At 68.4% G+C, this 51,995-nt stretch carries 53 protein-coding genes and 2 pseudogenes; 26 read left to right on the top strand and 29 right to left on the bottom strand.

The features are described from left to right. The coding region (locus ON39_RS42255) for an ATP-binding protein (RefSeq protein WP_040742671.1) at nt 1-502 on the bottom strand (502 nt) is incomplete at its 3' end. 92 nt (nt 503-594) lie between these two features. Between ON39_RS42255 and ON39_RS42250 the strand changes: the two genes are divergently transcribed. The 4 genes from ON39_RS42250 to ON39_RS42235 all read left to right on the top strand — a co-directional run bounded on the left by ON39_RS42250 (nt 595) and on the right by ON39_RS42235 (nt 3,956). Further along, nucleotides 595-1,935 carry a carotenoid oxygenase family protein gene (locus ON39_RS42250; RefSeq protein ID WP_040742670.1) on the top strand — a complete coding sequence of 447 codons (1,341 nt, stop codon included), beginning with the start codon at nt 595-597 and terminating at the stop codon, nt 1,933-1,935. Between the two features lie 37 nt (nt 1,936-1,972). Then, the gene (locus ON39_RS42245; protein WP_040742668.1) at nt 1,973-2,404 is read left to right on the top strand and encodes an ester cyclase; all 432 of its coding nucleotides are present in this window, start codon (nt 1,973-1,975) and stop codon (nt 2,402-2,404) included. 24 nt (nt 2,405-2,428) lie between these two features. Further along, nucleotides 2,429-2,887, top strand: a complete 459-nt coding sequence (locus ON39_RS42240) for a hypothetical protein (RefSeq protein ID WP_063713481.1) — start codon at nt 2,429-2,431, stop codon at nt 2,885-2,887. Between the two features lie 61 nt (nt 2,888-2,948). After that, nucleotides 2,949-3,956, top strand: coding sequence for a hypothetical protein (locus ON39_RS42235; protein WP_040742667.1), 1,008 nt, complete (start codon nt 2,949-2,951; stop codon nt 3,954-3,956). 1 nt (nt 3,957) lies between these two features. Here the strand turns inward: ON39_RS42235 and ON39_RS42230 are convergent, their stop codons facing one another. From ON39_RS42230 to ON39_RS51615, 3 genes and pseudogenes are all read right to left on the bottom strand, one after another. Then, nucleotides 3,958-4,338: a PLDc N-terminal domain-containing protein gene (locus ON39_RS42230; RefSeq protein WP_040742665.1), complete on the bottom strand. Its 381-nt coding sequence runs from the start codon at nt 4,336-4,338 to the stop codon at nt 3,958-3,960. A 781-nt stretch (nt 4,339-5,119) separates the two neighbouring features. Beyond that, the gene (locus ON39_RS42220) at nt 5,120-6,169 is read right to left on the bottom strand and encodes a hypothetical protein (RefSeq protein WP_255219344.1); all 1,050 of its coding nucleotides are present in this window, start codon (nt 6,167-6,169) and stop codon (nt 5,120-5,122) included. 108 nt (nt 6,170-6,277) lie between these two features. Next, nucleotides 6,278-6,505 (bottom strand): annotated as a pseudogene (locus ON39_RS51615) (helix-turn-helix domain-containing protein); the annotation flags it as partial. 184 nt (nt 6,506-6,689) lie between these two features. On the opposite strand from ON39_RS51615, the gene ON39_RS51245 reads away from it, so the two are divergent. Beyond that, nucleotides 6,690-7,493, top strand: a complete 804-nt coding sequence (locus ON39_RS51245) for a hypothetical protein (protein ID WP_040742664.1) — start codon at nt 6,690-6,692, stop codon at nt 7,491-7,493. A gap of 38 nt (nt 7,494-7,531) precedes the next feature. Next, nucleotides 7,532-8,686 carry an acyl-CoA dehydrogenase family protein gene (locus ON39_RS42210; protein ID WP_169335967.1) on the top strand — a complete coding sequence of 385 codons (1,155 nt, stop codon included), beginning with the start codon at nt 7,532-7,534 and terminating at the stop codon, nt 8,684-8,686. Between the two features lie 24 nt (nt 8,687-8,710). Here ON39_RS42210 and ON39_RS42205 read toward each other — a convergent pair whose 3' ends face one another. Next, entirely contained in the window at nt 8,711-9,169 is a 459-nt protein-coding gene (locus tag ON39_RS42205; protein ID WP_211336228.1) for an NUDIX domain-containing protein, read from the bottom strand. Nucleotides 9,170-9,424: 255 nt separating this feature from the next. Here ON39_RS42205 and ON39_RS42200 point away from each other — a divergent pair, with 255 nt between their 5' ends. The 3 genes from ON39_RS42200 to ON39_RS42190 all read left to right on the top strand — a co-directional run bounded on the left by ON39_RS42200 (nt 9,425) and on the right by ON39_RS42190 (nt 11,129). Next, nucleotides 9,425-9,865: an NUDIX hydrolase gene (locus ON39_RS42200; RefSeq protein WP_040742662.1), complete on the top strand. Its 441-nt coding sequence runs from the start codon at nt 9,425-9,427 to the stop codon at nt 9,863-9,865. A 104-nt stretch (nt 9,866-9,969) separates the two neighbouring features. Next, nucleotides 9,970-10,407, top strand: a complete 438-nt coding sequence (locus tag ON39_RS42195; protein ID WP_157195630.1) for an MFS transporter — start codon at nt 9,970-9,972, stop codon at nt 10,405-10,407. After that, a complete protein-coding gene (locus ON39_RS42190) occupies nt 10,404-11,129 on the top strand; it encodes an MFS transporter (protein WP_083895033.1) in 726 nt (241 codons plus the stop codon). The genes ON39_RS42195 and ON39_RS42190 overlap by 4 nt, the downstream gene beginning before the upstream one ends. Nucleotides 11,130-11,251: 122 nt before the next feature. Here ON39_RS42190 and ON39_RS42185 read toward each other — a convergent pair whose 3' ends face one another. From ON39_RS42185 to ON39_RS42170, 5 genes and pseudogenes are all read right to left on the bottom strand, one after another. Then, on the bottom strand, nt 11,252-12,130 hold the full coding sequence (locus ON39_RS42185; RefSeq protein WP_040742658.1) for a GNAT family N-acetyltransferase: 879 nt from the start codon (nt 12,128-12,130) through the stop codon (nt 11,252-11,254). A 117-nt stretch (nt 12,131-12,247) separates the two neighbouring features. Continuing rightward, nucleotides 12,248-12,841 (bottom strand): hypothetical protein, encoded by a 594-nt coding sequence (locus tag ON39_RS42180; RefSeq protein WP_110293326.1) that lies wholly within the window; start codon nt 12,839-12,841, stop codon nt 12,248-12,250. Nucleotides 12,842-12,908: 67 nt separating this feature from the next. After that, nucleotides 12,909-14,222, bottom strand: a complete 1,314-nt coding sequence (locus ON39_RS42175; protein WP_255219343.1) for a M91 family zinc metallopeptidase — start codon at nt 14,220-14,222, stop codon at nt 12,909-12,911. Nucleotides 14,223-14,417: 195 nt separating this feature from the next. Then, nucleotides 14,418-14,675: pseudogene (locus tag ON39_RS51725) on the bottom strand (WXG100 family type VII secretion target); the annotation flags it as partial. Nucleotides 14,676-14,690: 15 nt separating this feature from the next. Continuing rightward, nucleotides 14,691-14,984 carry a hypothetical protein gene (locus tag ON39_RS42170; RefSeq protein WP_255219342.1) on the bottom strand — a complete coding sequence of 98 codons (294 nt, stop codon included), beginning with the start codon at nt 14,982-14,984 and terminating at the stop codon, nt 14,691-14,693. A 269-nt stretch (nt 14,985-15,253) separates the two neighbouring features. Between ON39_RS42170 and ON39_RS42165 the strand changes: the two genes are divergently transcribed. Next, on the top strand, nt 15,254-16,027 hold the full coding sequence (locus ON39_RS42165) for a helix-turn-helix domain-containing protein (protein WP_211336229.1): 774 nt from the start codon (nt 15,254-15,256) through the stop codon (nt 16,025-16,027). A gap of 28 nt (nt 16,028-16,055) precedes the next feature. Here the strand turns inward: ON39_RS42165 and ON39_RS42160 are convergent, their stop codons facing one another. The 7 genes from ON39_RS42160 to ON39_RS51240 form a co-directional block, all read right to left on the bottom strand. Continuing rightward, nucleotides 16,056-16,961 carry an aromatic prenyltransferase gene (locus tag ON39_RS42160; protein ID WP_040742653.1) on the bottom strand — a complete coding sequence of 302 codons (906 nt, stop codon included), beginning with the start codon at nt 16,959-16,961 and terminating at the stop codon, nt 16,056-16,058. 82 nt (nt 16,962-17,043) lie between these two features. Further along, nucleotides 17,044-17,550, bottom strand: coding sequence for a hypothetical protein (locus tag ON39_RS42155; protein ID WP_051187801.1), 507 nt, complete (start codon nt 17,548-17,550; stop codon nt 17,044-17,046). A gap of 156 nt (nt 17,551-17,706) precedes the next feature. Then, nucleotides 17,707-19,146, bottom strand: coding sequence for a CYTH and CHAD domain-containing protein (locus tag ON39_RS42150; protein ID WP_040742652.1), 1,440 nt, complete (start codon nt 19,144-19,146; stop codon nt 17,707-17,709). Between the two features lie 41 nt (nt 19,147-19,187). Continuing rightward, nucleotides 19,188-19,832, bottom strand: a complete 645-nt coding sequence (locus tag ON39_RS42145; RefSeq protein ID WP_040742650.1) for an endonuclease — start codon at nt 19,830-19,832, stop codon at nt 19,188-19,190. Nucleotides 19,833-19,842: 10 nt separating this feature from the next. Further along, nucleotides 19,843-21,171 (bottom strand): NAD(P)/FAD-dependent oxidoreductase, encoded by a 1,329-nt coding sequence (locus ON39_RS42140; protein ID WP_246002678.1) that lies wholly within the window; start codon nt 21,169-21,171, stop codon nt 19,843-19,845. A gap of 26 nt (nt 21,172-21,197) precedes the next feature. Further along, complete coding sequence (locus tag ON39_RS42135) at nt 21,198-21,659, bottom strand: SRPBCC family protein (protein ID WP_040742649.1); 462 nt, start codon at nt 21,657-21,659, stop codon at nt 21,198-21,200. Between the two features lie 154 nt (nt 21,660-21,813). Beyond that, nucleotides 21,814-23,271 (bottom strand): aminotransferase class I/II-fold pyridoxal phosphate-dependent enzyme, encoded by a 1,458-nt coding sequence (locus ON39_RS51240; RefSeq protein ID WP_040742648.1) that lies wholly within the window; start codon nt 23,269-23,271, stop codon nt 21,814-21,816. A gap of 168 nt (nt 23,272-23,439) precedes the next feature. On the opposite strand from ON39_RS51240, the gene ON39_RS42125 reads away from it, so the two are divergent. Next, nucleotides 23,440-23,640 (top strand): hypothetical protein, encoded by a 201-nt coding sequence (locus ON39_RS42125; protein WP_146250990.1) that lies wholly within the window; start codon nt 23,440-23,442, stop codon nt 23,638-23,640. 90 nt (nt 23,641-23,730) lie between these two features. Beyond that, nucleotides 23,731-24,243 (top strand): CinA family protein, encoded by a 513-nt coding sequence (locus tag ON39_RS42120; protein WP_051187800.1) that lies wholly within the window; start codon nt 23,731-23,733, stop codon nt 24,241-24,243. Between the two features lie 86 nt (nt 24,244-24,329). Here the strand turns inward: ON39_RS42120 and mbp1 are convergent, their stop codons facing one another. Beyond that, nucleotides 24,330-24,575, bottom strand: a complete 246-nt coding sequence (mbp1, locus tag ON39_RS42115) for a microaggregate-binding protein 1 (protein ID WP_040742646.1) — start codon at nt 24,573-24,575, stop codon at nt 24,330-24,332. 239 nt (nt 24,576-24,814) lie between these two features. Here mbp1 and ON39_RS42110 point away from each other — a divergent pair, with 239 nt between their 5' ends. The 6 genes from ON39_RS42110 to ON39_RS46550 all read left to right on the top strand — a co-directional run bounded on the left by ON39_RS42110 (nt 24,815) and on the right by ON39_RS46550 (nt 30,467). Continuing rightward, nucleotides 24,815-25,750, top strand: a complete 936-nt coding sequence (locus tag ON39_RS42110) for a TauD/TfdA dioxygenase family protein (RefSeq protein ID WP_040742645.1) — start codon at nt 24,815-24,817, stop codon at nt 25,748-25,750. 186 nt (nt 25,751-25,936) lie between these two features. Then, nucleotides 25,937-26,581, top strand: a complete 645-nt coding sequence (locus tag ON39_RS42105; RefSeq protein ID WP_040742644.1) for an ABC transporter permease — start codon at nt 25,937-25,939, stop codon at nt 26,579-26,581. Next, the gene (locus tag ON39_RS42100) at nt 26,578-27,834 is read left to right on the top strand and encodes an ATP-binding cassette domain-containing protein (RefSeq protein ID WP_040742643.1); all 1,257 of its coding nucleotides are present in this window, start codon (nt 26,578-26,580) and stop codon (nt 27,832-27,834) included. The genes ON39_RS42105 and ON39_RS42100 overlap by 4 nt, the downstream gene beginning before the upstream one ends. After that, nucleotides 27,831-28,562: an ABC transporter permease gene (locus ON39_RS42095; protein ID WP_040742642.1), complete on the top strand. Its 732-nt coding sequence runs from the start codon at nt 27,831-27,833 to the stop codon at nt 28,560-28,562. The genes ON39_RS42100 and ON39_RS42095 overlap by 4 nt, the downstream gene beginning before the upstream one ends. Continuing rightward, nucleotides 28,559-29,536 carry a glycine betaine ABC transporter substrate-binding protein gene (locus ON39_RS42090; protein WP_040742641.1) on the top strand — a complete coding sequence of 326 codons (978 nt, stop codon included), beginning with the start codon at nt 28,559-28,561 and terminating at the stop codon, nt 29,534-29,536. Before ON39_RS42095 ends, ON39_RS42090 begins: the two co-directional genes overlap by 4 nt. 76 nt (nt 29,537-29,612) lie before the next feature. After that, the gene (locus ON39_RS46550) at nt 29,613-30,467 is read left to right on the top strand and encodes a CPBP family intramembrane glutamic endopeptidase (RefSeq protein ID WP_083895032.1); all 855 of its coding nucleotides are present in this window, start codon (nt 29,613-29,615) and stop codon (nt 30,465-30,467) included. A gap of 10 nt (nt 30,468-30,477) precedes the next feature. On the opposite strand, the gene ON39_RS42080 is transcribed toward ON39_RS46550, so the two are convergent. From ON39_RS42080 to ON39_RS42070, 3 genes are all read right to left on the bottom strand, one after another. Then, nucleotides 30,478-30,924: a nitroreductase/quinone reductase family protein gene (locus ON39_RS42080; protein ID WP_040742639.1), complete on the bottom strand. Its 447-nt coding sequence runs from the start codon at nt 30,922-30,924 to the stop codon at nt 30,478-30,480. A 61-nt stretch (nt 30,925-30,985) separates the two neighbouring features. Further along, entirely contained in the window at nt 30,986-31,453 is a 468-nt protein-coding gene (locus ON39_RS42075) for an SRPBCC family protein (protein WP_040742675.1), read from the bottom strand. A gap of 119 nt (nt 31,454-31,572) precedes the next feature. After that, nucleotides 31,573-32,451: a helix-turn-helix domain-containing protein gene (locus tag ON39_RS42070; protein WP_085998360.1), complete on the bottom strand. Its 879-nt coding sequence runs from the start codon at nt 32,449-32,451 to the stop codon at nt 31,573-31,575. Between the two features lie 78 nt (nt 32,452-32,529). Between ON39_RS42070 and ON39_RS42065 the strand changes: the two genes are divergently transcribed. The 3 genes from ON39_RS42065 to ON39_RS42055 all read left to right on the top strand — a co-directional run bounded on the left by ON39_RS42065 (nt 32,530) and on the right by ON39_RS42055 (nt 34,864). Further along, nucleotides 32,530-33,321, top strand: coding sequence for a class I SAM-dependent methyltransferase (locus ON39_RS42065; protein ID WP_051187797.1), 792 nt, complete (start codon nt 32,530-32,532; stop codon nt 33,319-33,321). 24 nt (nt 33,322-33,345) lie between these two features. Then, a complete protein-coding gene (locus ON39_RS42060) occupies nt 33,346-34,188 on the top strand; it encodes a helix-turn-helix domain-containing protein (protein ID WP_040742637.1) in 843 nt (280 codons plus the stop codon). A gap of 70 nt (nt 34,189-34,258) precedes the next feature. Next, nucleotides 34,259-34,864 carry a dihydrofolate reductase family protein gene (locus ON39_RS42055; RefSeq protein ID WP_040742636.1) on the top strand — a complete coding sequence of 202 codons (606 nt, stop codon included), beginning with the start codon at nt 34,259-34,261 and terminating at the stop codon, nt 34,862-34,864. An 8-nt stretch (nt 34,865-34,872) separates the two neighbouring features. Here ON39_RS42055 and ON39_RS42050 read toward each other — a convergent pair whose 3' ends face one another. Genes ON39_RS42050 through ON39_RS42015 form a run of 8 tightly spaced genes read right to left on the bottom strand, consistent with a single transcriptional unit; the run spans nt 34,873 to nt 46,370 of the window. Beyond that, nucleotides 34,873-36,585 (bottom strand): fatty acyl-AMP ligase, encoded by a 1,713-nt coding sequence (locus ON39_RS42050; protein ID WP_040742635.1) that lies wholly within the window; start codon nt 36,583-36,585, stop codon nt 34,873-34,875. Beyond that, nucleotides 36,582-37,322, bottom strand: a complete 741-nt coding sequence (locus ON39_RS42045; protein ID WP_040742633.1) for a 4'-phosphopantetheinyl transferase family protein — start codon at nt 37,320-37,322, stop codon at nt 36,582-36,584. Before ON39_RS42045 ends, ON39_RS42050 begins: the two co-directional genes overlap by 4 nt. Then, on the bottom strand, nt 37,319-38,077 hold the full coding sequence (locus ON39_RS42040; protein WP_040742632.1) for a thioesterase II family protein: 759 nt from the start codon (nt 38,075-38,077) through the stop codon (nt 37,319-37,321). The genes ON39_RS42045 and ON39_RS42040 overlap by 4 nt, the downstream gene beginning before the upstream one ends. After that, nucleotides 38,074-39,138 (bottom strand): HAD-IIIC family phosphatase, encoded by a 1,065-nt coding sequence (locus ON39_RS42035; protein WP_040742631.1) that lies wholly within the window; start codon nt 39,136-39,138, stop codon nt 38,074-38,076. Before ON39_RS42035 ends, ON39_RS42040 begins: the two co-directional genes overlap by 4 nt. Nucleotides 39,139-39,162: 24 nt before the next feature. After that, nucleotides 39,163-40,317 (bottom strand): acyl-CoA dehydrogenase family protein, encoded by a 1,155-nt coding sequence (locus ON39_RS42030; protein WP_040742629.1) that lies wholly within the window; start codon nt 40,315-40,317, stop codon nt 39,163-39,165. Beyond that, nucleotides 40,317-40,583 (bottom strand): acyl carrier protein, encoded by a 267-nt coding sequence (locus ON39_RS42025; protein WP_040742627.1) that lies wholly within the window; start codon nt 40,581-40,583, stop codon nt 40,317-40,319. The genes ON39_RS42030 and ON39_RS42025 overlap by 1 nt, the downstream gene beginning before the upstream one ends. Nucleotides 40,584-40,635: 52 nt before the next feature. After that, nucleotides 40,636-41,478, bottom strand: coding sequence for a 3-hydroxyacyl-CoA dehydrogenase family protein (locus tag ON39_RS42020; RefSeq protein ID WP_040742626.1), 843 nt, complete (start codon nt 41,476-41,478; stop codon nt 40,636-40,638). Next, nucleotides 41,475-46,370, bottom strand: coding sequence for a type I polyketide synthase (locus tag ON39_RS42015; RefSeq protein ID WP_169335966.1), 4,896 nt, complete (start codon nt 46,368-46,370; stop codon nt 41,475-41,477). Before ON39_RS42015 ends, ON39_RS42020 begins: the two co-directional genes overlap by 4 nt. 595 nt (nt 46,371-46,965) lie before the next feature. On the opposite strand from ON39_RS42015, the gene ON39_RS42010 reads away from it, so the two are divergent. The 5 genes from ON39_RS42010 to ON39_RS41990 all read left to right on the top strand — a co-directional run. Continuing rightward, nucleotides 46,966-48,192, top strand: coding sequence for a 4-hydroxyphenylacetate 3-hydroxylase N-terminal domain-containing protein (locus tag ON39_RS42010; RefSeq protein WP_040742624.1), 1,227 nt, complete (start codon nt 46,966-46,968; stop codon nt 48,190-48,192). A 36-nt stretch (nt 48,193-48,228) separates the two neighbouring features. After that, nucleotides 48,229-49,242, top strand: a complete 1,014-nt coding sequence (locus tag ON39_RS42005; protein WP_157195629.1) for a methyltransferase domain-containing protein — start codon at nt 48,229-48,231, stop codon at nt 49,240-49,242. Then, on the top strand, nt 49,235-50,215 hold the full coding sequence (locus ON39_RS42000; protein WP_040742622.1) for an arginase family protein: 981 nt from the start codon (nt 49,235-49,237) through the stop codon (nt 50,213-50,215). Before ON39_RS42005 ends, ON39_RS42000 begins: the two co-directional genes overlap by 8 nt. Next, nucleotides 50,208-51,326, top strand: a complete 1,119-nt coding sequence (locus ON39_RS41995; protein WP_040742620.1) for a pyridoxal phosphate-dependent aminotransferase — start codon at nt 50,208-50,210, stop codon at nt 51,324-51,326. The genes ON39_RS42000 and ON39_RS41995 overlap by 8 nt, the downstream gene beginning before the upstream one ends. Beyond that, nucleotides 51,313-51,995: ATP-grasp domain-containing protein (locus tag ON39_RS41990; protein ID WP_218006203.1), on the top strand; the 683-nt coding region annotated here is incomplete at its 3' end. The genes ON39_RS41995 and ON39_RS41990, both read left to right, overlap by 14 nt.

The following is a 51,995-nucleotide window of genomic DNA, read 5'->3' as shown; positions in this document are numbered from 1 at the left end:
GCTCGCCGGTGCCCGTGCGGGCGGCGAAGACCAGCGCCACCCGTTCGGCGCCGATCCGGCGGGCCGCGAACGCCAGTGCGCGCGCGGAGGCGTGATCGAGCCACTGCGCGTCATCGATGAGGCACAGCAGCGGCCGATCGTGCTCGACCAGCAGGCCGAGGGTGGCCGCGCCGGCCAGGAACGGATCGGGCGTGCCGGTCTGCATGCCGAACGCGATCCGCAATGCCGTGCGGTGCCGGCCGGGCAGGGCGTCGAGGTGTTCGAGCACCGGGGCGCACAGCTGATGCAGCGCCGAATAGGGCAGCTCGGTCTCGAATTCGGCGCCGGAGGCGCGCATCACCAGGAAGCCGGAGGAGGCCTTGGCCAGGTGATCCAGGAGGGCGCTCTTGCCGATTCCCGCCTCGCCGAGCAGGACCACCGCGCCGCCGCGGGATTCGCGCGCCTCGTGCAGGAGCGCGAGCAGTCGCGCGGTCTCCTCGGATCGTCCGACCAGATAACTCACGGTTAGATCCTTGCGCGCCCATCGCCTAGGTGCCACGTCTAGGTAGGAATCACCGACGCGAACCGGCCCCGCCCCGACCGAGACTGAACGGCATGGAAACGCGAGCCATGCCGTACATCAGCGGCCACTACGCACCGACCGCCGACGAACTCACCGCGCATGAGCTGACCGTGCACGGCACGCTGCCGCCGGAGCTCGACGGGCGCTACTTCCGCAACGGGCACAACCCCAAACCCGGTGTCACGCCGACACATTGGTTCCGCGGCGCGGGCATGCTGCACGGCATCCGGCTGGCGGGCGGCCGGGCCGAGTGGTACCGCAACCGCTGGGTGAAGACGCCGTTCCTGGACGGAAAGCCGTTCACCGGAACCGAACTCGACGTCAGCGCGGCCGCCACCAACATCATCTTCCACGGCGGCCGCTACCTCGCGCTGCAGGAGGCCAACCTGCCGTGGGAGGTGACCGACGAGCTGGACACCGTGGGCGTGCACGACTTCGGCGGCAAGCTGACCACCTCGATGACCGCGCACCCGAAGGTCGATCCGCTCACCGGCGAGCTGCACTTCTTCTCCTACAGCCCTTTTCCGCCCTATCTGATCTACTACGTGGCCGACGCCGGCGGGGAGATCATCCGGGCGACCACCATCGACGGCGCGGGCCCCTCGCTCATGCACGACTTCGCGATCACCCGCGAGCACGCCGTATTCCTGCACTCCCCAGTCGTTTTCGACGCCGAGGAGCACTCCGGCATCCCCTACCGCTGGCACGACGACGCGCCGTTTCGCCTCGGCGTGCTGCCGCGGCACGGGTGGGCGGAGATCACCTGGTTCGAGGTGGACAACCCCGGCGCGATCCTGCACGTCGCCAACTCCTACGTCGACGAGCGGGGCCGCGTGGTGCTGGAGTGCCCGCGCTTCGACCGCGCGGCCTGGGAGACCTCGTGGAAATGGTGGGTCGGCGCGCCGGGCTACCCGCCCACCCCGAGCACCGGCACGACCATGCATCGCTGGATTCTCGACCCGGCCACCGGCCAGGTCACCGAGGAGGCGCTCGACGACCTGGTGACCGAGTTCCCCGCCATCAACGACGACTTCACCGGCGAGCGGAATCGCTACAGCTACGCCATCGGCTTTCCCGGCGCCGGGCTCGACGGCTATCACACCGTCAAGTTCGACACCGGGACCGGGCAGCGGCAACTGTTCGCGCACGGGCACGGCCGCATGCCCGGTGAGGCGGTCTTCGTGCCCGCCGCGGGCGCGACCCGCGAGGACGACGGCTATCTGCTGACCATCGTCAGCGACATCTCGACCGACAGTTCGCAACTGCTCGTGATGGACGCGTCGGACCTGGCCAAGCCGGCCATCGCGGCGGTCGATCTGCCGCAGCGGGTGCCGGCGGGGATCCACGGGCACTGGATTCCGGAACTGGGCTGAGTCCGATTACCACACAAGACAATTCGAAAGGTTCGAGATGACGTCAGATAACGCCGCACACCAACGGCTCCTCGACGGGTGGATGTCCCTGTGGAACGGCGACTACGTCGGTGTCGGCGACATCGTCGGCGCGGATTTCCAGGTGCACGCCGCGGCGATGGGCGGCGGTGAACTAGTGGTGCGGGGGCCGGGCGGTTTGGTCGACTGGATCGGGGAGGTCAGGGCCTCGTTCACCGAGTTGGTGTTCACCGTGCAGGTCGGGCCGATTGCCGATCGCGACCATCTCGCGCTCCGCTGGATCGCGGTCGGGACCTACGGCTCCGGATTTCCGGGGGCGACCGCGCCGACCGGTACCGCGGTCCGATTCACCGGCACGGACATTCTTCGCGTCGAGGCGGGCCGCATCGTCGAGTACTGGATCAACTCCGACATCCACGTTCTGCTGTCCAGCCTCGGCGTTCGCTCCTAGATATCCGATAGTGAGGAGAAGATCGTGTTCACCGCTTCCCCGATCGTCGCCCGCGACTACCCCGCCGCGCGGTCGGTCATAGTTTCGGCTTGGGCCGTGCCCGTCCTGATCGTGGGTCAGTTCGCCATGGTGGCCGTGGCGCCGGTCACGCTCGTGGTGGTCGGCGTGCTGCGGGATGCGCGGTTGCGCGCGCTCCGCCCGTGGGCCGGGCTGCTCGCCGTGGCTTACGCTGTGCCGCTGGGGATCTGGGCGCTCCGGCCCGACCCGGCGCGGAGTCTGTCCAAGGACATGCACCCCGTTCTCGCCGGGCTCGTCGTCGCGTCCGCGGTCGTCGTCGCGGTCGTGCATCACCTGCTGCGCAAGCGCTACGGGCCGAGCGCGCCCGGACGCGGCCGAAGTGAGACGGACGCCTCACCGCATCGACGCACCCCGCCCGCGATCGATCACAACGACACTGGTCAGGGCACACTTCCCGAGCAGTGACGGCCGCTCCCCGGGCCTCGGCGGTTTACCGGTGCGGCCCCGATCCGCTGTACGGTCGGGCATGACCTCCGAAGTGATCGCCCAGGCGAATTACCCCGGCGGAACTGCTGTTGCCCGGCGGTCGACCGCCGACCGGGTGCGGGCGTGGATCGTGCTGTTGTTGTCGGCGCTGCCGTCCGCCGCGCCGCTGACCGTGTTGCTCTACGGGCTCGGGCGCGCGCTGGGCCTCGGCGCTCCCGGCGTGCTGGCCGTGGTCTGGTTCGTGGTGTGCGTCTGCGCGGGTGCGGTGTATTTCCGTGGCGCGGAAGGGAAATGGTTGTCGCGACTCTCGCGGCTGCGGACGCCGACCGACGAGGAGCGGGCCGCGCTGAACTCGGCGTGGGCGCGGGTCACGCGCCAGGCCGGTGTGGACGCCGCGTCCTGCTCGCTGTGGATACCGGAGAGCGACAGGCGCTTTGTGGTTCCCGATCGGATGCTCGTCGTGGCTCCGGACGCGCTGCGGCTCCCACCCCGGGAATTGGAGGCGGTGCTCGCCCATCGGCTCGCGCAGCGGGTGCAGGGGCGGGCGGCGTTCTGGCAGTTGGTGTTTCGGCTCTACAACCTGCCCGTGGTGTGGATCGAGCGGGCGTTGCTCGCCGGGCTCGGCCTGAACGCCATCGGCGAGGCGATCGCGCGCCGGTTGCCCGCGCGCGGATCGCGCGCGTTCGCGGTCGGCTGGACCGTGCTCAGCCGGGTGCTCGTGGCCTGCCCGACGGTCGCCGCGGCCACGGTCATCGTCGGGCTCGCGCCCGCCGTGCTGCTGCGCGTGACGCCCGAACTCGCCGCGCTCGCCGTGCGGCCGGTGGTCGATCGCGTCGAGTATCGCACCGACCGCATCGTCGTGGACCTCGGCTACGGAGCCGAGCTCGGCGGCGTGCTGCGGGCGGACGTGCCGCATCCCGCGCACGCGCCGCTCGACCCGCTCTCGGTCTCGCTGTTCTGGCCGAACACCGCGTCGGACAAGCGGATTCGGCGCATCCGCGATCGGCTCGACGAGCTGGCGCGGCGGTGGAGCCGACCGGCGTCGTAGCTTACAGCTGCTCGCCCCGCTCGCGACGCTCGTCCAGTGCGCGCTGCCGCTCCGCCTCCTGACGGCGGGCCTCCGCGCGTTGCTGCTCGGCCCGCGCGCGCAGGCCCGCCAGGAAGGCGGCGTCGGCCTCCGGGTCCTGGGCGACGTAGCGGCCGGGACGGTCGTACTCCGAATAGCTGGTCGTCGAGCGCGGGCCGCCCTCGTGCAGCGGGCGGCCGACGATCAGCCACAGCAGCGCGCCGACCGTCGGCAGCAGGATGACCACGATCAGCCAGCCCACCTTCGGCAGGTGGCGAATGCCCGCGTCCGGGCAGGTGATGATGTCGATCAGGCAGTAGACCCACAGGGCAAGGGTCAGCAGACCCACGATCGCGTACGGCATCGCTCTCTCCTCGTCCGCATGCCAGTCGACGACCTGTCCGTGCGGCGATTCGCGGCGAATCTCCCCCAACCGGTCCGGGCAGACCCTGCCCGCAACTGGCACTTGCTGAATACCAAGCGGCCCCGCTCAACCCCCGCGGCCGCGCAGTAGCACCTTATCGGACCAGCACAGTTCGCGCTCCCCCGCGCGGGTCCTTCGGCTGCCCCCACGGCCGACGCGTCACCGCTAAAACCCCCAGCAGCACAACCGCGACAATCGCCGCACCCCCATCAGTCACCAACGACGGCAACACCCCCACCCACCCGAACTCCGCCCGAGCCGCCGCGAACATCTCCGGCGGCACCACAATCAACCCCACCGCCTGAGTCCCATTGACCCCCAACACGACCCAGAACAACCACCCCCAGGGCCGACGCCACAGCGCCAGCACCCCCACCGCGTTCCCCACCGCATACACACACCCCACCACCCGAAACCCCACCAAAAACCCGTCCGCCCCACCAGGATCCGCCCCCGCCAACACCATCATCTCCCCCAACGTCTCCCGATTCACAATCACAAACCCCTGCACCACAGTCCCCACCACAAAAACCACCGAAGCCACCCCCACCCCCACCATCAACCCACCCCTCCCGATCTTCCACCCCATCGCTCCCCCTCCAAGTCAGCAGTCCCCCCGATCGTCCTCCACCGAGCCCACCACCAACATCCGGGTAGTCCCCCAGATCACCCCCGACATTCCGTGCCGAAATGCACCGAATGAATACCGCGCTCGCAACTCCTAGATCTGGCGGTTCGGGACATCGGTCGCGCCGGTGCGCTTGGCGAAGGCTTGCAGACCGGGCATTACCCCAGCGGCCGGCTGGTGCAACAGGCTGGCGGTGATCTGCTGTATCGGCTTGCGGTAGCGGACTTCGTCGGGCGAGGCGTGTTCGGCGGCCAGGAGCGCTCGGAAGCACTCTTCGGGTTTGCCCCATTGGTGAAATGCTCGAGCGACGTCGGACCAGTAGCGGGCGCGGCTTTCCGGTTTCGGGATGTCCGCGGGGTTGATTCGCTTCGCTGCTTCGATCGCGGTTCCGAAGTCGCCCAGGACTCTGGCCATGCTGATGCGGTACAAATCGACGGCCATCGGGTTGAAAGATGTACGTGCCTGTCGGGTGCCGTCAATCCTGGTCGCAGTGTCGATAGCCTCGCCGATCAGCGTGCGTGCGGTCTGTCGATCGCCGTCGACAGCGGCGGTATAGGCGGCGGTGGACAGTAAGGATCCGTATGCCGCGAGGTATGGCACGCCGCGGACGAGTTCGGGCTGGAGTGCGGTAGCCGTGTCGATGATGACCTGCTGGGCGGTGGCCGAGTATCCGGCACGTCGCAGCACTATTGCCCAGACACGCCGGGCTGATGCTTGGGCGAGGACGTCGTCGCCGGCGTATGCGGTATGTACGGCGCGGTCGGCGGTGGTCCAAGCCAGTTGATCGTTGCCGAGTCTGACCATCAGTCTGGAGGCGAGGGAGTATGCCTTGCTGAGGAGAACATCGGTCGCGCCGGCGCCGTCTCCATGGGCCGCTTCGCGGGTCGCGTACGCGGCGGACAGCAAGCCTGGCAACCGTGCGGCGACGTCCGAGTAGCGGCCGAGGTCGAAGATGGTTTGGGCGGCGTCCAACTCCTGTGTCAGGCGAGTCAGGCCGATCGGGGTGCCATCAGTTGGTGGAAGCAGTAGTACTTGTTCGAGTCGTCCAAGCGGCAGCGCGCGGGCTGACAGGACCCGGGGTGCGCCGAGGGCGGCTGCCCCCGCGACACTCGTCAGCCCGGCCAGTAGCGTGCGACGCCGCATGGGATCTGTCTCCTCGTCCGACGCTGGGTTGACGCCGACCCTAGCTGCCTGGTGGCTCCTGTGCACCGGCAGTCCGATCGTGTCGGACAATCCGAGCAACTGCACCGGAATCCCGAGTGCGCCGGCGAGCCTTCGAAGGACTCGAACGTCGCTGAGCTGCTGCTTGCCTCGTTCCAACCGCGAAACGGTGGAGACCGAATAGCTGCATAGTTCGGCGAGGTCGGCGAGGGTCAGCTTGTTGGCCTGTCGGACAGCGCGGACGATCGCGCCGTATTCGCCGGTGCAGATCGCGGCGCGGACGGCTGGAGTGTCCCAGAGAGCGTCAGGCTGGTCCACGCCGGTGTTCCTGTTCAAGGCGGGATATCGATGTTACGAGCCGACCAGCACCGATACCAGCCTAATCGCATCCTGTGCAAACGAGATGTCATGTCCGGCAATGCCTCTGGTTTGCCCTGGGGAGTTCCCGTGTCCTGGAGAAGCTACGGCAGCCAACCGTCCCTGCCGCAGTGGAGGCACAGCGATGACCATATCCCTGACACGCTCAACGACGAATCCACTTCTTCCGCGCGAGATGACCGCCAGCCAGCTCGACCGTGCCGGTCTACTACAAATCGAGGGGGATGCGCAGATCAGCAGGTTTGCGGTCTTCGTGCCGACCGACGAGCTAGGAACGGTGCGGTCGGTCGTAGTGGGCCGCGGTGCGGTGATCGGAGCATTCGCAATCGTTTACGGTGGAACCACACTGGCCGAGCATGCTCGAATCGAAGGGCAGGCCATCGTCGGCAAGCTCGAGCTCGGATACGCGGTCGGGCGAGCCTACTCAGGGGCCGGCGCGCCGACGATGATCGGTGGCGGTGCCGTCGTTCGGTGTGGCGCGATCATCTATGCCGATGTCCATGTCGGCTTCGAGACGGTGGGGGGGCATCACACGCTGCTGCGTACCAGTGTGCAGGTGGGCGCGCAGACCCAGCTCGGCCACCATCTGGTCGTCGAACGCGACACACACATCGGTGACGATGTGCGCTGTTCGCCAGGCTCGCACATCACCAGCTCCACGGTGCTGTCCGACCGCGTGTTCCTGGGTGCGGGGGTTCGCACCATCAACGACAAGACTTTGACCTGGCGAAACCCGAAGCGCGAACCTCGTCTGCTGGCACCGCGATTCGGCACGGCGGCCAAAGTCGGCAGCGGCTCGGTCATCATGGCCGGGGTCCGAATCGGCGACCATGCACTCGTCGGAGCTGGTTCGCTGGTCACCCACGACGTGCCTGCCGGTGCCATGGCATATGGTCACCCCGCACGAGTGCAGGGACAAGTCCGATGAGCACGGCAGTCAGCACCTGGCTGCGACCGCTGCGGGGTGTGCTCGACCCCGCCGATCGCCTCGACTGGGAACGTCTCGCATTCTTGGAGGCCGAACTGGATAACGTTCTCGATTCCTTCCCGCTCGGGCCGCAACTGCCTGCCGGCGCGCAACGCAGCGATCGCCTGCGCAGCATTCGTGTCGAGCTGGCCAACCGCGGCCACCTCGACGCCGGCACCGACCCAGCACTTTTCGCATTGCTGACACAGTTCGTTTGCGGCTACCGGGATATCGATCTCCGCGATGCCACCGGTCTCGGGCACGGAGCGCTGATCGCACGTCACGGTAGTAAAGCAACGCAGCATCGCTGGATGAACCGGTTGATGTCTGGCGGACTTGCCGGGATCGCCATGACCGAACCGCATGGAGGTTCTCGACCAGCAGCCGCACGGACGTGTGCCGTCGTCGCACCCGACGGCACCTGGTTGGTCTCGGGCCGCAAAACCTGGATCAGCCGACTTACCGAGGCCGTGGTGTTCGTGGTGTCCTTCCGCACTCCGGACGGGCATCTTGTCGCGGCCGCTGTGGATGCCGTCGAGCCTGGACTGCGCCGACAGCTCATAACTCCTGCCGGGCTCGCGGGCTGGTCTTGGGGAACCCTCGACCTCGAATGCGTACCGATTCGCGCCGACGACGTGCTGAGTGGAGATGCAATGGTATTGCTACGCAGGCATTTCGCGGGCTACCGGCCGCTGGTCGCGGCCACGGCCTTGGGTGGCGCGGCAGCGGTCTTCGACCAGGTAGTCGCGAACCTCACGAGTCGCTACACCTCAGGCGAGGTGGCGCGGCTATGGGACTCCGCACTGGCCACGGTAGGGCGCGCACACGCTCAGCTCACCACCGCACTCCTCGGCACCGTCATCGCCGCCCATATGGCCGAGGCCGGAAACGCGCACGCCGAACGCTGGGGCGCGGTGATGAAGGCACATGGGATCGACACAGCCAATCAGGTCGCCGCCGAGCTGACGTTGCTGCTCGGAGCTTCCGGCTTCCGGTCCGATAGCCATGTGGCCAAGGTGCGGCGAGACCTCAACGGTCTGCTGTATGCCGACGGAATCCACGACAGCCTCTACCGGGCCGCCGGGAAGCGACACACCGCGCATCCGAACGCGGCGGAGTCCACGCCTTACCCATTCGGGGCGCTATCGGTCTAGGTTTGATCGATTGAAGGGAAGGTATCAAGCGATTCGCCGTCCCTGCTCGCAGATCACGGTCGTGCCCAGCCGTATCGCGTCCAGGGCTGACTCGAGCCGATCTGCCAGCAAAGGCTTCACCTTGCCGCGGGCTTCCGCCATCGTGTGAAAGTCTGCGGACACTATTTCGGACTCGGCGAAAACCATTGCGGCCACGTCGTCCTCGGTGAGCTGTCCCCCATCGAAAACGAAGACCACACCTTCCGGACGCGAATCCTGCGGGCGCACATAGTCGACCACCAATAGTCGGCCAAGCGGGTAGTCACAGCCGATCTCCTCCCGGACCTCGCGCTGCGCTGTCGCCCAGGGTGACTCGTCCGCCTCCACCGCACCGCCAGGAATCTCGAAGTTCGGCTTGTAAGACGGCTGAACCAACAGCACCCGATCCGCGCCGTCTCGAAACAACACTCCAGCGGCCATCCGCTTGCGCGGCAACCCCGCCACGTACTGCTCGACAGGCAAGACACCAGCGACGGATCGAGAAGAGGGATCCGATGTCATCACCGATCAGACCTTAGCCACGCGGTGGTCACGCCACGATGCGTCGGCGCGAGAACCGCAGCGGTATTTTCTCGCCGCGCGGGCGTTGAGCATTATCGGTGACCGCGTCACCGACCTCGTGCTGCCGTGGTCGACCGTTACACCGAAGCCATCCGCAAAGTCGCCGAGCATCACACCGAGTTGAAAGGATGAAGATCGATGATCGAGTCCACACTGCTGGAGACACTTACCAGCGAAGCCGAACGCGACCAGGTGCAACAACTCGTGGTCGGCGCTGTCGTCGCACACGACGGCAAAGTCCTACTGCTGCAACGACCTGCCGACGACTTCATGGGCGGGATCTGGGAGTTGCCCAGTGGCAAGGTCGATCCAGGTGAAGCCCTCGACAACGCCCTGATCAGGGAGGTGAAAGAGGAAACCGGTCTCGACATCGCCAGTATCCGAAAGTATTTGGGCGAGTTCGACTATCAGTCCGGAAGCGGCAACAAAAGCCGGCAGTTCAACTTCATCGTCGACGTGATCGATCCCGAACCGGTCGAGTTGACCGAACACGACGCCTACACCTGGACCAGCCTGGCCGAAGAGCCACCGGTCACCGAAGCAGTGAAGGAAGTACTGCACCGGTATCGGACTGCTTGATCGCCTGCGGGGCAGGTGCCGGTAGATCCAGCCGCGCACCGGGGAACTGTCATATAGTCGACTCTGCGGTGGCGGAGGTGCGGTGCTCACGGCACGATGCGTCGGTGCGAAAACCGCTGCGGTACTTTCTCGCCGCGCGGGCGTTGAGCATTCTCGGCGACCGCGTCACCGACTTCGTGCTGCCACTGGCAGTGCTCGCGGCTTCCGGGTCCGCGGTCACGGCGGGGGTGGTCGGCGCGGCGGGGCAACTGCCGCAGGTTTTGGCGGCGCTGCAGGTGGGTGCTCTGGTGGATCGCCGTGAAGGTAAGCGTTTGATGGTGACCGCCGACCTCGTCCGTGCGGTCGTGTATGTCGTGATCGGGGCGGAGGTGTTGGTCGGCGGGGCCCGGCTGGTGCCGCTGATGCTGCTCGCGCTCATGGCCGGCGTCGGCGACGCGGTGTTCCACACCGCTGCGGGCAGCTACCTGCCCAGCCTGGTGGCGGACCGGGATCTCATGCGCGCCAACGGTCAGCCGAGGGCGCCGATGCCGCGGCGACACTGACGGGTCCGGCCGTCGGGGGCTGGCTGCTGCAATCGCTGGGACCGCTGGTGGCCTTCGCGGCCAACGCGGCGAGCTTCGTGATCTCCGCGCTACTGTTGGCCCGGTTGCCACAAGACACTCCAGCGCCCGCGAAATCCGGCAGCGACGAGTCGGTGCTGGCCGGTCTGCGGCTGGTGCGGCGAGACCGCGCACAGACCGTGCTCCTGGCGAGCGCGTGCTACCTGAATCTCCTTGCCGCGGCGGCGTTCCTGCCGCTGCTGGTCCGGTCCGACGACGAACTGCACCTGGCACCACTCACAACGGGCCTCATCGTCTCCGCCTCTGGTATAGGCGGCCTCATCAGCAGTTTTGTCCTCGCCCGGCACTGCGACACCGCCAGATGGCCGCTGCTGCTGGCGGCGGTGCTGGCGGTCAACGGTGCCGCGGTCGGCATGCTCGCAGGATTCGACGCACCGCTGTGGCTCGCGGCGACGGTGCTGATCATCGACGGCGCCTCGGCCCTGGGCTTCATCGTCGTAGCGACGATCCGCCAGCGCATCACCCCGAATGCCTTGCGCGGCAGGGTGATCACCTCGAACACCGCCGCGACGGCCACCGTCCGCGTGCTCGCCCTTTCCATCGCAGGCACGCTCATCGACCTGACCGGCCCGCGACCGGTGCTACTAGCCTTGGCGGCCCTGGCCATACCGTTCGTTCTCCTGCTGTGCACGAGCAAGCCATGAAGCGTCGACCGAATCATGTCTTCGTTCCTTCAGCGGCGGTTGGCAACTCATGACCGCTACCTTCTTCGACGGTCGACCGGCGCTCCCCCCAGGGAGGAACATCGAGCTGTGCCTCTCCGTTCTCAGAGGAACTGTCCGCTCGCCAGATAGGGTGCGGGGGTGGGCATGTCGCGGATGGCGAGATAGCCCTCTTGGCCTATGTGGAGTCCGGCTGCCAATCCGACGTCTATTGCCCACTCGTTGGCCGTGGTGATGCAGTTGACGAGCGTGTCCGCTCGTGCGGAGGCGAGCGCTTCCCAGAGTAGATCTTCAGCGGTGCGGCGGTCAGCGGCGGCGAGCAGCATCGGACGGCCTCGGTCATCGAGGTAGACGTATCCTCGCCGGCCGGCGTCGCTGGACACGACGAGGCGGTGGTTGTGCAGTAATTGCTGGTGGTCGGGTCCGTGGCCGGCGCCTCGAAGCCGCCGATCCAGCCGGTCCATCCAGTCGAAATCATCGGCCGATCCGTCGGACAGTCGGGGCACTGCCGGGAGGGCGGAGCGATTGACGGTGCCTACCATGCGCATTTGGGGGTTCAGCGAGAACCCGGCCAAGCGATAGCGCCGCGTGGCGCCGGGATGCACTGTGGAGGAGAACATTCCGGGACGTCCGTCGGCATGGGTCAGGACGGCGTCGAGGAGTCGTTTACCGATGCCCTGACCCTGCCGGTCCGGCAGGACGCCGTAGGTTGCCAAGTACCACAGACGATCTCGGTTCTGCGAGATCGCGAATCCGACGACCTGCTCGCCGTCGACCGCGACCCAGCAGCCGTGCGGGTCGCCCTCGAGGAAGTAGCGCATCCGGTCGATCCACCGCTCGGACGCCTCCGCCGATCGAGGTTCGGGCTCGGGTTCGCTCACTCGCCGGTCACGCCGGTCACTGTCGAGAAAGACCGCGTCGGAAGCGCGCTCGGCGTTGGGTAGATCATCGGCGTGCATCAACCTGACGTCTGCGCGATCCATCCGTTCACGGTACGAACAACTCGCCCCGGACGGAAACTGATTTCCAGAGCAGCCGAACGCCCCGCCCTGCCGAACCGGCCTCAATCGCCTAAAGGGCCGACGTGATCCCGTCTCCGATCACTTGAAAGTCATTGGCTCCGTGCAGAAGCGGTGCTGCGCTGCGTAGGGAACTCGCCCATGAACGGCGATCTCTACACCGTTCGATTCGTGCAGTCCCAGCGCGGGCGGGTACGGCTGGGGCACCACGCCGAGACAGAAGACGACGCCCGCCGGGTCCGACGGCAGCTTGGGCGGACCGTCGTAGAAGGCATCTCCGAAAGGGTGGTAGCCCATCAGGGGCCGGGGCACGCGGATAGTTCGCGACTCTGTGGCGCCCGGGCTGACGCGCATAACGCCCACGGACGGCGGCGTCGCCAAATTCTCGACTCCGTCCGGCCAGTCGAAGAACCGCTGCGCAATCTCGACGTAACCGCCGGCCGAGACAAGATATGCCTCCCCCTGCGGCACCGTGTTCTCATGCGGGACAAGCGTGGGGATCACCAGTTCGCTGCTACTCGGGTTGACCACGCGCCAGGTGACCGTCAGGTCGGCACCCGTGATCCGCACATCGGCGTCGAATGCCACCCCGACCGGTAACGCGACGCCACCCGCTAGCCGGCCCGGCGCATCCTCGCCGGTATTCCGCGCGGTACCGCACGCGACGAGCAACATTGCGCACAAAGCACTTACAGAGCAGCCCCGGAGGCCGGCACCGAACCGTCTCACGACCGCACGTGAATCAATAGTGTTCACGATGTGGCGCACCCATCTCCCGGCGCATACCGTTTTCGGTCAGTTCGATCCGGTGGTCCGGATCGATGCGTTCCGGAGTCTTGGGGTCGTGGTCGTGGTCGACGGGTAGGCCGGCCGCGACTCGTTCTCCTTGCTCGTCCCCGTGATCGCTCGCATCCTCTCCGGTGTACACGGTGCGGTCGTAGTTGCCGGTCATGTAGTCGTAGACGTGGGCCATCTCGTGGTAAAGGACCACTGCGGGAGGGCCGTCACTGATGGAGTCCATACGTGGCGAGTATCGAATTTCATTGTCACCGAGCGGACCGTCGTGCGCGAAGCTGTTGTCGTTGCGCGGGTACTCCTTGATCGTGAGGTCTTCCTTGCCTATACCGAAAAATCCCGAATTGTCATGCGCGCGCTGCATTTCGGCCAGCATCTGCTGACCGGTCGGCGACGCTCGCAGCATGTCCAGATCAGCCTCGACCCGAGCCACGAACTCCGACGACCCTTCGACCTGGATGAACCGAGCTTGATCAGAGAGCTGCACTGTCACGGTGGTCTCGGTGTCCCCGCCCGCGCGGTCGCCGGATTCTTGGTAGGAGGTGTCCATACCGGTTCCGCCGTAGGTCGAGTCCGTCCCCGCTCCCGCATATGACACATCGTTTCCGGCGCCGCCGTACAGTGCGTCGTTGTCGCGTCCACCCGACACGATGTCGTTGCCCGCGCCCGCGACGATGACATCGTTGCCGGTCGCACCCTCGAGATAGTCCTGACCCAACCCGCCCAAGATGCGGTCGTCGCCACCGAGCCCGTACACGGTGTCATTGCCCGCACCGCCGCTGAGCAGGTCATTACCGCCCTGCCCGTCGACGTAGTCGCGTCCGATCCCCGCGAGCACCGCGTCCCGGCCGTCTCCGGTCTCGATCTCGTCGTCCCCGATTCCGCCGAGAACGCGGTCGTTTCCGGCGCCGGTCTTGATTCTGTCGTTGCCTCTGCCGCCGAGAACCGTGAAGTTCACCTGGGTTCCCTGCGGGATATTGACGTGATCCGCGCCTTCGCCAGTACGAATGATGATCTCCTGGCCTTTGGGTATGACATACGATTTTCCGTTGATGGTAAGCAGTTTTCCGTCGCTGAACGGGTCCTCGCCGATGGTGACCTCGTCATCGCCCGCACCGGTGTTGACATAGGTCTTGTTGCCCACCGTGATCACCCCGACGCTGTCGGTATCCGCGGGCAGCTTGAACGGGTCCGCACCATGCTGGGCGATCGGCGCGAAGGTCTTGCTGATCGCCTGCCATTGCGTGGTCGCGTCGATCAAAGTCTGTCTATCGCTGCCCAATTCGCTATCGAGGCGCGTGCGGATCTCTATGGCGCGGTCGGAGGCGGCAGTGACCAGCGCGGTCTCGGCGTCGTTTCGCGGCTCGAATCGGACGGCGCCCGACGGGCTCCCCGAGTGTGGAATCTGCGACACAGTGGCCCAGGACTGGTCGAGTTGTCCCTGCGCGATGCGGACGGATGCGGCAATGAACTGCACTCCCGTGGACACTCGCGCCGCGATGCCGTGAGCGGCATCCAACTCGGCCACCACTCGGCCGCGGTGTTCCTGGTACGACTGGGCGGACTCGCCTTCCCACTCGGCGATGATGTTCTTCGATTCGGAGACCAGCCGATCAGCGGTCGTCTGCAGCCGGTCGGCGAGCGTCGTCCACGCCTGGGCCGCGTCGTCGAGCGATGCGGCGTCGTGCCACAGCTTCCATCTGCCCTCGGACATTCGAACTCCCCCAGTTCATCGAGGTGTGGGCGGCGCCGGCTTGGGACCGGTCGGTGCCGAGGAACTGGCCTCGATCGCTCGTGCCGCCGACTCGTCCGCGTCGGAGAAGGCGAATGCGGCCAGCATCAGCGCTTCGGCGTCGGCGTCGAGCACGGCCGCCAACGACTCGATCGCGTCGTGCGCGGCCTCGGCGCACGGCCCGTGCGCGGCGGTGGTCGCGTAGCCGCCGTCGGTGTCCCCCGCATCCCTCGTCGCGACGGTCAGACCGCTTGCGGATTCGGTGATCGCCCCTGTGAGGTCGATGGCCAAGTCGATGCACCGATCAGACAGCGTCGCCAAATCCGCGGGACGCACCTGTACTTTCGAACCAAGAGCCATCGGCTTCCCCCCGTGTTGAGCCCCTTGGTCGAGAGGGTACCGAAAAGAAGCCCATCGGGTAAGTAGGGAACGGAAAACACCGCGCCCCCAACCCTTGGGCGTTCGACCTGCCGAGGACGCGCAAGGTTTTCGAACCGGTTCGCATCGGCGCGAAGGGGGACGCAGCGAGAGTTGACTGTGACGTAGCGGCATGGTTTTGGATGGGGGAAGGGTCGAAATTTCAGGAGGTGGGTGGGTTGGGGTGGAGTACTCGGGAGGTGGCCGAGTTGGCGGGGACCAGTTTGCGGGCGGTTCGGCATTATCACGAGGTGGGGTTGTTGGCGGAGCCGGAGCGGAAGGGGAATGGGTACAAGAGTTATGGGGTGGGGCATTTGGTTCGGTTGTTGCGGATCAGGCGGCTGATCGAGCTGGGGTTCTCGCTGGCGCAGATCGGGGAGATGGCGGCGGGGGAAGTGCGGCCGACGCAGGCCCTTCGGGAGCTGGATGCCGAGCTGGCGGCGAAAATTCAACGGTTGCAACGGGTTCGGGATGAGCTGGCGCTGCTCATGCGCAGGCCCACGCCTACGGACCTGCCTGCCGAATTGGCCGCGGCCGCGGCCGGCGCCGACATCCCGGAGGCCGATCGGGCGTTTCTGGTGGTGCTGACGCGCGTGCTGGGGCCGACGACGCTGCACGCCTACGCGGACGCGATGGCGGCCTACTACGCGAGCCCGGCCGCGGCCGAGTTCGAGAGACTGCCCGAGGATGCCGACGAACGCACCCGCGACGAACTGGCCGAACGCCTGGTACCCGCTTTTCGCACGCTACTGGCCCGCTACCCGCAACTCCAGGCGCCCGCCCCCGACGCCCCACGCGGAGTGTTCTTCGCCGGCCGCATCATCACCGACGCCATCAACGATCTCTACCATCCGGCGCAGATCGACGTCCTGCGCCGAATGGGAAAGATACTGGCGTTCGACTTTCAACACCTCTGAGCCCCAAGGCTTTACGCGCGCCGACCACCTACCGGTTCTGCGACAGATCGATCCCGCCCGGCAGATCCGCTCCGCCCGGCAACGCGTGCGACAACGGCGAGGTGTAATCGGCCTGCACCTTGTAGTACCGCCCCGACGCCCCGTACGCGGCATAGAAGGCGAACCCGTGCGGCCCCGGCCCGGCACACGGCGCACCGTCGACGAACCGGCTCAACACCGGATCGATCGCCGGAAACGTCTCGGCGGTATAGCGCGCGGGAAAGCAAATCCGTTGCACGCGAGGCGAATTCCACGCGAAGGTCGCGTACACCGTGTACGGCCGACCGAGCGCGGCCAACTCGTCCTCGTCGGCCGCGACGAAATCGAGCTCACGCAGAATATCCGCGATATCGGCGGCCCCGAGCCGCCCCGGCGGCAGGATCTGCGCGTACAGATTCATCGTGCGGTTCAGGAAATCCAGTGCCAGCAAAGCGAATTCGCCGTCGCTCCAACGTCTCAACTGTTCGGCGTGCGCCCGCGCCGAGGCGGGCATCCCCGGAAAGCCCAGTATCCGATCAACCTCGATCAAATCCTGGAAGACGAGCCAGATCTTCTGCACCCCGCGGTCGATGGCGACGTCCACACCCCAGTCCACCGGCACGTCGGCCGACACCAACTGCTCCATCGGATGCCCGGCGAAATCGAGCAGCCCGGCCGCGCGCAGCCGACCGACCGGATCCGCCGACGCAGGCAGATTCATGAACCGCACACTGACCTGCCGAGCGGGCGGCGGATGCGTCGTGGTGCGCACGGCAAGCCAGGAGTCGCCCCACACGCCGTCCAGCGCGGCCAGCACCGCGTCGACAACTCCTGGGTCGTAACGACTTTCGGCCAGCCGCGCGAATTCGCGCAGGTCCCGCCGAAGGATTTCCGCTGTCACGCCGGACGCGCTCATAGACCATCACCTCGAAATGCCACGGACAGTGCGGGTGTGGAACGCGTCTACGATAACGCGCCCGGCAACCGGGCGGGAGACGCTACGGGAACTGCGATGTGGTGATCACGCCCTCGACGCCGACCGGCTGTGTGGAACGCGTCGGCAGTACCGGCGTCGCGGTGTCGCTGTAGCGACGCTTGACCATGGCCGCGGCCTGCTCGGGCGTCTCCGGCCGCCACGGCCGGGTCGACAGTTTCTCCAGCACACAGATCAGCAGCAGCTGGCGCATGCGGGTGACCGGGTGGCAGTTCAGGCCCGCGGGGCCGAGCCCCTCGCCGGCGGTGCCGCGGTCCTCCACCGGGACGGTCTCGGTGAGCAGCCAGTACAGCTCCGGCCCGAGCAGCACGGACTCGCCGTTGCTGTCGTTGAACCAACGCACCGAGTACTCGATCAGCAGTTCCGCGATCGGCCCGCTCTGCCGCAGCGCGTCGACGAAACGGGGTAGTCCCCCGCTGCCGTCGGTATTGCGCTGGATCAAAGTCGCGATCCGGTCCGCGACCTCCCGGAGCTGGGTGATGTCCGGATCGGGCAACTGCGGCAAGGTCATCAATTCTCCTAACACGGGCGATGGCGGTTTTCGCCTGCTGTGCACATTCCCCGTCACCCGGCAAGAATTCAGCATCCATGCGCCCGTTGTCAATGACGCATTAATAGCCGAAGCACATCACGGGACTATCTCGAACCATCCGAAACAGCGTGCCCATCAGTCGGTTTCACGGCGTCCCGCGATCGCGGTGATCTTGTCGCGAGCGTCTTTGGCGGCGTGTTTCTCGTTGGCGTAGAGCAAGCCGTAGGTGAATCCGTTCTCCCCGCCGGTCGTGCCCGCCGAGGTCGCGATGCGCCAGAGGAACGCGGCCGACACGACGCCGTCGTTGTAGTCACCGAGCACGCTCTGAATCTTCTTGTAGTACTTGATATTCGCCTTGGCGCTCGCGCGCACCGGCTGGTACAGCTCGGCGGCGTAGCGGGCGCGCTTGGCGGCCTTACGGGCGCGGTGCAGCGACTCGTCGCGCTGGTCGCGCAGCGCCTCGGCGAGTCGCCGGTCGGCCTTGTGCGCGGCGCGGTCGGCCCGGCGCACCAACTGGCCCTTGCCGATACCGATCGTGCACGGCGGCCGCGATTGCCAGGTGCGCAGAGCGGCGAGCAGCGCGAGGTAGCGCGGCGAGTCCATGGCCTCCGCGAGCGCCTTGCGACGGGTGACCTGACGCTCGAGCAGCGTCGCGTCGATGCGCGCCGCCACGGGCCCGAGCACGAGTTCGAGCGGCAGCTCGGCGACCTTGTCGGCCAGGCGACGGCGCTGCACGTGGCAGTCGCGCACCTCGCCGAGCAGCCCGGCGTACCACTTCAGCTCGTCCGCGACGCCGTCGATGGCGGCGGGGTCGAGCAGCTTGCCGAAGACGCGCAGCGTGCTGCGCAGGCGCCGGGTCGCGACGCGCGTGTCGTGGATCGGATCCTCCCCGCGGCGCAGCGCGACGTCCCCGGCGAAGATCGCGTCGATCTGCGCGGTCAGGTAATCGCGCAGCGCGCGTTCGGCTTTCGAGCCGGGCATGGCCGGCCCACTCGGCGGCGGCAGCACCCGCGACAGCTTGGACGGATACTTCGACCTGGCCGCGCCCGCCTCGGTGAGCCGCTCCACCAGGATCTCCGGCATGGTGTCGGTGTGCGGGCCGAGTTCGACCTCGATCTCGCGCCAGGCGAGCGCGTCCGTCTCTCCTGGGACGGGCGTCGTCTGCACCACATCGTCGTCGATCTCGATGATCAGCTCGCCGTCCGGCCCGAGCACCCGGTGCCGGTTGCGCAGAGTGTGAATCGTGGTGACCACGTTGAGTTCTCGGCCGAGCGCGGCTCCGGTGACGACCTCGGCGAGCTCGCGCGGCAGTTCTTCGGACCAGGCGGCGGTCACCTCGACGCGGCCGTCGGCCTGCGGAACCTTGAGCTGCCAACCGGATTCGTCGTCGCCCGCCCTGCGGCGCAGCGTCAGCCGATGGGTGAGCAGATCGCGCTCGGCGGTATCGAAATAGGTGCTGGTGAGTTCGACCGATGTCTCCTCGACGTGCCCGCCGGGAACGAGATCATCGATGGCCGGAAGCGTGAACTCGCGGTCGACCTCCCATTTGGTTTCGCGTTCCAATACATCTTTCATCCCTATAGCGTTCCCGGCCCACCATGCGCGAAACAGCCCGGTCAGCGAGCCTCGGACAGGATTTGCTCGGCGAACTTGTCGTCCAGGGCGACGCGAACCAAGGCCGCGGCCAGCTCCGCCGCGTGATCTTCCGGCACGAGATGAGCGAGCTCGTCCGGGTCCGTCGGCAAGTGCACGCGTTCCGCCCCGCGCCGGGCCCGCTCATCGAAATACGGTCGCGCCCAAGGCCAAACGTCTTGCACCTCGCGCAGGAAGATATCGCTTCCGGTGGGGCCGATGCCCTGGAATTCGCGCAGCAGCTCCGCCGCCCGCTCGCGGTCCCCGCCCGCTTCCTCGGCCAGCTTGCGCAGGTCGCCGCGGTATTTGTCGAGCACCATGTGGGCGTTCGCGCCGAGGCGGGTGGCGGTGCTTTCGTCGTAGCGCTTGTAGTGCGCCCGGCCGAGCGCGTCGACGAGCTCCTGCCACGGCGCGTCGGCGACGCGCCGCGGCGTGCGATACCCGCTGGAGATCAGCTCCTTGGCGGCGGCGACGGCGATCTCGGCGGAGATGCGCGTGCTCAGCAACTCCGCGAGCATGAGCAACTGGAACAGCGGAGCGGGCTTGTCCGCCACGGTGATTCCCGCCTCGGCGGCGTAACCGGCGCCCGCCCGATCGAGTAAGGCGTGCACGACTTCTCGTTCGCTCATCGCGACCTCCTCATCGCTTGCTCGGAATACCCTCGCTCCCGACGAAACTCGACTCTTCTGGGCTGACCAGCCCGAGCAGGGTCAGCGGACGGGGCGTCACCAGGTTGGTGGCGTAGGTCACCGTGATCGCCCATCGATTGAGCCCGCGCGGCACGGCGAAGGTGTGATAGGCCCGCGTCACCGCCTTGGCGAGGAGCCCGGACATGTGCACGCCCAACGGATTCGCGACCGCGAAGCCGGGACCGAGATCGACCACGAGACCCATATCGCGATGCTTGTACGGCGCGGCGTGCCCGATTCCGAGGCTGGCGGCCACATTTCGGGCGAGCGCCTTGCCCTGCCGGGTCGCGTGCTGCGCGGTCGGCGGGGTGATCTTGCCGGGCACCGTGAGGTCGGGCACCGCGGCCGCGTCGCCGCCGGCGAAGACGTCGGGATGGCCGGGCACGCCGAGATTCGCGTCGACCACCAGTCGTCCGCGCTCCATCGGCAGGTCGAGGGTCTGGAGCAGCGGGGCGCCCGTCACGCCGGTCACCCAGGCGACGGTGTGGGTGGGCACGACGCTGTCGTCGGTCAGCACGACGTGGCTGTCGGTCAGCTCCTTCAGCGAGGTCTTCAACCGGATGTCGATGCCGCGCCCGCGCAACACGGTCAGCACCTTGTCGCCGAGTTTCTCGCCGACCTCCGGCATCACCCGATCGGCCATGTCCAGCAGCACGAAACGGATCTCGCCCGGGTCGAAGCCGCGGCGGTGCGCGTAGGCGTCCGCCAGCGCGCGCAGCTGGGCGACCAATTCCGTTCCGGCATACGAGGCTCCGACCACCACCACGGTGCGCCGGGCGCGACGCACCTGCGGATCGTCCTCGTGGTCGGCCAGTTCGAGCTGGCGCAGCATCTGCTCGCGCAGATACAGCGCCTCGGCAACGGTTTTCAGACCGCGCGCGTGCTCGGCCAGGCCGGGCACGTCGAACAGCCGCGTCACCGAGCCGGGCGTGAGCACGAGCCGGTCCCAGGACAATTCGCGCGGCGCGTGGTAGTCGCTGGTCACCGTGATCGTCTTGCGTTGCAGGTCAATCGATTCCGCCTTCGCGACGACCAGGCGCACCCGCGGCAGCGCGTCCGCCAGCGAGATGACGACGAACCGCGGATCGATCAAACCGCCTGCCACGTCGGGCAACAGCGGCGTATAGAGCATGTAATCGGTGGGCGTGACGAGGACCACCTCGACGTCTCGGTCCCCCTGCGCCAGGAGGCGGCAGAGCTTCCTGGCGCAGGTGAAGCCGGCGAACCCGCTGCCGACGATCACGACGCGCTGCGGGCCTGCGGTGTTTTCTGTCGGCACTGCGGGTACCTCCTCGGTTCGTCGTATCAGGCGTCGGGGCGCGCGATATCGCCTCGCCAGGCGCCTGTTTCGTGATCCCGGTCCTCGATGAACTTCTTGAAGCGCTGCATATCGCCGTGCACCCGGTGCTTCAGCACACCGAGCCGGTCGGCCGCGTTCTCCAGGAAGCCCTCCGGGTCGACCTCCATCTGCGCGGTGATCCTGGTGTGGGTGTCGTCGAGCCGATGGAACGTGATGACGCCCGCGTGCTGGGGGCCGGTGTCGGACTTCCAGGCCACGCGCTCGTCGGGGTGTTGCTCGGTGATGGTGGCGTCGAACTCGCGGGTCGCGGGGCCGACGTGGATCCGCCAGTGCGTGTGCTGGTCATCGATCTGACGCACCTCCTCGACGCCCTCCATGAACTGCGGGAAGGACTCGAACTGCGTCCACTGGTTGTAGGCGGTGCGGACCGGTACCTCGACGTCTACGGTGGCGGCCAAGGTGCTCATGTGTACCCCTTTCCTCGCTGGACCTCGCTGAGTCCAGCCCTTCGACAGTCGCGCTCGGCGACTCGGTCAGTGGCCGCATACCCGGGCATCCCGGGGAAAAACCGCCCCCCGAGCGAACACTCGGCGTAATCGCTTACCGGCGCGGAGATTTCGATCACTTCGCCACGACGCGAATGGTGTGCAACTCCGGGTCGGCGGGGTCGGGCACGTTCATGCCCGCCTCGATGCCGGTGCGCAGATACTCGATGACCGGCTCGTTGATCACCTCGCCCGGCATGATGACCGGAATGCCCGGCGGATAGGGCGTGACCTGCTCGGCCGCGATGCGCCCCGGCGCCTGCGCCACCGGCACCGTGTCCACCGGCCCGAAGAACGCGTCGCGCGGCAACATCGCGGTCTCCAGCTCGATCTCCTCCGGCGCGAGGAGCCGAATGCCATGCGGCTGCGGATCTTTCAGCTGTTCGCGCCAGGCGGTGACATCCTCGACCAGGCGGTCGACGGTGCCGTCGTCGTCGGCCATGGACAGCGTGGCCATGATGCGGCGATGGTCGCTGAGGCCCAGATCGAGGTGGCGGTGCTCGCGCAGCCAGTCCGCGGCCTGGTAACCCGTTGCGCCCGTGTCGAATACGTCCATGAGCACCTGCATGCGGTCCAGGTCGTGGGATGCCTCGACACCGAGCAGTTCCTTCTCCATCACCTGAATGCCGGGGATCCGGGCGAGTTCGGTGCGCGCCCGGTCCGCCAGGCGCAGCCCCGCCTCCAGCAGGTCGTGTCCCTGCTGCACCATCTGCCTGCGCCAGCCGTCGATGGCCGAGTAGACCAGCACATTCGGGCTGGTGGTCATGAGCAGGTCGGCGCAGGCGCTCAGCCGCGAGTAGTCGACGAGATCGCCCTGCACATGGAACACCGAGCCCTGCTCGAAGCCGGCGCCCATCTTGTGCACGCTCACCACGCACACGTCGGCGCCCGCGTCCATCGCCCAGGTCGGCAGGTCGTCGTGGAACGGCAGGTGCGCGCCCCACGCCTCGTCCACGATCAGCGGCTTGCCGCGCTCGTGGCACACCTCGGCGATCCCCGCGATATCGGCGCAGGTCCCGTAGGGGCTCGGGCTGACGATCAGCGCGCCCGCCGCGTCGGGGTGGCGTTCCCAGGCGTCGCGGATCTGATCGACCGACGGCGGGTGCGAGAAGTGGCGTTCGGTGTCCCAGCGCGGGGTGACCCAGCGCGGCTGCAGTCCGGCGAAGATCAGGCCCGCGACGATCGACTTGTGGCTGTCCCGGCCCAGGATCAGGCCGCCGTCCTTGCCGCCCGCGACCGCCATCATGGCCGCCTTCACCGACAGCGAGCTGCCGCAGGTGGAGAAGAAGGCCATCTCGGCGCCCACCGCCTCGGCCATGAGTTTCTCGGCGTCGGAGAGGTACTCGCCGCGCGCCCGGCGATCATCCAGACCCCCGGAGGCCAGCACGTCGTCGCGGAACGCGTCACCGAGTACCCGCCGGACTCGCTCGTCCACGCCGCGACCCTGCCGATGACCGGGCGGCGTGAAGCCGTACCGGCCCCGGGTTCGATAGTCGGCCAATGCGTCCAGAATCGGTGCTCGTGTTTGGTCCATTCCTCTAGGGCTACCCGCGCGTGAGCCCGGCATGCATGGTCGCGGCAATCCTCGAGTAACCGCCGCCGGTTCGGTATGCGCGAGGTCGTCGGCGCCGGGTCTGTTTGCCCGGCAACGCCCTGGGTAGATCGCAGGCGACATATACCCATGCCCGAAAGGTTGATTCCCATGCAGGTCACGCGCGGTGCTCTTCTTGTTCGGCTCGATGACAAGGATCCGGCGATGTTGCGGGTCAAGGCGGTGCGGCACTCGCCGGTCCCCTACGCCGAGGTCGAACCGGCCGGCGGCGGCCGACGATCCACCGTCCTGTTGGCGGAGGTGGAGCGGGAATTCCGGGTGGAGTCCGGCGGGCTACCCATCGGGGGGTGAGCGCGACCGGGCACCGCGCGCCTGGTCCCGCTCACCGCACGAGCGGGACCACCACTGTGCGCGGAGAGGAATTGAGGGAGAGGGAGTTTTGTGAGCGAATCGACCGAGGAACTCGCCGAGGAGATCGCGGCGCTGGCCCAGCGCACCGAGTCCACCGTCGCGGTCGCGGAGTCGCTGACCGCGGGCCAGATCGCCGCCGCGTTCGGAGCGGCGCCCGACTCCGGGGACTGGTTCCGCGGCGGGGTGGTCGCCTACTCGCGCTACGTCAAACACCATGTGCTCGACGTTCCCGAGGGTCCGGTGGTGTCGCGGGTCTCCGCGGAGGCGATGGCGCGGACGGTGCGGTCGATGACCGACGCGACGATCGCCGTGGGCGTGACCGGCGTGGGCGGACCCGATCGGCAGGACGACGAGCCGCCCGGCACCGTGTGGTTCGCCATCGCGGTCGACGACGCACCCGTGGCGCTGCGCCGGCAGTTCGAGGGTGAGCCCGGTGAGGTGCTCGACCAAACCATAGACCAGGCACTGGAGTTGGTGCTCGCGGCGATGAAGGATCCCGCCGGGCTGCCCGAGTTGGCGCGGAAACTCACCGAAACGCTTTGAGCAAGCGGGATTTCGAGCGCGCGCCGACGACGTGCGAAAAGGGCTGACAGGGAACCCAATTCGCCTGTCAGCCCAACTCGTCCGAACTACTTGTCGTGCTGATGACCGGCCTGCTTCGCCTCGTCCACATCGGCCTCGGCGCGGGCCTTCTCCGCGGCCGCTTCCTTCTGTGCCGCTTCGCGCTGGGACTCGGCCTTGTCCTGCTGCGCTTGTCCCTCGCCTTTGAGGTTCTCGTCACCGGTGACGACGCCAGCAGCCTCTTTGGTCTTGCCTTTCACGTCTTCGACGATTCCTTCGACACCCTCGCGGGGTCCACTTCCATGCTCCGACACCGAAAACCTCCGAGCTATCCGACGAACAACTGACACCCAGCGCTTACCCGCTCTCCCCCACCCCAACCCGAACGCACTGATCGGTCGCGAAAACCCCTCTCCAGCAACCGTTTACCCGCGCGCACTTTCCGAGTGCCCGCACCCGCGCCGGTTTCGATCTCGGTGACCGTAATACTGGCCCTCCCGCGCGACACCTGGTTTCGTCTACTCGACCATCAGGTGGAGCGAGAGGCCTTGGTATGTCCGGCGATTACCCAGCGGAGACCGACACCGTCCAGATCGTCAAGCTCGGCGCGCACATCGGCGCGCGGGTCGACGGCGTCCGGCTCGGCGCGGATCTGGACACGCGGACCGTCGCCACCCTCCGCGCGGCGCTGGCCGAGCACCGGGTGCTGTTCTTCCGCGGGCAGCACCACCTCACCGAGGACGGTCAGTACGAGTTCGCCGAGCTGCTCGGCACCCCGACCACCCCGCACCCGACGCTCACCTCCGCGGGCGTGAAGAGCCTGGCCATCGACTCCCGGCACGGGCGCTCGAACGTGTGGCACACCGACGTCACCTTCGTCGACCGGGTGCCGAAGGCGTCGATCCTGCGCGCGGTCGCGCTGCCCAGCTACGGCGGCTCGACCACCTGGGCCTCGACCGTGGCCGCGTACAACTCGCTGCCGGACCCGCTCAAACGGCTGGCCGAGAGCCTGCGCGCGCGGCACACCAACCGCTACGACTACGCCGCGGACACCGAGGAGCGCGACGACGAGGGCAGCAAGGCCTACCGCCGCGAATTCGAGTCCAGCTACTTCGAGACCGAGCACCCGGTGGTGCACGTTCATCCGGAGACCGGCGAGCGCGCCTTGCTGCTCGGCTGCTTCGTGAAGCAGATCGTCGGCGTCTCGAGCGGCGAGTCGCAGGCGCTGTTCCGGCTGTTCCAGGACCGTGTCACGCGCTTGGAGCACACGGTCCGCTGGGACTGGTCCCTCGGCGACGTGGCCATCTGGGACAACCACGCCACCCAGCACTACGCCGTCGACGACTACGACGGCGCCGAGCATCGCAGGCTGACCCGCATCACGCTGGCGGGCGCGGTCCCGGTCGGCGTGGACGGAACGGCGAGCACCGTGATCGAGGGCAACGCCGAGTACTACTCCGCCGTCGACAGGTTGCGGGGCGCGGCATAAACGAATTCGGACACATTGTTTCGAAGCCGATAAACGGGGGCAATTGAACGCACAGGGGTCGGCCGATCCGGTGAATCACGCGCCGCGCGTCGTCCGGCCCCTGACGCGTGCCGTCGATTAGTCTTTGACGGCTCGCGCACGGCGCATACAGGCGCCGACAGATCTCGCCGAATGAATGGGAATCGCGTGAACTTATGGAACTACGTGCGGGGACGGGGAGAATTCCTGGCATTCCTCACCTATCAGCATGCCTCCCTTGCCTTCCAGACGGTCCTGGTCGGGACGGTCGTCGCGGTTCTCGTCGCCGTCGCGGTGTATCGGCTCCCGCTGCTGTCCGCGCTCACCCTGACCTCTAGCCGCGTCGCGCTGACGATTCCGTCGCTCGCGCTGCTCGCGCTGCTGCTGGTGCCGTTCGGGCTCGGCGTGGTCCCGTCCTTTCTCATGCTCGCGTTCTTCGCCGCGCTGCCGGTGATCGGCAATGCGATCGTGGGCCTGCGGTCGGTGCCGTCGTCGGTCATCGAATCCGCGCGCGGCATCGGCTTTTCGCGCTCGCGCATTCTGCTGACCGTCGAATTGCCGATCGCGTGGCCGGTGATCCTCACCGGAATCCGGGTGTCCACGCAGATGATCGTCGGCGTCGGCGCCATCGTCGCCTATGTCCTCGGCCCCGGCCTCGGCTCGCTGATATTCAACGGACTGTCCCGCCTCGGCGGCGCCAACGCCATCGAGATGGCGCTCACCGGAACCATTCTCATCGTCCTCATCGCGTTGGTGTTCGACGCGCTGCTCGTCCTGCTCGGACGCCTCACCATCGCAAAGGGACTGTCATGACCGACCAATTGGCCCCGGAACGCAATGTCACCGGCGCGGACATCAAACTCGACGGGGTCGTCAAGCGCTACCGGGGCCAGCGCGCGCCCGCGGTCGAGCGCCTCGATCTCGACATCGACGCGGGCGAGATCGTCGCGTTCGTCGGGCCGTCCGGCTGCGGTAAGACGACCACGCTCAAGATGATCAACCGATTGATCGAGCCGACCGAGGGCCGGATCTTCATCGGCGGCCGCGACGTCACCCGCGAGGACCCGGACAAGCTGCGGCAGTCGATCGGGTACGTCATCCAGTCCGGCGGGCTGTTCCCGCACTGGACGGTCGCGAAGAACGTCGGCGCCATCCCGCGCGTGCTCGGCTGGGACCGCAAACGGATCGCCGAGCGCACCGAGTACCTGCTCGACCTGGTCGGCCTCGACCCCGCCACCTTCGCCGACCGGCTGCCCAAGGACATGTCGGGCGGCCAGCAGCAGCGGGTCGGCGTCGCGCGGGCGCTCGCGGCCGATCCGCCGGTGCTGCTGATGGACGAGCCGTTCGGCGCGGTCGACCCGATCACCCGGGTTCGCTTGCAGGACAGCCTGATCGGGATCCAGCACGAGCTCGGCAAGACCATCGTGGTCGTCACGCACGACTTCGAGGAGGCCACCAAGCTCGGCGACAAGGTGCTCATCCTGTCCGAGGGCGGGCACGTCGAGCAGTACGCGGCGCCCGAGGAGATCCTCACCGATCCGGCCACGCCGTTCGTGGAGGAGTTCGTCGGGTCCGGCGCGAAGCTGGCGTATCTGACCGTGTCGCGGGTGCGCGACGTGCCGTACGACGAGGTGGTGACCGCGCGGGTCGGCGAGCCGGCGCAGGCGGTGATCGGACGCGCCAGGGCGGCCGGGCAGACCTGGGTGGTGGTCGTGGACGAGGCGGGCCGGCCGCGGTCGTGGCCCTCGCTGACCGAGGTGGCGACGAAACCGGAGGTCTCCGACTTCCTCGATCGGCGCCTGCCCGTCGTCGCCCGCTCCTCGACCCTCAACGACGCGCTCGACGCCATGCTCGCGGCCAGCCAGGGCGCCGCGCTGGTCACCGACGGGCGCGGCGCGGTGGTCGGCTCGCTCAGCATCGGCGCGGTGACCGAGACGATCCAGGCCAAGCTCGCGGAGGTGCACTCCGAGGAGGACGATTACGAAACCTACGTCGACGGAACGGATCCCACGCCGACCCCGGTGGTGGCCGCCGACGACGAGCCCGGATCGGCCGAACCGGCATGAGGCGCCGGGTGCCCATCGATGTCTGGTTCGAGCCGCTCGTGATCGCCGTCATCGGCGTCGGCTACGTGCTGTGGTATCGCTCGACGACGTTCACCCCGACCGAGCAGGCCGCGCTCGGCTGGGACAATCTCCAGACCACGATCCTGGCGCACATCAAGCTGACGGTGGTGGCCACGGTGATCGTAGTGGCGGTCGCGATACCGCTCGGCATCGCGCTCACCCGGCCCGCGCTGAAGCGGCTCGAGCCGATCGCGGTGAACGTGGCCAATATCGGACAGGCCGCGCCCGCGGTCGGCCTGCTGGTGCTGTTCACGTTCTGGCTCGGCACCGGATTCCGCACGGCCATAGTCGGTTTGGTGGTGTACGCCATCCTGCCGATCCTGCAGAACACCATCGTCGGGCTGCGGCAGGTGGACCACCGCACGATCGAGGCCTCGCGCGGCATCGGCTTCTCGGGCGGCCGGACGCTGGTGCAGGTCGAGCTGCCGCTGGCGGTGCCGGTGATCCTCAACGGGGTGCGCACGGCGCTGGTCATCCTGGTGGGCACCGCGACGCTGAGCACGTTCATCGGGGCGACCAGCCTCGGCACGCTCATCACCACCGGGGTCACGCTGTTCCTGCCGAAGCTGCTCATCTCCGGCGCGGTGCTGGTCGGGCTGCTCGCGCTGACCATCGACTGGCTCGGGCGGCTGGTCGAGCTGGTCGCGACGCCGCGAGGCATCTCATGAAAGCGCCTCGCCTGCAACGGGTTACGCTGCTGTGCGCCGCGCTGGCGCTGCTCGCCGGGTGCGGGCTGGTCAGCTCGTCCGGCACGTTCCACGAGGCGCACCTGCCCGACGGTCAGGAGCCGCTCGACGGGGCGGAACTGGTCGTCACCTCCAAGAGCTTCACCGAGGGCGTGCTGCTCGGCAAGATCACCGCGACCTACCTCGCCGCGGCGGGGGCCGAGGTCAAGGACATGACCGGGGCGCCGGGTTCGGCGTCGTCGCGGCAGGCCCAGCTCAACGGGGACGCCGACATCCTCTGGGAGTACACCGGCACCGGCTGGGTCAACTACCACAACCAGACCGAGACCATCGCCGACCCGCACGAGCTGTGGCAGCGCGTGCACGACATCGAGAAGCGCGACCACGACCTGGAGTGGTTGCCGCCCGCGAACTTCAACGACACCTACGCCTTCGGCGCGTCGACGCCGAACGCCGAACGCCTGCACGTGCGTTCGCTCTCCGATGTCGCGGGGCTGCCGGTGCCCGACCGCACCTTCTGCGTGGACGACGAGTTCTTCAGCCGCTCCGACGGTTTCATCCCGATGCTGGCGAAATACGGGATACCGTACAACGATCCGAACGGCGTACCGCAGGGCAACGTCACCCGGATGGACGCCGGCGTCGTCTACACCGCGACGGCCAAGGGCGCACCGTGCAATTTCGGGATGGTGTACACCACCGACGGCCGGGTCAAGAACCTGAATCTCGTTGTGCTGGACGACGACAAGAAGTTCTTCCTGCCCTACAGCGGCACCGCCGTCGTTCGCGGGCCGATCCTCGAGCGCCACCCCGAATTGCGCGGACTGCTCGCGACCATCTCCGAACACCTCACCGACGATCTGATGCAGGACCTCAACGGCCGCGTCGACATCGACGGCGAGGATCCCGCGGACGTCGCCTACGACTGGCTGAAGCGGGAGAAGTTGATCGCCTAGGTTCAGGGTTGTCCCCGAGGAAAGACCGGTCTGCGGGGTGACGACCGCACCCGGCGGCGCTGCCTATTGTGCAGCCATGACATCTGGGCAACCGGTACTGGCGGACGAGCACGCCGAGCGACGGCGGACGGCGCGGCGCGGGGTGTGGGTCTTCCTCGTCGGCGTGGTCGTGCTGTCCGCTCCCGCAATGCTTTTCGCGGTCGCCGCACGCAACGACCTCGGGGTCCTGCTGCTCATGTGGGCGCCGGGGCTGGCCGCGCTGATCGCCCGAGTGGTGCTGCGCGAGGGGTTCGACGACATCTCGCTGCGGATCGGCGGGCGGCGCGGCTGGTGGGCGATGCCGCTCGCGCTCGGCTATCCGGTGGCGATCGCGGTCGCCGCCTACGGCGTGGGCTGGGCCACCGGGCTCGCCGAATACACCTCCTCGGCCGGCTGGGTGTCCTTCGGCGGCGAGTTGCTCGCCGGCGTGGTGCTGGGCACCGCGATCGGGCTGGTATTCGCGCTCGGCGAGGAGCTCGGCTGGCGCGGCTACCTGCTCACCCGGCTCATCGACGCCGAGGTGCCCCGGCCGGTCCTGGTGAGCGGATCGATCTGGGCCGCTTGGCATCTGCCGCTGATCATCGGCGGCAGCTACCTGACCGGCAACGGCGGGTCCGTGGCGGTGATCGCGGTGCTGTTCGTCGCGCAGGTGACCGTGGTCTCCTACGTCTTCGCCCGGGTCCGGCTCGACACCGGCAGCGTATGGCCGGCCGTCGTGCTGCACGCGTCGTGGAACAGCGTCATCCAGACCGTGTTCGACCCGCACACCGCGGGACCGCACGCCTGGTTGTGGCTCGGCGAGCAGGGCGTATTGACCTTGGCCGCCAACGTGATCGGGGCCGTGATCGTCTGCCGGCGGCCGGGGCGACTGCTGCGCAAGCCGTCGCCCTGAGCCGCGGCGATCAGTTCGCGGAGGGGTCCGCGGCGGGAGTCAGGAGCACCAGCGGGATTTCGCGGGTGGTCTTCTCCTGGTATCCCGCGTACACCTTCTGCGCGGCGACCACGCGGGGCCACAGCTCGGCGCGCTCGGCGGCGTCGGCGATCTTCGCGGTCATCGGCACGCGCGGCCCGCTGCGCACCGACACCAGAACATTCGGATTGTCACGGAGATTCAGGTACCAGGCCGGGTGTGTCGGGTCGCCGCCGCGGGACGCGACGACCACGTAGGTGTCGCCGTCGACGATCGGCGCCGTCAGCATCACCGCGTGCTGGCGACCCGATTTGCGGCCGGTGGTCACGAGTTCCACCGACGGCATGCCGCTGAACTCGTTGCCCAGCTTGCCGCAGCTGACCTTCAACAGCACCCGATGCGCCGTATTCATAGTTTTGAGAGCGAAATTCGATGGCATAGGGGTCCTTCACCACACTGAACGGGACCGAGCTCGGACACCCCAGGGTACCCCGCAGTACCTAGGCTCGTCGCTCCGCCGGTTCGCCTGCGGCCAGGGCGGTGGCATAGGTGGCGAGGCCGTCCGCCATCTGCTGCATGGTGGCGCGCATGACGCGTTGCATGAGCCAGCCCGACTTCCACCGGGCCCGAAAGGTTCCGTACCAGTGGATGATCGTGCCGCCGTCGGGGCTCGGGAGGAGATCGACGACGGCGCTGTAGTCGCGCAGGACCCAGTTGAAGGCGTCCGCATAGGTCAGTTTCCGGCCCTCGTCGATCGCGATCAGCCGCTCGCCGGTGACGACGCGTCCGGTGCGGAACGCGCGCACCGAGCCGACGGGGTCGTGGCCCTCGGGGTCGAGCCCGCTGGAGCGTTCGAGGTCGAGGGCGTCGACGGTCGACCACCTCGGCCAGGTGCGGGCGTCGATGAGCAGCGACCAGACGACGGCCGGCGCGGCGGCCGAGGTGGCGGTCACGTCGTAGCTCTGCATGGCGGAGTTCCTTTCGTTCGCGGCCGGACCCACGTCGAGACGCACGCGAGTTGTTGCGCCGATTCGAAACTAAGCCCGCCGATCCGGGTGCGACCAGGCCGCCGATTGCCGACTATCGGTCAGATTTTGCGGTACACCGACGGCCGGACGCCGACCTCGTTCACGAAGGCGGACGACAGCGCCCCGGGACTGGCGAAACCGCACCGCTCGGCGATCTGCCCGATGGTCAGGGCGCTGCCGGACAGCAGCCGCCGCGCCTGCTCGATCCGCAGCCGGATCAGGTAGCGATGCGGCGTCTCGCCGGTGGCCGCGCGGAAGACGCGGATGAAGTGGTACACGCTCAGGTGCGCCGCCCCGGCGATGTCGGCGAGCGTGATCGGCTCGGCCAGGCGCTCGCGCATGAAGGCGGTGCCCGCGCGCACCGCGGCGTGCTCGGGGCCGGGCGGGGCCTCGTGCTTGCCCTTGCTCAGCAGGTGCGTGGTAAGGAACGCGGCGGCGGACTCCGCGTAGAGATCGTTCGCGACGTCGGCCTGGGGCAGGGCGCGCAGCACGTGTTCGACCACCGGATCGCCCGCGCCCAGCGCGGCCGACAGCGCCTCGAAATCCGGCTTCCCACAGTCGAGTTCGGCCGCGGTGCGCTCGGCGGTGGCGGCAGGCAGGTGCACCTGGATGGTGCGCAGGGCCGAGGTCGCCCGATAGTCACGGGTGATCGACCGGCCGGGGATCATGAGCTCCAGATGGCCGGGCACCCAGCGGCGGCGCTCCGAGCCGCCGGAGCCGTGGGTCCGCATGACCGCGTCCCCGGCGACGCAGAGCACCAGGTGCAGATCGGCCACCGCGGGCATCGGCAGGGCCTCGACCTCGGACGCGTGCTCGAAACTCTGCACGAGCAGCGAACGCCACTCCGAGACCTCCCAGCTGCAGAACGTGCGCCGCACATAGGTCGGCATGTCGAATCCCGCGTAAGGTTCCAGATCGAAGCCAGGTGAGTCGCACACGACATCCAGCCTAGGACGCTCGTACCGAACGCGCTGGGGCTCGGCGGTGTGCGCCGGGCGGCACGGCAGGATGGGTTCATGGTGGAAAGCGGTGCGGCCGGAGTCCCGGCGCGCGTGTTCGATTACGACGCCGAGCTGCGTCGATACCAGCGGCGACTGTGGGCGGCGCTCGAGCTGCGGCCCGACGATACGGTTCTCGATATCGGTTGCGGCACAGGTCAACTCACGCGGGACGTGGCCGGTGTCGCGACGCGGGGCAGCGCGCTCGGCGTCGACATCTCGCCCGTCATGCTCGAGCAGGCGCGCCGGATCAGCGCCGACACCGGAGTCCACAATGTGCGCTTCGAGCGGGCGGACGCGCAGGTACATCCGTTTCCCCCGGCGCATTTCACGCTGGCGATCAGCCGGTTCGGCACGATGTTCTTTGCCGATCCGGCCGAGGCGTTCGCCAACATCGGGCGCGCGCTGCGGCCGGGAGCCCCACTGGTGCAAGTGATTTGGCAGCACGCCGACCGGCAGGAGTGGGTCACCGAGATCCACCGGGCGCTGGCGAGCGACGGACCGGCGGAGGTCGACGGCAGCGCGTTTTCGCTGGCCGATCCGGACGAGACCACCGGACTGCTCACCGCCGCCGGGTTCACCGACGTCGCCATCGCCGAGGTTCGCGAGCCCATCTACTACGGACCGGACCCCGACGCCGGTGTCGACGCCGTACTCCCCCTGCGCATGACCAATGACGCGCTCGCCCGCCTCGGCCCCGGCGAGACCGAGCGGGCGCTAGAGCGGCTGCGCGCCGTGATGGCCGCACACTGCTCGGCCGACGGGGTCTGGTTCGACTCGTGCGCGTGGCTGGTCACCGCCACGCGCTAGCGCACTATCGGCAACACTGAGTGCATGCGCTATGTCGGCAGGGTGCCCGCCCCGCCCCTGGACCGGTTCATCGACGACATCTACTGCCTGTCCGGGGTGCCGCGGCACCGCGTGATGAACGTTCCGCCGATGCCGTCCGCCCACCTGTTCCTCAACTTCGGCGCGCCCGCGCGACTGCACGACTCCGACCCCGCCGGGCCGTCGGTCCTGTTCGCCGACGGGTGGTTCATGGGGCTGTGGACCAGGCGATTTCTCGTGGAGTATCCGGCGCGGGTGCGCCTGGTCGGCGTGCATTTCAAACCGTGGGGGCTCTCGCCGTTCGTCGGCGGGGCCGCGGGTGAGCTGCGGAACCGGTGGGCGCCGGTCGACGCGGTCTGGCAGCGGTCGGTGGACCGGATTCGCGAGGAGGTGGGCGCGGTCGCGTCGGCCGCGGACGCACTGCGGGCGGTGAAACGGGAGTTGCGCGCGCGGCTCGCCGAGTCGCCCTTGCGCGGCCTCGACATGGTGGAGCACACCGCCGGGCGCCTGGCGAGGTCGCGGGGCGCGGTGTCGGTCGGCGCGCTCACCGGCGCCGCGGGCGTGAGCGGCACGCACTTGGCCACGCAGTTCAAATCCCATGTCGGGGTGACCCCGAAGCACGTGGCCCGGATCTATCGTTTCGCAGGCCTCATTCTGTCCGTGGACACGCAGGGTCCGGTCGACTGGGCCGAGCTCGCGCACACCGCGGGCTACTTCGACCAGGCCCACTTCAGCAGGGAGTTCAAGGACTTCACCGGCCACACCCCCACCGACTATCTGGCCTTGCGCCGTAGGTTCCCAGCGGTGCACGGGTTTCCGCCGGACAGCGGCCCGATGCCCGCCGATTGATTTTTTACAAGACCGCCCCGCCCGCGCGACGACAAGATCGAAGCCGCTACAACGGACACGAGGAGAACCTGTGGGCACTGTGATCATGCACAACGTGGTGTCGGTCGACGGCTTCATCGCCGACCGGAACGACGACGTCGGGCCGCTGCACGACTGGTATTTCAACGGCGACACACCGCTGATCGAGGACGCAGGCTACGACCACTCCGGGTCGGGCAACCGCATAAAGGTCTCTCGCATCTCCGCGGAGTACGTCCGCCCGATGTGGGCGTCGATCGGCGTGATCATCATGGGCCGCAACCTGTTCGACCTCGTGAACGGCTGGGAGGGCAGCCCGCCCGCCGGCGACCACGTGGTCGTGGTGTCCCACCGCCCCAAACCCGAAGGCTGGCACCCCGAGGCCTCCTACCACTTCGTCGACGACGTGACCGCGGCCATCGACAAGGCCCAGGAGCTGGCCGGCGACCGAACCATCGCCGTGAACGCCGGCGAGGTCGGCGGCCAGATCCTCGCCGCAGGCCTGGTGGACGAGGTCGCGATGGACCTCGTCCCGGTCGTATTCGGTTCCGGCAAAAGGTTTTTCGGCCCCGTCGAGGGTCAGCACCTCCTGGAGGATCCCCACGTGGTCATCCAAGGCGAGGGCGTCCTCCACCTGAAGTTCCGCGTGCGCCGCTAGGTCCCGATTCAGGGTAAGGGGGTGAGGGCGCCGTCTCGATATTGGTCGCGGACTATGAAGCGGCGGACCTTGCCGCTGGAGGTCAGGGGGATGGAGCCGGCGGTTACCAGGACCACGTCGTCCAGGCGCAGGCCGTTGTGTTCGCCCACGGCTCGGCGGACGGCGGCGATGATCTCGAGTTTGTCGGCGTCGTCGGGGGTCTGGCCGCGGTCGAGCTCGGCGACCAGGACGAGGGCGGGGGTCTCGCCGTCGAGGACCTGGAAGGCCACGCAGCGGTCGGGGCGCAGGGCTGGGTGGGCGGCCATGGCGCTGGCCTCGAGGTCGGACGGGTAGTGGTTGTAGCCGTCGACGATGATGAGGTCTTTGCGGCGACCCGTGACGTAGAGCTGGTTCTCGTGGACGAAGCCGAGGTCGCCGGTGCGCAGGAAGTGCCCGGTGCGGCCGGCGACGGTCGCGGCGAAGGTGTCGGCGGTCGCCTCGGGCGCGTCCCAGTAGCCGAGCCCGATGCTGTCGCCGCGCAGGCAGATCTCGCCGACCTGCCCGTCCGGCAGCGGGGTGTGCGTGTCGGGGTCGGTGAGGACGAGTTCGTAGGCGTCGTTCAGCTCGCCGCTGGCCACGAGCCGCCGCCCGCCGGCCACCGGCTCCACCCGGCCCTTGGCCAGGGCGGTCGGGTCCACCTCGACGGTGGTGAGCCCGCTGCCCGCGGGGCCGCCGGTCACCAGGAGCGTGGCCTCGGCGAGCCCATAGCACGGGAACAGGCTGTGCGCGTCGAAGCCCGCCGCGCCGAAGTGCTCGGCGAAGGTGTCCATGGTGTCCACGCGCACGGGCTCCGCACCGCACAGCGCCACCCGCAGAGCGGAAAGGTCATAGCGTTCGACCTGATCGCGCGGTACCCGCCGCACCGCCAGCGCGAAGGAGAAGTTCGGCGCGACGGTATGGGTGGCCTTGTACCGCGACATCGCCGCGATCCAGCGCGCCGGGCGTTGCACAAAAGCCAAGGGGGACATGCTGATCACGGTCGAGTCGCTGTACACCGGATAGGTGACCATGCTGAGCAGGCCCATGTCGTGGAAGGTCGGCAGCCAGGCCACCCCCACCCCGTGCCCGATCTTCCCGGTCACCAGCCGCAGATTGGCGAGCACATTGCCGTGGGTGAGCGCGACGCCCTTCGGCTCACCGGTCGACCCGGACGAATACTGAAGGTGGGCAATGGTATCCCCGGTCAGCCCGGGGTCACGGTAGTCGTCGGCCTCGGCCGCCTCGATGCGGTCGGTCACCACCGTCCGCACCTGCGCGAATCCTTCGGCCTCGGCCAGCACGGGTGTCAGCAGCGGCTCGATATCGGCGCTGGTCAACAGGAGTTCCGCGCCGGAGTTGCGCACGATGGAGGCCAGCCGCGCCAGACTGTCGGCCAGCTTGTTCGGCTGCGGCGGCGCCACCGGCACCGCGATCACCCCGGCGTAGAGGCAGCCGTAGTAGGCGACGACGAACTCCAGTCCGGGCGCGTAGAGCAGCAGCGCCCGCTCCCCCGGCCGGGTGACCCGCGCCAGGTGCGCCGCGGTCGCGCGGGCGGCGCGGTCGAGCTCCGGGAAAGTCATTGTCGCGGTGGGCTCGTCGCCGTCGCCGAGGTGGTAGAAGCGCACCGGCTCCGGCGTCGCCGCGGCGCGGGCGGTGAGCATCTGCGCCAGGTTGGCGGGCTCGACCGGGAAATAGGTTGTCATGCTTGCACTCCTGTGGTCCGGCGGAGGAGATCCGTTTCGGCGCAGACCGATTCGGCCGGTCGCAGCGGAAAGTGTTGCGGCAGCGCGTCGCTGACGAAGGCGCCGACGTACTGCGCGTCGAGATCGAAGTGATGGACGTACCGGGTGGGCAGGTTCACCTCGTCCACGGCCCCGACCACGGCGCGCCCGGTGTGGTCGGTCCGCAACTCGATCGTGTCGGGCGAGACCGACAGCCCGCTGCCCAGCCATTTGAGATAGCTCTCCTTGGCCACCCAGTGGTGCAGGAACCGCTGCCGGTCCCGCCCGACCACGGCGGCCTCCCGCGGCGTCAGTACCCGCCCCGTCAGCCCGGCCAGGTCGAAGCCTGCGTCGAACGGCTCGGCGTCGACCCCGATCGACCCGGACCCGGCGACGGCCACGACGGCGAGCCCTCGCGTGTGCGTGAGATTGAACGCCGGTGCCCCGCAGGGCAACTCCGGCTTGCCGTGCGGCCCGGTGGCGAAGCGCAGCTCACTCGGTCGGCATCCGGTATACGCGGCCAGCACGCACCGCAGGGTGGCCCGGATGCGCACGAAGTCGCTGGCGAATTCGGCCGTGTCGAACCGGGCGCACCGCGAGATCTCCTCGGCGGACAACACCAAACTGTCCTCGGGCAAACATCTTCCGTTGAGCTTCAGCCACCACAGCTCGACCGCACCGGGCGCGATGACCCGCCGCACCGCGGTCTCGCCGATCATGACGGCCTCGACAGACAGTGCCGGACCCGGCGAATCACGATGTCGCGGTGCGACATCACGAAGAAGTGCCCGCCGGGCACCAGCTCGATGTCGACCCCGGCCGACCCGCACTCGGTCCACGGCTCGAGCTCGGCCATGGACACGTGCGTGTCGTCGCCGCCGCTGAGCACCGTGATCGGCACGTCCAGGGGCGGGTCGGGCCGATATCGATAGGTCTGGTCGACCCCGAGGTCGGCCCGCATGAGCGTGAGCACCGACTGGCGCATCTGCTCGTCGGCGAATACCTCGTCGGGGGTGCCGCCGAGCATGCGCACGATCTCGAGCAGCATCTCGTCGTCGGCCAGCCGGATCCACGGCAGCCGCGAAGGGCGTTGCGGCGCACGGCGTCCCGACACGATCAGATGCGTCGGGCGCGGGCCGCCCGCCGCCTGGAGCCTGCGCGCGAGCTCGTAGGCGACCAGCGCGCCCAGACTGTGCCCGAACAGCGCGAACGGCGGCCGCCACTGGCCGTCCATGGCGGCGAGCAGGTCGTCGAGCAGGCGGGTGAGATCCTGGAACGGCTCGTCGCGCAGCCGCATCTCGCGCCCGGGCGGCTGCAGCGGCACCACGTCGACCTCGGGCAGCAGGTGCCTGCGCCACGGCAGGTACGTCGAGGCGCCCGCGCCCGCGTGCGGCAGGCAGTACAGCGTGGTCGCCGCGCCGCCGTCGGCCGGGTACGGCATCCACTTGCGCGCGTCGATCGCCGGGGCGTTCATCGGCGCTCCATCGCGACGGTCTCCACGCGCAGATACGGCGGCGGCTCGGGGGGCGTCGCCGACGACGCGGCCAGCAGCGTGACGCCGTTCTCCTCCCCTACCTCCTGGAAGTCGGCGAATCGGTAGGTGATGTACATGATTCGGTTCCGGTCGGTGGGCACGTACTCGGCGACCAGTCGCGCGCCTTCGGATTGAGCAAGGCGCAGAACGTGATTCAGCAGCACCGTGCCCACACCGCGGGAGATCACCCGGCACGACATCAGCAGCAGCTTCAGCCGCCACTCGTCCGGACCGCGCTCGGCCAGCGCCAGACCGACCTGCCCGTAGGTGCCGTACCGGTCCTCCAGCTCCGCCATCAGCAACAGGTGGTCGTCGGAATCGGCAAGGGCGGCAAGCTCTTCGGCCGAGTACATGACGCCCGTGGAGTTCAGCTGGTTGGTGCGGACGACGAGCTCCTCGGCCCGGCCGATGTCCGAGGGGCCCGCCGGGCTGATGGTGAACCGCATGTCCAGCGTGGCCAGGAACTCGGCGTTGGTGCCGGCGAACTGCTCCTCGGCCGCCGTACGTTCGATGCTCGCCCGGTACATGTGCCGGCGCACCCGCGAGTCCGCGGTCACGTGCTTCGGCTGAAACTCCGGCCGGTCGGCCAGCGTCGCGGCCTCCGCGGCGTCGACGCAGAGCACCTCGGGGTGGGCGAAGCGGACCTCGTCGCGCTCGAGTTCCTGATCATCGACGAAGGCGAGGGTGTCGATGCCGATATCGAGCCGCTGCGCGATCGTCGCCACCGAGGCGGACTTGTTGTCCCAGCTGATCTGCGGATGCAGGAAATACTCCGCGATGCCGAGCTCCTCGAGCTTCGCGGCGGCGATCTCCGGATCGTTGCGGCTGGCGATGGAGTGCAGGATGCCGCGCTCGTCCAGTGCGACGATGGTCTCCCTGATTCCGGGTTTCAGATCGGTGACGGCGGCATTCTCCAAAAGGACTCCGTCCCACAGGGTGTGGTCGAGATCCCAGACCACGCACTTGATGAAGCGGGGGCGCTGACGGACATCGGAGTTCATCGGATTCTCCTGGCCTGGTGCGAATCAATCGACGTCGACGACGCGCGCCTGATTGCGGCACGCGTCGGCGGCGATGAGGACGTGTTGCAGCTGCGTGCTGCCCTCGATGATCTCCATGACCTTGGCGTCGCGCAGGTACCGGCCGACGGGGTAGTCGTCGCTGCAGCCGCGCGCGCCGTGCAGCTGCACGGCGTCGTTGGCCGCGGCCACCGCGGCGGTGGCGGCGAACTGTTTGGCCACGCACGTCGCCATGATGGTGTCCGGGCTGCCCGCGTCCTTGAGCTGCGCGGCCTGCCAGACCAGCAGCCTGGCCGCCCTGGTGTTGGTCGCGATGGTGGAGATCATCTGCTGCACGAGTTGGTGTTCGCGCAGCAGGGACCCGCCCTGCTGACGCGAGTTGGCGTGGCGCACACAGGCATTCAGACAGGCCTGGAGAATGCCGACGCACCCGGCGGCGACGCTGAACCGGCCGATGTCGAGGACCCCGGTGGCGATGGCCAGCCCCATGCCCGCGGGCCCGATGATCGCGTCGGCGCCGACCCGGCAGTCCTCGAAGACGATCTCGGCGACCTGGCTGCCGCGCGTCCCGGTGATCGACGTGACCGGTGTCCGCCGGATGCCCGGACTCGCGGCGTCGACCAGGAACACCGCGGGGCCGACCTCCGTGCGCGCGAAGACGAGCAGCACATCGGCGAGCTGGCCGCCGGTGACCCAGAGCTTGTGCCCGTGCAGAATCCATTCGTCGCCGTCGCGCCGGGCGGAGGCTTGCAGCGCGGCGAAGTCGCTGCCCGCCTCCTCCTCGGTCAGGCAGAACGCGCCGAGCGCGGCGCCGGCCACCATGTCGGCCCGCCACCTGCTCTTCGCGGCGTCGGTCCCCCAGCGGTCCAGCGCGTAGAGCGCCATCGAGTGCACGGTCAGCAGGCTGCGCATGGACGAGCAGCCGCGACCGATCTCCTCGTGCGTGCGCGCGAGCGCGGTCATGCCCGCGCCGGTGCCGCCCTCGGCCGCGGGCAGCACCGCGCCCCATAACCCGCGCGCGGCGAACTCGCCGACGATGCTCGTGTCGATCCGGGCCGCCCGATCGAACTCGGCCGCCCGCGGCGCGAGCACCTCGTCGACGAACGCGCCGATCCGCTCCCGCGACCACGCGTCGAAGGCGGCCTCGGCCCGCACCGCCATCACGCCACCTCGGTACTGCGCCCATTTCGGGCGCTGAGCCGGCCGACCAGCTCGGTCATCACGTCAACGGTGCGGAAGTTGTCGAGCATCAGCTCGTCGTTGGGGATCCGGTCGCCGAGGTTCTGCTCGATGAACATCACCAGTTCCATCGCGAAAAGCGAGTTGACGAAGCCACTTTCGAAGATGTCGCGATCGTCGTCGAGCAGCCCGTCGGGGAATCGCTTGGCGACGAATTCGTGGAGCTCGGCACGGGCATCGGAGAACATAACTACCGTCCTGTCGGTCGCGGGGAAGGGGTGCGGTGGTGCGGGCGGACTCTCATGAGTAGGAGAAGAAGCCCTGACCGGACTTGCGGCCGTGCAGCCCGGCGTCCACCATCTTCTTCAGCAAGGGGCACGGCCGATACTTGCTGTCTCCGTAGAACTCCTGGAGTCCCTCGATGCTGTACAGGATGGTGTCGAGCCCGATGAGGTCGGCGGTCTCCAGCGGTCCCGACGCGTGCCCGAAGCAGGACCGGAAGATGTCGTCGACCTCGGCCGCCGTCGCCACGCCGTCCTGGAGCAGGAAGATCGCCTCGTTGACCATGAGCATCAGCACCCGGTTGGAGACGAAGCCCGGCATGTCGTTGACGACGATGCCCCGCTTGTCCAGGTCGGCGAGCAGTTGCAACGCGGTCGCGATGGTGGTCTCGGAGGTGTGCCAGCCGCGGATCACCTCGACGGTGGACTTCATCGGCACCGGGTTCATGAAGTGCATGCCGAGCACCCGATCCGGGCGGCCGGTGACCCCGCCGATCTTGGTGATCGGGATGCAGGAGGTGTTGGCCGCGAAGATGGTCTCGCCGGGGCAGACGCGGTCGAGCTCCGGATAGATCTCGGCCTTGAGCGCCCAGTTCTCGGTGATGTTCTCGATCACGAACTCCGCCGCGCCGAGCTCGCCGAGCTCGGTGGTATAGCTGACCCGTTTGGTCATGTCGCCGTACTTCTCAGTGTCGTGGCCGAACAGCCGCCCGGTGCGCGCGTAGCGAACGACCTCGCTCTCCGCGCGCTCGAGCTGCGCCCGCGACCGGTCCACGAGCACGACCGAGAACCCGTGCGCGGCAAGCGCTTGCGCGAGACCGGTGCCCATCACACCGGCCCCGACGACGCCGAGGAGTTTCATGCGGGTGAGTTCCTTTCGTCCGCGGTCGCGGTGAGCAGGTAGTCGGCCATATCGGCGATCGTCGGGGCCTCGAACAGCGCGACGGTCGCGACGGTCACCCGGAACTGCTTCTTGATCGCGTTGATCAGTTGCAGGCCGACGAGCGAGTTGCCGCCGGACTCGAAGAAGTTCTCGTGCGGGCCGACCCGGTCGACGCCGAGCGCGTCGCACCACAGCTCCGTGAGCCTGCGCCGATACTCCTCGACCGTCCGGCCGGGCGGCGTCGCGCTGGAATCCGTTGCCGCGCCCGGTGTCTCGCTCAGCGGATCACCACCGCCGACCCACGCCCCGATGCGCTCGGACAGCAGACCCGCGGAGACGACCGCGCGGCGCGGGCCGCCCGCGACCAGCCGGTCCAGCGCCGCGAGCGCGTCCGCGGCGGAGAACGAGTACTTGCCCAATGACTCTGCTACGCCGGGCTTTTCGCCGTGCCGGACGGTGGCCCGCCAGGTGTCCCAGCACGCCGATCGCCAGGCGGACCGACCGGGCAGCCCCGGCAGCGTGACAAACTGGTCCTGGAAGGCGTTGGCGGCCGCGTAGGCGGCGAATCCGATGCCGCCGAGGACCGCCGACATCGACGACAGCAGGACCACGAAGTCGGGGCGCTCCCCGCGCAGGGCGTCGGCGAGGGCGATGGTGCCGTCGATCTTGGCCCGGAAGTGGGCCGCGCTGATCTCCGGCGTCGTCGCCTCGATGGTGGTGAACGCGTCGGGCGAGAGCACGCCCGCGGCGTGGACCACGCCGTCGATCGGGCCGAAGGCGTTGCGCGCCTTGGCGAACGCCCTGGCGGCGGCTTCGTCGTCGCCGATGTCGCACGGCAGTACGAGCACCTCCGCTCCGGTGCGGGTCAGCTCGCGCACCGCGGCGGCCTTGGCGCGCGTCGTCTCGTCGGCCCGCGCGAGCGCGTCCGCGTCGTCCGGATCCGGCAGGGGTGTCCTGGCCAGGAGGGCGAGTTTGACGCCGTTCGCCGCGGCGGCCAGATGAGCGGCCACCTCGAGGCCGATATTCCCTGTGCCCCCGGTGATCACGTAGACGCCGCCGTCACGCACGTAGGGGGCGGGCGCGTCCACCGTTAGTGGGCGGAAACGCTTCACCAGTCTGCGCCGGCCGCGACGGGCGATCGCGACGTCCGTGCCCGGCCAGTTCAGCTCGGCGACAACGGCTTCGGTGAGGTCGTCCCAGGAGACGTCCTCGTCGTCCACCGGGGTGACCACGTCGAGGGTGCGGACCGCGAGGCCCGGGTACTCCTGCCCGATGGTCAGCGCGGGGCCCGCGACGGTGGTCTTGCCGGGGAACAGCTCGTCCTCGGGTTCGACCGCCTGCGCGTGATCGGTGACGACCAGGATCCGGCAGCCGTCGACGCAGTGCCGGCCCAGCGGCCCGGCCAGCGCCATCAGGCTGTCGTACCCGAGCCGCCGGTGCGCGGCGACCAGGTCGGCGGTCGCCGGATCCGCCGTCGAGCCGTGCACCGACCACAGGTGAACTACCGTGCGCGGCAACAGATTCCGTTCGGCGAGGGCCGAGACCAGACGCTCGTAGTCGGCGGGCCGGCCGGGGCGGATGCGGTATCCGCCCGCCGGGCACGTCCCGAAATCCGTACCGGGAGCGACGGTTACCACCTCGGCGCCGTCGAGCGCCTTCACCAGGTGACCCGCCAGATCGGCGCTGCGGGTGCCCGGGTCGGTGAAGACGAGGTAGGGGCCGCGGCGATCGGTGGAGTCGATCGCGGCGGGCACCGCGGCCCAGTGCGGCTCGTACAGCTCCGTGGCCTCGGCCACGACGCGGGTCGCCTTGACACCGGCCGGTTTACCGGCCTCGGGCCAGAACTGCTGGTGCTGAAAGGAGTACGCCGGCAGCGAGATGGTGGTGTCGGCCGACCCGACGGGCGCCCAGTCCACCGCCACCCCGCCGGCCCACAGCCGGCCGAGCGTGCGGGCCACGATCTTCTCGTCCGGATCGCGTGTCGCGGAACCGCGCAACGTCGGCAGCGCGGCGACACCACCGGTGTGCGCCAGGTTCTGGCTGACGAGGCTGCCCAGCTGGCCGGCGCCGAGGTCGAGCACCACGCACCCGTGCGAGCCCGCGAGCGCGTCGACGCCGTCGGCGAACGCGACCGTCGAGCACATGTGGTCCGCCCAGTACTGCGGGTCGCGCGCCTGCTCGTCGGTGATCCACGTGCCGGTCAGGTTGGACACGAACGGAATTCGCGGCGCCCGCAGTTCGAGCCCGGCGAACAGTTCGAGGAACTTCTCCCGCAGCGGATCCAGCAGCGGCGAGTGCATCGCGCGGGTCGTCGGCACCCGTCGAGCGGCGATCTCGTCGGCGGTGAGGCGCTGCTCGAGTGCGGCGACGGCGGCCTCGGTCCCGGCGACGACCACGGTGGTCGGGCTGTTGATCGCGGCGCAGGACAGGTCGGGGCCGAGATACTCGGCGACCCGGGCCTCGGTGGCCGCGACGGTGAGCATGGCGCCGGCCTCGGCCGCCGCGACGAGCTGGGCGCGCCGCACGACGAGCGGGAGCGCGACCTCGACGTCGAACACCCCGGCCAGGCAGGCCGCGGAGTACTCGCCGAGGCTGTAGCCGAGCAGGCCGTTCGGCTCGATGCCGTAGCCGCGCCACAGCCGGGCCGCGGCGTAGTTCAGCGTGAAGACCACCGCGTGCGCCAGGTCGATTCGGCTCACGAGCTCGCCGGCCCCGGCGGTGGCGTCGCGGCGCAGCGCCGCGAAGGGGTCCGACGCCGCGGGCGCCGCCGCCGGGTACAGCGCGGTGCGCAGGTCCATGCCGAGGGCGTCGGCCGCGATCTCGGCGCAGCGGTCGATCGCGGCGCGGAACTCCGGGTGCGCGCGGTAGAGGTCGCGTCCCATGCCGGGGAACTGATCGCCGGTGCCGGGCAAGACGAATCGCACGTCGGGGCGTCGGCCGCGCGGCGCGGTGGTCACCGGGATCCGGCGGCCGACCTCGTCGAGCGCCTCGGCGGCGTCGAGCAGGGTCCGGAACGGCACGGCCGCGCGGACCGGCATGGTGGATCGCCCGGTCTGCAGGGTGGCCGCGACGGCCGAGGGGGCGAGGCGCGGATGGGCGCGCAGATGCTCGGCGATCGCGTGCGCGGTGGCGGTCACCGTCTCGGGCGAGCGACCGGACAGCGGCAAGATGTGCCAACGGTTCTCGTCGTCGGCGCGCCGCTCCTGCGCGTCGCGCGGCGGGGCGGACACGATGACGTGGGCGTTGGTGCCCGACCAGCCGAACGAGCTGACACCGGCGGTGGGCGTGCGCGACTCGTCGAGCGGCCACGGAATGTTCTCGTGCGGCAGGCGAACCGGGCTCGCGGCCCAGTCGATGGCTGGATTCGGTTGCCGCAGATGCAGATTGCGCGGAATCGTGCGGCGGTTCAGCGCGAGCACGGTTTTGACGAGCCCGGCCATGCCTGCCGCGCCGGTGAGATGCCCGATATTGGTCTTGACCGCGCCCACGTACAGCGGCCGGGTCTCGGCGCGCGCCTCGCCGAAAGCTTCGGTGAGCGCGGCGATCTCGATGGCGTCGCCGAGCTGGGTGCCCGAGCCGTGCGCCTCGACGTAGTCGATGTCGTCGGGGCCGATACCCGCGCGCTGCTGCGCCTCCCGGACGACCGCGACCTGCGCGGCCCGGTTCGGCGCGGTCAGGCCGTTGCTGGTGCCGTCCTGGTTCACCGCGGTGCCGTGCACCACTGCCAGCACTTGGTGCCGCCGGGCTACGGCGTCGGTGAGCCGTTCGACGACGACCGCGCCGCAGCCCTCGCCGAGCAGGAATCCGTCGGCCGCCGCGTCGAAGGTCTTGCAGCGGCCGTCGGCGGCGAGCATTCGCATCTTGCAGGCCTGCTGGTAGGTGTCGGGGTGCACGATGGCGCTGACGCCGGCGACGACCGCGCGGTCGCACTCGCCGTTGCGAATGCTGTTGACGGCCAAATGCAGTGCGACCAGCGAGGACGAGCAGGCCGTGTCGACGACGAGACTCGGCCCGCGCAGATCGAGCAGGTAGGACAGCCGGCCCGCGGCGACGCTGGACGCGCTGCCGAGCCCGAGGTACGGGTCGTCCAGCTCCGCGTGGCCGCCGTGGTCCACCAGGACCCCGGCGTAGCGGCTGTCGGCCATCATGCCGACGAAAACCCCGGTGCGACTGCCGCGGATCTGATCGGCCGGAATGGCGGCGTCCTCGAACGCGGCCCACACCGTCTCGAGCAGCATGCGCTGCTGCGGGTCCATCCGCAGCGCCTCGCGGGGGGAGATGCCGAAGAACTGGGCGTCGAAGCCGGCGAGGTCGTCGACGAACGCGCCCTTCGTGGTGTACGTGGTCTCGGGCGAGTAGGGGTCGGGGTCGAAATACCGCTGCGCGTCCCATCTTTGGGGTGGCACGTCGGTCGCCGTGTCGATGCCGTCCGCCAGGTTTCGCCAGAACAATTGCGGCGTGTTCGCGCCGCCGGGGAATCGGCACGCCAGGCCCGCGATGACTATCGTCTGATCGTCGGGGGCGGCCGGCGTGCTCGCATCGAGCGCCGCGGTGGCACCCGGCGCCGCGGCGGCGTCGAATTGCGGTGCGGCACGGCCGGAATCGGCGGGCGGGCCCACGAGTGCCGCGCTCAGCAACTCCACGGTCGGATGCTCGTAGAGCAGGGTCTCGGGGAGACTGCGGTCGAGCCACTCCTCCAGTTCACCGGACAGCCCGACCGCGTCGGCGGAGGTCAAACCGTAGGCGGCAAAGGTGGTCGTTCGATCGATCGCCGCCGGATCCACTCCGATGATCTGGCTTATCTTCGCCGCCACCCACTCCTCGATCGCCGACCGATCGATAGAGCCGGGCCCCTCCGGATTCGTATCCACCAATACCGCCCTTCAGACATCGGCGTCATGGCCAGAATGTTCGAATTCGCACAGCGCTTTTACCATCCACCCCGTCAGGGATAGCTGAGCCCCTGGTGGCCCCGAATCTAGCACCGACACACCCACCTCGCAACGCATTTCCAGCATACTGCAGTCGACCACAATTATGAATGCGCTCGTTTGTGACCGAGTGCCGTCCCCCGCCCAGCTCGGAGTACATTTTCGTCGTTTACTCATATTACACAACCCCCCAATAAGGGGGCTATCGCCGCAAACGAATCCCCCCGATCGGGGGGTTTACAACCCGTGCCTGCACACTGTTGTCGACATAAACACGGAAGACCGATCGACCATTGATCACAGAATGGTAAGATGTGATGAGGGTCACAGATAGTCGAACGGGTTACGCACCGGTAAGTCGGCTATCTTGAGATCGGGGCGGGCTTCATGTCGTCCAGCCGTTACAGCCGGAGTGTCACGAATTATACATATTGATCAGGATAGTCCATTGCCCGAATTTCAGCGAAGGGTAGCCGAACAATTACCGAGCCTCGCCGAATTTCAGGACAACGGGTCGCCGGACTAAGGATATCCATTGGAAACTCAGCAGATCAGCTCCTCGGCCGGGAATACCGTGGTCACCTTCGCGGAGCGGGCGAGCACGCCCTTCGCGAAGACACTGGACGGCCTGCGCACCAATCCCGATCTGAAATTGTTCTGGGACTGCATCTGGACGCCGCCCACCACGGCAGAGAAATTCCTGGAGTACGCCGGTCAATTACGCCGATTCGCCGCGCACAGCGGCGGCCTGCTCGGCCGGAGCCCCGATTTCCTGGCCGGCATCGTCTCGGCCTGGGCCGCCAACGCGGACCATTTCGGCGACGGCGCCGAGCCGATCCGGGAATTCCATCGGGAATGCCGCGCCGATAATCGGATCCTCACGCACGCGATCTCCGATATCTCCGAGCGCGGCCGCATCTCCGAGGACCATCTGCTGAAGGTCGTCGCCCGCGACGCCGACGGCATCTACCTGAGCGGGTTCAAACAGCTGGCCACGCTGGCGCTGTACTCCGACGTGCTGTTGATCTACCCCTACCGCATGCTCTCGGCCGCGGAGGACTGCACCGCGCTGTGCGTCGCGATCGAACCCGACAGCGACGGCGTGACCGTGCATTCGAGGGCGGGTTTCCGTGGCGCGCACGAAATTCCGGACCACTCGATCGACGCGCTCGACGAACAGGACGCGATCATCGAACTCGATCACGCCTTCGTGCCGAACTCCCGCGTCTTCATCGACGGCTCGATCGAGCAGTGCAATACGCTGCGGGCGCGGACCGGCATGACGCATCCGGCGTGGGTGCAGGCGCTCGCCCGCATGGCGGCCAAGGCCGAGATGTATCACGCGCTGGCCCAGCGGGTGCTCGACGGCGGGCCGACCTCGGTCAAGGAACCCGCGGTGGTGCTGGCGAAGCTCCGCCGTTTCGCCGCCAGCACCGAACGGGACTTCCAGGCCGCGCTCGAATCGGCGACCTTCGACGAACGCTACGGTTTCTGGGCCGCCGACCGCACCCTGCTGCTGCAAGGCATCGGCAACTTCACCGAGCGCATCGAGGGCGCGACGACGCTGCTCTCGCAGATCGCCGGGCTGGATCTGATCTGCCCGAAGCCGGGCCGAACAACCGAGCACGGACTCATTCCCGCCGCGCCGCAGCTCTCCGACTGGACATTGTTCACCAACCTTTCCTCGGGAGCGTACGGATATCGGCAGAACAAATACGAGCTGGCTTTCGTCGGTGACCCCGATCGGCTCGCCGCTGGCTGACAGGCGGAAATATCCCGCAAGAGAGGTATGAACGACATGCTTACACGGAATCGCCTGATCGAAGCGCTGGAACCGTTCAGCGGATACGTGCAGTCGGCGGTGCTGTACAACCTGCTCGAGCACGGCGTCGTCGAGCAGATCGTGGTGAACGAGGTCTCGGCCCGCAAGGCGCTGGAATCGGTAGTCACCACCCCCGAACGCGTCGAGGCTCTGCGGCTGTTCTTACGCACGGCGGGCTATATCGACAACGATCGGGCCACCGACAAACTCGTGCAAATCTGGGAAGCCCGCGGCTGGTATCAGATGATGATCGGCGGCTACGGCCGGACCTTCCTCGATATCGGCGCCGGCTTCGCCTCCCCCGCCGCGGTGCCGCGCGACGGCCGCATGGTCGGCGTCGGCAGCTGCGAGATCAGCGTGCACGACGCGATCCCGCTGATGTATCGCGTGCTCGATCAGCGCGGTAAAACCTACCGCAGCGGCATCGACCTCGGCTGCGGCAGCGGAATCTTCCTCACCACGCTGGCCGAGAAATACCCGGAGATGCGGCTCACCGGAATCGAGCCGAGTCCCGAGGGCGCGGCGGCCGCGGTGGAGTTCGTCGCCGGATCCCAGCACGCCGACCGCATCGACATCGTCAACGCCGACGCGATCGGTCACCTCGAGCAGACCGACTCGCACTACGACTTCGGCATCATCAGCTTCGTCATCCACGAGATCCTCGGCCAGGACGGCGAGGACGGCGTCCGCAAATTCCTGCGTTCCCTGTTCGACACCAACCCCGGCATCGAACTGCTGGTGATCGATATCGATTACTGCTGGGACGACGAGGAGCGCATGCGCGACCCGCATCGCACGAACTACTACAACCACTACTTCCTGCTGCACCCGTTCACCGACCAGCGGCTCGAGACCAAGGAGTACTGGACGAAGCTCTACGAGAGCGAGGGGCTCGAGGTGGTGGTGCAGGACGTGGACACCCCCGGCCTCGACGAGACCGGCATCGTGACCGCAATGCTGTTGCGGTCCAAGGAAAATCGAGATGACTGACTACACCGACAGCCAGGCCGTCTCCCGGCTGAGCTCCGGCCCGCGCACCTTCTTCCGGCTGCCGTACCGGCCGATCCGGGAGCTGACCGCCGCGGACGGGGTGGACGCCGTCATCCTCGGGGTGCCGATCGACGGCGCGACGGGCTACCGCAGCGGGGCGCGCTTCGGCCCCGAGGCGGTGCGCTCGGCCAGCACGCTGGGCCGCCTCGGCAGCAGGGAGCGCGGCCTGGTCATCACCGATCTGCTCACCGTCGTCGACGGCGGCGACGTGCACATCGTGCCCGGCTACCATCTCGAGACGCTCGAGCTGATCGAGCGCGGCGTCGACGCGGTGCACGACATCGGGGCGCTGCCCATCCTGGTCGGCGGCGATCACAGCCTGGCCATCGCCGAATTGCGCGCGGCGGCAAGGAAACACGGGCCGCTCTCGCTCGTGCAGCTGGACGCGCACCGGGACGTGCTCGACAACTACTTCGGCATGAAGCACTTCCACGGCACGGTGTACCGCCGCGCCGCCGAGGAGGGGCTCATCGACCCGACGACGAGCATCCAGATCGGCATGCGCGGCAGCGTGCCGCGCGAGGATTTGGCCGACGACGGCCTGGGCTTCACCGTGATCCACAGCGACGACGCGCTGGAACTCGGCTGCCGCGAACTCGGCCGGATCGTGCGGGACAAGGTCGGGTCGAACCCGGTCGCGCTGACCTTCGACATCGACTTCGTCGACCCGTCGTGCGCCCCCGGCACCGGAACGCCCGAGGTCGGCGGCCCCTCCTCGGCCTTCGCGCTGCGGCTGCTGCGCGAGCTGGCGCTGCCGAACATTCGCACCGTCTCGCTGGTCGAGATCTCGCCGCCGTACGACACCGCCGACATCACCGCCCACCTCGGCGTCGCGGTGATCTTCGAAATCATGACCCTCGCCGCCGCGGCCCGGCGGACCACGACGCAACAGAATGGTCGTATGCATGCCTGACAACATCACCGACCTCGAGGTCAAGGCGCTGATCGACGGCGTGAACCTCTCCGATGGGCATCCGCGAATGTCGCTGTCGGACAGTCAATCCGAGATCGTCGCCGCCTTCTCGGACATCTTCGCCGAGACCAGGAAGGTGCCGGTCGACGTGGTGGAGCGCGCCGCGCGCTCGGCGTTCCTGTCCTCGATCGGGCAGCACGCCGCGCTGGCCGAGGACGTCGAGTTCCGCAGCTGCTACTCCTCCTCGACCGCGATCGACATGATCGGCAAGGCGATTCGGCTCGCGGGCCGCGAGGTGGTCATGGTCGAGCCGACCTTCGACAACCTGCACGACCTGCTCGCCGGGCACGGCCTGACGATCCGCTCCGTCGCCGAGGACGAGCTGGCCACGGGCTCGCTCGCGGAGGTTGTCCCGGCGCACGGCGTGCTGTTCACCGTCTCGCCGAACAACCCGACCGGCACCGTGATCGGCGCGGATCGCCTGCACGAGCTCGCCGCCGCCTGCGCCGAGCGCGGCACCGTGCTGGTCATCGACTCGTGCTTCCGCGCCCAGGATCTGCGCGCCCAGTACGACATGTACGCCGTGCTCGGCCGCTACGAGCTCGACTGGGCGATCATCGAGGACACCGGAAAGCTCTGGCCCCTACAGGAATTGAAGACCGGCTTCCTGAATTGGAATGCGGGCAACCCGCTTCCGCTGGCGCGGATGTACTCCGATCACATGCTCTCGGCCTCGCCGTTCATCCTGCGGGTCGTCGAGCTGTTCGCCGAGGACGGCAGGCACGGCGGCTACGACCGGCTGCGCGGCGGCATCCAGAGCAATCGGACCCTGGCACGCGAGCACATCAACCTCGCGCCCGCCTATCCTGAGTCCAGGATCTCGGTCGACACGTTCCGGCTGCCGGACGGCGTCGAGGCCGGCGCGCTCTACGCCGAACTCGGCGAGGTCGGCGTGCACGTGCTGCCCGGCGAGCTGTTCTACTGGGCGCAGCCGAAACTCGGCACCGATCTGATCCGTATCTCGCTGGCGCGCGATCCGGAAGCCGTCGTCACCGGCTGCCGGCGCGTCGACCAGCACCTCGAGGCGTGGAGGCGTGTTGTCATCAGGTGAGCGCGCGACGGTGGTCCTGCTCCAGGCGAAGCAGTCGCTCGGCGCGGCCGGACTGGCCGAGTTCGGCGCGGCCGTCGCGGCGGCGGGCGCCGAACTACGGATCCTGCGCACCGGCGAGGTTCCGCTGGTCCGCGAGGGCGACGACGCGGCGGCCGGGGTCGGCGACGCCCGGATCGCCCCCGTCGAGGAGTGGCGATCGCTGATTCCGGACGGCGCCACCGCGATCGTCACCAACGACGAGTATCTGCTCGGCACCGCCGCGCGGCTGTGCGGCGACGCCGGGCTGCGCTCCCCGATTCCCGCGGGCTCCCTGGAGAACTACCGGCACAAGGGGGTCATGCGCCGGACGCTGGAGGCGGCGGGCATCCCGGTGCCGGAGACGCTGATCGTCTCGGGCGGCGCCGTCGAAAAGGCCGGGGGCTGCACCGGTTTCGCCGACGACGAGCTCGTCATCGTCAAGCCGGCCGCGGAGGCCAACCTCCGCGGCATCCGGACCGAGCGGTTCGCGAGCGTCGATCTCGGCGCGCTCGACGACGAACTGGTCGAGCGGCTGCTCGAAGGGCCGCAATATCATTCGGAGGTGCTGGTCACGAACGGCACGGTGACGCATCTGTTCTCGGGGTTGTACATCCGCTCGCTGCTCGACCTGACCAAGGGTGGCGGCTCGGG

This window comes from Nocardia tenerifensis NBRC 101015, from assembly GCF_000308715.1.
GTDB lineage: Bacteria > Actinomycetota > Actinomycetes > Mycobacteriales > Mycobacteriaceae > Nocardia > Nocardia tenerifensis.
The sequence above is the reverse complement of the archived record's forward strand: the minus strand, read 5'-3'. Positions and strand labels throughout refer to the sequence as shown.

Bases quoted from the DNA above. Each gene is read 5' to 3' on its own strand.
- ON39_RS42080 (WP_040742639.1), bottom strand. From the start codon at position 30,924: ATGCCATCGAATTTCGCTCTCAAAACTATGAATACGGCGCATCGGGTG.
- ON39_RS42150 (WP_040742652.1), bottom strand. From the start codon at position 19,146: ATGAAAGATGTATTGGAACGCGAAACCAAATGGGAGGTCGACCGCGAG.
- ON39_RS42075 (WP_040742675.1), bottom strand. From the start codon at position 31,453: ATGCAGAGCTACGACGTGACCGCCACCTCGGCCGCCGCGCCGGCCGTC.
- ON39_RS42100 (WP_040742643.1), top strand. From the start codon at position 26,578: ATGACCGACCAATTGGCCCCGGAACGCAATGTCACCGGCGCGGACATC.
- ON39_RS42220 (WP_255219344.1), bottom strand. From the start codon at position 6,169: ATGCGGCGTCGCACGCTACTGGCCGGGCTGACGAGTGTCGCGGGGGCA.
- ON39_RS42045 (WP_040742633.1), bottom strand. From the start codon at position 37,322: ATGATCGGCGAGACCGCGGTGCGGCGGGTCATCGCGCCCGGTGCGGTC.
- ON39_RS42235 (WP_040742667.1), top strand. From the start codon at position 2,949: ATGACCTCCGAAGTGATCGCCCAGGCGAATTACCCCGGCGGAACTGCT.
- ON39_RS42145 (WP_040742650.1), bottom strand. From the start codon at position 19,832: ATGAGCGAACGAGAAGTCGTGCACGCCTTACTCGATCGGGCGGGCGCC.
- ON39_RS42050 (WP_040742635.1), bottom strand. From the start codon at position 36,585: ATGACAACCTATTTCCCGGTCGAGCCCGCCAACCTGGCGCAGATGCTC.
- ON39_RS42090 (WP_040742641.1), top strand. From the start codon at position 28,559: ATGAAAGCGCCTCGCCTGCAACGGGTTACGCTGCTGTGCGCCGCGCTG.
- ON39_RS42245 (WP_040742668.1), top strand. From the start codon at position 1,973: ATGACGTCAGATAACGCCGCACACCAACGGCTCCTCGACGGGTGGATG.
- ON39_RS42160 (WP_040742653.1), bottom strand. From the start codon at position 16,961: ATGAGCGCGTCCGGCGTGACAGCGGAAATCCTTCGGCGGGACCTGCGC.
- ON39_RS42185 (WP_040742658.1), bottom strand. From the start codon at position 12,130: ATGGATCGCGCAGACGTCAGGTTGATGCACGCCGATGATCTACCCAAC.
- ON39_RS42000 (WP_040742622.1), top strand. From the start codon at position 49,235: ATGACTGACTACACCGACAGCCAGGCCGTCTCCCGGCTGAGCTCCGGC.
- ON39_RS42250 (WP_040742670.1), top strand. From the start codon at position 595: ATGGAAACGCGAGCCATGCCGTACATCAGCGGCCACTACGCACCGACC.
- ON39_RS42230 (WP_040742665.1), bottom strand. From the start codon at position 4,338: ATGCCGTACGCGATCGTGGGTCTGCTGACCCTTGCCCTGTGGGTCTAC.
- ON39_RS42200 (WP_040742662.1), top strand. From the start codon at position 9,425: ATGATCGAGTCCACACTGCTGGAGACACTTACCAGCGAAGCCGAACGC.
- ON39_RS42125 (WP_146250990.1), top strand. From the start codon at position 23,440: ATGCAGGTCACGCGCGGTGCTCTTCTTGTTCGGCTCGATGACAAGGAT.
- ON39_RS51240 (WP_040742648.1), bottom strand. From the start codon at position 23,271: ATGGACCAAACACGAGCACCGATTCTGGACGCATTGGCCGACTATCGA.
- ON39_RS42155 (WP_051187801.1), bottom strand. From the start codon at position 17,550: ATGACCTTGCCGCAGTTGCCCGATCCGGACATCACCCAGCTCCGGGAG.
- ON39_RS42060 (WP_040742637.1), top strand. From the start codon at position 33,346: ATGCGCTATGTCGGCAGGGTGCCCGCCCCGCCCCTGGACCGGTTCATC.
- ON39_RS42135 (WP_040742649.1), bottom strand. From the start codon at position 21,659: ATGAGCACCTTGGCCGCCACCGTAGACGTCGAGGTACCGGTCCGCACC.
- ON39_RS42020 (WP_040742626.1), bottom strand. From the start codon at position 41,478: ATGAAACTCCTCGGCGTCGTCGGGGCCGGTGTGATGGGCACCGGTCTC.
- ON39_RS46550 (WP_083895032.1), top strand. From the start codon at position 29,613: ATGACATCTGGGCAACCGGTACTGGCGGACGAGCACGCCGAGCGACGG.
- ON39_RS42035 (WP_040742631.1), bottom strand. From the start codon at position 39,138: ATGAACTCCGATGTCCGTCAGCGCCCCCGCTTCATCAAGTGCGTGGTC.
- ON39_RS42040 (WP_040742632.1), bottom strand. From the start codon at position 38,077: ATGAACGCCCCGGCGATCGACGCGCGCAAGTGGATGCCGTACCCGGCC.
- ON39_RS42025 (WP_040742627.1), bottom strand. From the start codon at position 40,583: ATGTTCTCCGATGCCCGTGCCGAGCTCCACGAATTCGTCGCCAAGCGA.
- ON39_RS42095 (WP_040742642.1), top strand. From the start codon at position 27,831: ATGAGGCGCCGGGTGCCCATCGATGTCTGGTTCGAGCCGCTCGTGATC.
- ON39_RS42110 (WP_040742645.1), top strand. From the start codon at position 24,815: ATGTCCGGCGATTACCCAGCGGAGACCGACACCGTCCAGATCGTCAAG.
- ON39_RS51245 (WP_040742664.1), top strand. From the start codon at position 6,690: ATGACCATATCCCTGACACGCTCAACGACGAATCCACTTCTTCCGCGC.
- ON39_RS42030 (WP_040742629.1), bottom strand. From the start codon at position 40,317: ATGGCGGTGCGGGCCGAGGCCGCCTTCGACGCGTGGTCGCGGGAGCGG.
- ON39_RS42005 (WP_157195629.1), top strand. From the start codon at position 48,229: ATGCTTACACGGAATCGCCTGATCGAAGCGCTGGAACCGTTCAGCGGA.
- ON39_RS42065 (WP_051187797.1), top strand. From the start codon at position 32,530: ATGGTGGAAAGCGGTGCGGCCGGAGTCCCGGCGCGCGTGTTCGATTAC.
- ON39_RS42180 (WP_110293326.1), bottom strand. From the start codon at position 12,841: ATGTTGCTCGTCGCGTGCGGTACCGCGCGGAATACCGGCGAGGATGCG.
- ON39_RS42165 (WP_211336229.1), top strand. From the start codon at position 15,254: ATGGGGGAAGGGTCGAAATTTCAGGAGGTGGGTGGGTTGGGGTGGAGT.
- ON39_RS41995 (WP_040742620.1), top strand. From the start codon at position 50,208: ATGCCTGACAACATCACCGACCTCGAGGTCAAGGCGCTGATCGACGGC.